Below are 57671 nucleotides of genomic sequence, written 5' to 3' on the forward strand. Positions count from 1 at the left end.
GGGCAACGATGTGCGCCAGCAGGTCGCTGCCGACGGTGGGTTCGACCGGGCTTTCCAGGTCCACCGGTGGGAAGTTCAGCGATTGAGGCAGCACCTCACCCGACTGTTCGGCCAGCGCTCGGGCAAAGAAATCCTGCCAGATGTGGCTGACGCCGCTCAGTGCCTGGGTGTTTCGCAGGTTGTAGTCGCCGTAGGGCGAGATAAAACCTGTGATGGTGGGTTGAATGTCTGACATTTCTCTCGGTCGACGCTCAGCTCTGGCAAAATGCTCGTTAGTTTTGTTATCGGCCGTTTTTGCCGATCATTAATTTTTTGAGCGTGTTTTCCGATGATTGATCAGCCCGCGGCTTGCCGCATCCATGTCGAGGCCTTGAACGCGACCTTTCAGCCACAGGCCGAGCACTGGGCCGAGCGCCTGGGCCTGCCGTTGCAGGTGGATGAGGGCGAGTTTGCCTTGCAGGTGGGCGAGCAGGGCCTGCAGTTGCAACAGCTGGGTCCGGACGCGCCGGGGCCGGTGCGGGTGGATTTCGTCGAGGGCGGCGCAGCCCATCGTCGGTTGTACGGCGGTGGCAGCGGGCAGATGATCGCCAAGGCCGTTGGCATCGCCCAGGGCGTTCGTCCGCGGGTGCTGGATGCCACGGCGGGGCTGGGCAAGGATGCGTTCGTGCTGGCCAGCCTGGGGTGCGAGATGAGCCTGGTCGAGCGTCAGCCGTTGATCGGTGCCCTGCTCGAGGATGGCCTGGCCAGAGCAGCGGAGGACTTTGACGTGGCGCCGATCGTGGCGCGCATGCGGTTGCTCAAGGGCAATTCGATCGAGGTGATGCAAAACTGGGAAGGCGAGCCGCCGCAAGTGATCTACCTCGACCCGATGTTTCCGCACCGTGAGAAAACCGCGCTGGTGAAAAAGGAAATGCGCCTGTTCCGGCCGCTGGTGGGCGATGATCCGGATGCTCCGGCATTGCTCCAGGCGGCATTGGCGCTGGCCAGCCACCGGGTGGTGGTCAAGCGACCGCGCAAGGCACCGTGCATCGAAGGGCCCAAGCCGAGCCATGCGCTGGATGGCAAGTCCAGCCGGTATGACATTTATCCGAAGAGGGCGCTCAAGCCGTAAGACCGAGTTGCCCCATTCGCGAGCAAGCCCGCTCCCACATTTGATTGGTGCACGACGCAGATCAAGTGTGGGAGCGGGCTTGCTCGCGAAGGCGCCAGACCCTGCAGCCTGGATCGATTAGGCTGAACCCGGCCGATACGCCCGCATGAACAAACCCACCACCTCCCGCACATGGCTCTCGGCCGCGTCTTCGGTCAGCGGCTCGCCACAGCCATACAGCAAGCGAAAATTCGCCGCGCCCTTGAGCAGGCAGAAGAAGTGCTCCGCCGCATTGCGCGGTTTGTCGATGCTCAGCGCGCCACTCTGATCGACTTTACCCAGCAACCGCTCCATGCCGTTGAGCATGCGTTGCGGGCCGGCCTCGAAGAAGATCAGGGACAGTTTCGGGTCCTGGCTGCCCAGGGCCATGATCAAACGGTGCAGGTTCACCGATTCGTCGCTGTTGATCAGCTGATGAAAGCCCCGGGCGATGTTCAGCAGCACGGTTTCCACCGCCACCCCCTGCGGCAATTCAAAGAACAGCGTCGGCAACTGCTCTTCGCACTTGGCCACCACGGCGGCGGAGAACAGCGTCTCCTTGTCGTTGAAATGGCTGTAGACCGTCAGCTTCGACACGCCGGCCTGCGTCGCGACAGCATCCATGCTGGTGTTGGCATATCCCTTGGTCAGAAACAGCGTTTTCGCCGCGTCCAGGATGGCCTGGCGCTTGGCCAGATCCTTGGGGCGGCCTGGGCCGTTGGGTGCTGAAAGATTGTTCGGCATATGCGCTTTTATTACTGGACTGGTGAGTTTGCTATTAATAACATACTGGTCAGTATAATTATTCCAAGCACCATTGGCGAAAGGTCCTTCACCATGTTCCGCTATGCCTTGCCCCTCGCGTTGCCAGTCAGCCTGGCGTTTCTGTTGACGGCGTGCGGTCATGAAGAAGCGCCGCCCACCAGCGTGCGCCCGGCCATGGTGGTCCAGCCAGAGCCCTCGACGCAGGCAATGGAAAGCTATCCGGGCGAAGTTCGTGCGCGCTTCGAGCCCGAGCTGGCGTTCCGCATCGGCGGCAAAGTCAGCCGACGACTGGTCGAAGAGGGGCAGCGGGTCAAGGCCGATCAGCCCTTGGCCGAGCTCGATCCCCAGGACGTTCGTCTGCAATTGGAAGCCACCCGCGCCCAGGTCGCCGCCGCCGAAGCCAACCTGAACATGGTGCGTGCCGAGCGCGACCGCTATAAAACGCTGATGGAGCGTCAGCTGGTCAGCCGCTCCCAGTACGACAACGCGGAAAACCTCTACCGCTCCGGCGAAGCGCGCCTGAAGCAGATCAAAGCCGAATTCAACGTCTCTACCAACCAGGCCAGCTACGCCGTATTGCGTGCGCCTCAGGACGGCGTCGTGGCCAAGCGTGCAGTGGAAGTCGGGCAAGTGGTGGCAGCGGGTCAGACGGTATTTACCCTGGCCACCGACGGCGAGCGCGAAGTGCTGATCAGTTTGCCAGAGCAGAACTTCGGACGTTTCAAGGTCGGCCAGCCGGTCTCGGTGGAACTGTGGACGCAACCGGATCAGCGCTTCGCCGGGCGCATCCGTGAACTGTCGCCGTCCGCCGATCCGAAGTCCCGCACCTTCGCGGCGCGCATTGCCTTCACCGGTGGCAAGGTCCCGGCCGAACTCGGCCAGAGTGCCCGCGTGTTCGTGCAAACCGCAGAGGCCGTGCCGTTGTCGGTGCCCCTGTCGGCATTGACCGCCGAAAACGGCGTGACCTACGTCTGGGTCGTCAGTGCCAACAACACCCTGAAAAAGACCCCGGTGCGGGTCGGTGCCTTCGGTGAGAAAACCGTGCCGGTGCTCGAAGGGCTCAACGCCAGCGACTGGGTGGTGGCCGCCGGCGTCCATGTGCTTCTGGACGGGCAGCAGGTGCGCCCGGTGGATCGCTCCAACCGCGTGGTCAATCTGGCGGACAAGGAGTAATCCCCGATGGGCTTCAATCTTTCCGAATGGGCGTTGCGCAATCGCCAGATCGTACTGTTCCTGATGCTGTTGCTGGCCATCGTTGGCGCGCTTTCCTACACCAAGCTCGGCCAGAGCGAAGACCCGCCGTTTACCTTCAAGGCCATGGTCATCCGCACCAACTGGCCGGGGGCCACGGCCCAGGAAGTGTCGCGCCAGGTCACCGAGCGCATTGAAAAGAAACTGATGGAAACCGGCGAGTACGAACGCATCGTGTCGTTCTCCCGTCCCGGCGAATCCCAGGTCACGTTCATTGCCCGCGACTCCATGCATTCGGTGCAAATTCCGGAGCTCTGGTATCAGGTGCGCAAAAAGGTCAGCGACATTCGCCACACCTTGCCGCCGGGCATTCAGGGACCGTTCTTCAACGATGAATTCGGCACCACCTTCGGCAACATCTACGCCTTGACCGGGGACGGTTTCGACTACGCCGTGCTCAAGGATTACGCCGATCGCATCCAGATCCAGCTGCAACGGGTCAAGGATGTGGGCAAGGTTGAGCTGCTCGGTTTGCAGGACGAGAAGATCTGGATCGAGTTGTCCAACGTCAAACTTGCCACCCTCGGCTTGCCCCTGGCAGCAGTGCAACAGGCGCTTGAAGAGCAGAACGCCGTGTCCACCGCCGGCTTCTTCGAAACCAGCAGTGAGCGATTGCAGCTACGGGTGTCGGGGAATTTTCAGACAGTCGATGAGATAAAGAACTTCCCGATCCGAGTTGCCGATCGCACGTTCCGGATTTCCGACGTGGCCGAGGTGCGCCGCGGTTTCAACGATCCGCCTGCGCCGCGCATGCGCTTCATGGCCGAGGACGCCATCGGCCTGGCCGTGGCCATGAAGGACGGTGGCGACATCCTGGTGCTGGGCAAGGCCCTGGAAGTCGAATTCGCCCGCATCCAGAAAAACCTGCCGGCCGGCATGCAACTGCGTAAGGTGTCCGATCAACCGGCGGCGGTGAAAACCGGGGTCGGCGAGTTCGTCCAGGTGCTGGTCGAAGCGCTGGCGATCGTGTTGCTGGTGAGCTTTTTCTCCCTCGGCGTGCGCACCGGCATGGTCGTGGCGCTGGCGATTCCGCTGGTGCTGGCGATGACCTTTGCCGCCATGTATTACTTCGGCATCGGCCTGCACAAGATCTCCCTCGGCGCCCTGGTGCTGGCCTTGGGCTTGCTGGTGGACGACGCGATCATCGCCGTGGAAATGATGGCGATCAAAATGGAGCAGGGCTTCGACCGCATCAAGGCGGCGAGCTATGCCTGGACCAGCACCGCGTTCCCGATGCTCACCGGTACGCTGATCACCGCCGCCGGGTTCCTGCCGATCGCCACCGCGCAGTCGGGCACCGGCGAATACACCCGTTCGATCTTCCAGGTGGTGACCATCGCGCTGCTGGCGTCCTGGGTCGCGGCGGTGGTGTTCGTGCCGTACCTGGGGGAAAAACTCCTGCCGGATCTGGCGAAGATTCACGCAGCCAAACACGGTACCGATCAGCCCGATCCTTACGGTACGCCGTTTTATCAGCGAGTCCGGCGGGTGGTGGAGTGGTGTGTGCGTCGGCGCAAAACGGTGATTGCGGCGACGGTGATTCTGTTCATTGCTTCTGTAGTCCTCTTCCGATTCGTGCCGCAGCAATTTTTCCCGGCATCGGGCCGACTGGAATTGATGGTCGATCTGAAACTGGCCGAAGGCGCCTCCTTGAGCAACACCACCGAGGAGGTCAAACGCCTTGAAGCGCTGCTCAAGGACAAGGCCGGGATCGATAACTATGTGGCCTATGTGGGCACCGGTTCGCCACGTTTCTACCTGCCGCTGGACCAGCAACTGCCCGCTGCCAGCTTCGCCCAATTCGTGGTGCTGGCGAAAACCATCGAAGAGCGTGAAACCCTGCGCAGTTGGCTGATCGCCACGCTCAACGAACAATTTCCGGCCATGCGCTCGCGGGTCACGCGTCTGGAAAACGGGCCGCCCGTGGGTTATCCGGTGCAGTTCCGGGTGACCGGTGAGCACATCGAGGAAGTCCGTGCGCTGGCCCGCAAAGTCGCGGCCAAGGTGCGCGAAAACCCTCATGTGTCCAACGTGCATCTGGACTGGGAAGAGCCGAGCAAAGTCGTCTATCTGAACGTCGATCAGGACCGCGCCCGGGCGTTGGGGGTGAGCACGGCCAACCTGTCGAAGTTCTTGCAGAGCTCGCTGACCGGTTCCAGCGTCAGCCAGTACCGCGAAGACAACGAGTTGATCGAGATCCTGCTGCGCGGCACCGTGCATGAGCGCACCGAACTGTCGTTGCTGCCGAGCCTGGCGGTGCCCACCGACAATGGCCGCAGCGTCGCCCTGTCGCAGATCGCGACCCTGGAGTACGGCTTTGAAGAAGGCGTGATCTGGCACCGCAACCGCCTGCCCAACGTGACCGTTCGTGCGGACATCTACGGCAAGGAACAACCGGCGACGTTGGTGAAACAGATCCTGCCGACCCTCGACCCTATCCGTGCGGAGTTGCCGGACGGCTACCTGTTGGATGTGGGCGGCACGGTGGAGGATTCGGAGCGCGGGCAGAAGTCGGTCAACGCCGGTGTGCCGATGTTCATCGTGGTGGTGCTGACGTTGCTGATGCTGCAACTGCGCAGCTTCTCGCGCACGGCCATGGTGTTTCTGACGGCGCCGCTGGGGTTGATCGGGGTGACGCTGTTCCTGATGGTTTTCCGCCAGCCGTTCGGTTTTGTGGCGATGCTCGGGACCATCGCGCTCTCGGGGATGATCATGCGTAACTCGGTGATCCTGGTGGATCAGATCGAACAGGATATCGCAGCGGGGCTCAAGCCCTGGCAGGCGATCATCGAGGCTACGGTTCGCCGCTTCCGGCCGATCGTGCTGACCGCGCTGGCGGCGGTGTTGGCGATGATTCCGCTGTCGCGCAGCGTGTTTTTCGGGCCGATGGCGGTGGCGATCATGGGCGGGTTGATTGTGGCGACGGCGTTGACGCTGTTGTTCTTGCCGGCGTTGTATGCGGCGTGGTTCAGGGTCAGGAAGGAGCCAGTCTGATCGACCACGCCCTTCTGTAGGAGCGAACTTGTTCGCGATGGACCTCAACGATAACGCGCGCTCACTGAATGAGCGCAGTGTCCGAACGTTTTTCGTGAACAATCTCCTACGCTCATCTCGGAATCTTCCGATATTGAGCCTCACCGCATTCGAATGCTGTACTCGGGACTCGGTTTCATGAGTGTCCGAGACAATGGCAATGAAAAAACCACCAACGCTATACGGCCGGTTGGACCTGGTGTTTGATCTGCTCGGGCAGTCGCCCCACAGGGAGCGACTCGCCGATTATCTCGCTCTGCTCAAGCCCCTGGACGATCGGGGGCGCTACCTGCCTTTCACCGAATTACGCCGCCGCTGGTCGCCGGGACTGGATTCGAATCTGTGTTGGGCGCTGGTGAAGAAAGCGCGGACTGCGCAGTATTCAAGGCTTTTACCGCTGTGCGAACCCGTTCGATGGGGCAACTTTGTGCTCACGCCGCTGGCGCAGAAAGCCATTTCTGCTGTTGACCGGCAGGCGACTACGGCGGCGCTGGAATTCATGACCAGTCAGATCGGGGAGCACGCGCACTTCAGTTATTTGCTCAACGATCTGATTGAAGACGAAGCCATCAGTAGCAGTCAGCTCGAAGGCGCGGCGACCACCACACGGGTGGCCAAGGACATGCTCAGGCGTAAGCGCCTGCCGCGCACCCCGGACGAGCGAATGGTGATCGGCAATTACAAGATGATGAATTTCGCTTGGGAAAAGCGTCACGAAGCCTTGAGTGTCGAATTGATTTCAGCCATGCACCAGGCTGGTGTCGAAGGCATCGATGATGCGCAATATTCACCGGGGACATTCAGGGTCAACGATGACGTCGTTGTGCAGGATGGTGAGGGGCAAACCGTGCACACGCCGCCGCCTGCCATGGGTCTGGTGGGTCGATTGCAAAGGCTGTCGAATTGGATAAACCAGTCGCACAACGACCCGAATCACGCGGGATACCTTCACCCGTTGATCAAAGCCATCGCACTGCATTTCGCGCTGGGCTACGAGCACCCGTTTCGCGATGGTAACGGTCGTGTCGCACGGGCGCTGTTCTACTGGTTCATGTTCAAGAATGACTACTCGGCGTTTCGCTACATTGCGATCAGCGTCTTGTTGCGCAATGCGCCGGTGAAGTACGGGAGGTCTTACTTGAACACTGAAGCGGATGATCTCGATCTGACGTATTTCATCGATTTTCAATGCGCGGTCATTCTTCGGGCTGTCGGCGGATTTACCCAGGCCTATCGGAAAAGTCTGGCGTGCGCCGACCAGTTTGACCGCTGGTTAGTGGCGTCGGGGTTTTACCACCGGCTGACCGAAAAGCAGCGAGCCGTCTTTCAGGTGGCCAAGAGCGGGATGGCGAAAGAATTCACGGCAGGTAACGTGAGAGAGCATCTGGACTGCTCCTACAACACCGCCTCGGCGACGTTGAATGGCCTGGTCGAGTTGAATGTGTTCGAGAAGAGGAGGATCGGGCGTGAGTGGGTGTTCTTTCTGCGGGTTGCATCGACGGTTGATTCCCTGCCGGAGCAACGCTGTTCGCGATAGCGTCGAGTCAGTCGGCACCCATGTTGACTGACACTGCGTCATCGCGAGCAAGCTTTGCCCCCATAGCGTTTGCGCTGTCGGTCAGAGGGTGCCGAACACTTTCTTCGCCAGGCTGGTGGCGGCCGCTGCCGGGTTTTTGCGCAGGGTTTCTTCCTGTTTGCCGATCATTTCGAACAGGCCGTTCAACGCCTGTTCGGTCACGTAGCTTTCGATGTTGGCATTCTTGGTGTCGATCACGCCCATGGTCGCGGCCTGGCCGGCGAAGGCGTTGTATTGCTTGGCCAGACCGACCTGGTCGGTGGCTTGCTTGACGATCGGCAGGAACTTGGCGCGGATCTGTTCGCGGCTGGTCTTGTCCAGGTACTGGGTGGCCGAGTCGGTGCCGCCGCTGAGGATGCCCTTGGCGTCTTCGACGGTCATTTTCTTCACCGCGTCCACGAGGATCGGCTGGGCCTGGGTCACGGCGGTTTCCGCCGCTTTGTTCATGCTGGTTTCCAGTTGATCGACCTGATCGCCCATGCCGAACTGTTTCATTTTGCTGGCGACCTTGCCCAGCTTGCCCGGCAGTTCGATCTTCACGTCCGGGTTGTTGCTGAAACCGCCCGGGGTGCCCAGTTGTTTCACGGCCAGTTGCGCGCCTTGGGTCAGGGCGTCCTTGAGCCCGCCGGTGGCGTCTTTTTGCGACAGGTCGCTGAGGGACAGCGCCAGGGCGCTGGCACTGATCATCAAACCTGCGCACAGGCCGGCAAAGCGGAGGGTAGGGCGGAGCATGGCACTTCCTTTTTTCAAGAATTAACGGGCCGCGTCGACGCGGACCTTCAAAGGCTGGGGATCGGAGCCGTCCAGTCGCACGGTGTGGTTTTCGGTGGTGATGAACAGCAGGTTGCCATGGTCTTCGATGCGCGCGTTGATCGAGTAGCGGTGATTGGGCTCGATCTGGGCGGGGTCGTAGGTGAGGTGGAAGGGCAATGGCACCTGGCCTTTGACCGGTCCGCGCTGTTCGTCGATGACCTTGGCCGGGGCATCGGCCAGGGAGATGTCCTGCAGGCTGACGCTGAGGATTGCCGTCGGCGGCAGGGCGATGCGTTGCAGGTAGAACACTTCGCCATCGAGGGATGCCTTGGGTGCCGGTGTTGGGTGCTGGCAGGCGGTCAACAGCATGGCGGCTGCGATCAGGGGTAGTTTTTTCATTGGGATCTCCGTATCGAAATGTGGGAGCGGGCTTGCTCGCGAAATGGGTGTGTCAAACAACATAAATGTTGAATTTTAGACCGCTTTCGCGAGCAAGCCCGCTCCCACATTGGGTTTTGCGTCAGGCCTCGGGGGATGCGGCGGGCTGATCCGCCGCATCTTCGCTGCAGTGCAACGCCACCTGGCGGATCGACAAGCGAATCTCCGCCGGCAATACCCGTTTGGCTGCGCCTTCGGCCAGTTCGCCCAGCAGTTCGTGATAACCCAACTTGCCGGCCTCGTCGCGCTTGAGCACCTCGAGATTGAGCATGGTCTGGATGAAATGGCGGAACAGGCTCTTGTCGAAGAACTCCGGTGCGTTCAGGCCATGCAGGATCGACAGGCGCTGGGCCATGACCGTGCACAGGTCTTCCAGTTCTTCGGCGCTGATGCTGTTCTGCCCGCTGTTGAGCAGCAGGGAAACGGTCATGTAGAAGCGCTGCAGGGTTTGGGCGATGCTTTTCGACAGCAGGGTCAACAGCACGAAATGCCGTGAGCTTGGCGCCGGACGCAGGTAGACGTCGTTCTCGAAGCGCAGCAGGCCCTGTTCGACGAACGCCTCCAGCCATTGATCGATCACCCCGTCCAGCTCATCCAGCGACCAGCGAATGAACAGCTCCGACTGCAGGTACGGATACAGCGCCCGGGTGTAGCGCAGGATCTGCTCGCGGCTCATGCGCGAGGCGCTCTGGAAGAAGCTCGCCAGCAGCGACGGCAGGGCGAAGATGTGCAGCACGTTGTTGCGGTAGTAGGTCATCAGGACGGCGTTCTGTTCGTCCAGATAGAGAATCTTGCCCAGGGCATCGCTCTGCTCGGACAGCAGGTCCATGTCCTTCACATGTTCGATCAGCGCGCGGCCGTCACCTTCCGGCAGCGTGGTGTGCGGCGAATAAGGGACTTTGCGCAGCAACGCCAGGTACAGGTCCAGCACGCGCGCCATGGCGCGATCGTCCAGGGCCAGGCGGCTGGTGGACAGCAGCGCCAGGGCCACCAGGTTGACCGGGTTGATCGCCGCCGCTTCGTTCAGGTGCTGGGCCACCTTGTCGCCCAGGCGATTGGTGGTTTCGTTGAGCCAGGCCGGTTTGAACTGCGGGCCGAGTTCCTGTTTGCGCCAGTCCGGCTGTTCGCCGTCGAGGAATTGCGCCAGCTTGATCGGCTCACCGAAGTTCACCGCCACCTGGCCGAAGCGCTGCTTGAGGGCGCCGATGACTTTGAAAATGTCGAAGATCGATTCTTTCTTCTTGGTGGCGCCGCGCAGTTCGCCCAGATACGTGCGACCTTCCAGTACCCGCTCATAGCCGATGTACACCGGCACGAACACGATCGGCATCCGCGAGGAACGCAGGAAGCTGCGCAGGGTGATCGCCAGCATCCCGGTTTTCGGTTGCAGCATGCGCCCGGTGCGCGAACGGCCGCCCTCGACGAAGTACTCCACCGGGAAGCCCTTGGTGAACAGGGTGTGCAGGTATTCGTTGAACACCGAGGTATAGAGCGGGTTGCCCTTGAAGGTACGGCGCATGAAAAACGCGCCACCGCGACGCAGCAGGCCGCCGATCACCGGCATGTTCAGGTTGATCCCGGCGGCAATGTGCGGCGGGGTCAGGCCGTTGCGGAACAGCAGGTAGGACAGCAGCAGGTAGTCGATGTGGCTGCGGTGGCAGGGCACGTAGATCACTTCGTGACCTTGGGCGACCTTTTGCACACCCTCGATGTTGTTGACCTTGATGCCGTCGTAGATCTTGTTCCAGAACCAGCTCAGCACCACTTCCAGGAAGCGGATGGCGGTGTAGGTGTAGTCCGAGGCGATCTCGTTGCCGTAGCGCAGGGCCTGGGCCTTGGCTTTTTCCGGGAAGATCTTTTCGCGCTCGGCTTCGTCGAGGATCGCCTGCTTGACCAGGGGCTGATTGACCAGGCCCTTGACCAGGTTGCGACGGTGGGAAATGTCCGGGCCGATCACCGCGGCTTTCAGGTTGCGAAAGTGCACCCGCAGGATGCGCTGGGCCATGCGCACGGTGCGCTCGTGGCCCTTGTTGTGCTCGATCAGCTCGCGCAGGTGGATCGGCGCGGAAAACTGCACCCGGGTCTTGCGCCCCAGCACGATGATGCTCAACAGGCGACGCAGGCGGCCGGTGACGGCCCAGCTGTCGGCGAACAGCAGCTTCCACGGGCTCGATTCACTGTCCGGCGACTGGCCCCAGAACACGCTGACCGGAATGATCTGCGCGTCTTCGGCGGCGTTCTGGCTCAGGGCGCTGACCAGGCGGGTCAGGGTCGGCGGTGCGCCGCGTTTGTCCTGGCGGCCGAGCCAGTCCGGGTCCGGCGTGAGGTAGTAGAACGCGGCGGGTTCCAGCAGGTTGCCCACCGAGACCGGCAGCACCGGGCGCGGCAGGCCGGCCTTGGTGCATTCGGTGTCGACTACGGCCAGGTCGGTCAGGGAAGGGTTTTGCAGGACGTAGAACACCGGACGACTGCGGTCGAGGTTGAGGGTGAACGACGACTGGTTGATCGTCTCCGAGCGAACCCAGAGGTACAGCAGTCGGCGCAAGGTGCCAAACACAAGACGGCGGAGCGGGGAACGGGTCATACGGCTTCTGCGTGAGTGAGTAAAACCGAGCAAATGCTCGGGCGGTCGATAGTGTGCCGGATTCGTCGAAAATCGGCAAAAAAGCGCACAAGTAAACTCCTGTTGAGAGTTTTAGTGCCTGGCATATACTCGGCGAGCCCGCACTGGCCATACAGTGGCACTTTACGTGCAAGCAAAATTCCGAGGCTTTCCCGCGAAAAGCCCGATCAATAATAAAAAAGGAGTATGAACAGATGGCAACACGTGAAACCGGCAGCGTGAAGTGGTTCAACGACGCCAAGGGCTACGGCTTTATCCAGCGCGAAGACGGGGTGGACGTGTTCGTGCACTACCGCGCGATTCGCGGTGAGGGGCACCGCTCGCTGACTGAAGGCCAGCAGGTCGAGTACGCGGTGGTGGAAGGGCAGAAGGGGTTGCAGGCTGAGGATGTTGTAGGTCTGTAATCACACAAAACCACTGTGGGAGCGGGCTTGCTCGCCAAAGCGGTGTATCAGTCATATCAACGTTGACTGATACACCGCTTTCGCGAGCAAGCCCGCTCCCACATTGGATCGACGTCGTTTATGCCGTTTTCCAGGTAATCTCTTCTTCACCATCGGAGCTGATGCGAATCCAGCGATCGGCCGTCTCCTCGCCTTCTTCCTCGACCCAACTGCCCGGTGCGCAACGCACTTCGACGTTCAGTGCGGCAAATGCGGCGCGGGCGCAGGCGATGTCGTCTTCCCACGGGGTCTGGTCGCTTTCCAGGTACAGGCTGTTCCATTTTCCTACAGCCTTGGGCAACCAGGTCACTGGCACGCTGCCGGCCTTGCACTTGTAGGTCTGGCCCTTCTGGACCCAGTCGGTGCACGGACCCAGCGCGGCGCCGAGCCAGGCGGCAACGGCCTTGTGGTCGACGTCGGCGTCTTTCAGGTAAATCTCGATATCGGGCTGGCGCATGGATGTCCTCACTGCGTGTCTGAAAAATCCATTCGCGGATTTAGCCGGTCTCAAGCAATGGCTCAAGACCAAAAAATTAAGGTTATTGAACAACGAAATAATCGTAGCGCATCGACACGGTGACCTCGAACGGCTCCGCCTGCTCGATGACCGCTGCCCGGCGCTCGGCACTGGCGCGCCAGCCATGGGGCGTCATCGCCAGCAGGTTCGCCCGGTCCTGGCCACTGACCAGCGTCAGCTTGAATTCCAACGTCTCGCTGTGCGCCAGCGCCATGCCTTCGGGCACCAAGGCCAGATGCTTGTCGTCGGTGTATTCGCGGACTTCGTCGTACAGCCGCTCGCGCAATTCCATCAGATGGCCGCTGGTGGGGCCGACCTTCATCAGGCCGCCGCCGGGGCTGAGCAGGCGCTTGGCCTCCAGCCAGTCCAGCGGGCTGAAGACGCTGGCCAGGAACTGGCAACTGCCCGACGCCAGCGGCACCCTGGCCATGCTGGCGATCAACCAGGTCAACTGCGGATTGCGCTTGCAGGCGCGTTTGACGGCTTCCCGAGAGATGTCCAGGGCGTAGCCATCGGCATTGGGCAGAGCGTCAGCGATCTGCGCGGTGTAGTAACCCTCGCCACAACCGATGTCGACCCAGCGCGCCGGCGCATACTCGGCCGCCAGTTCCGCCAGGCGTTTGGCCACCGGCGCGTAATGGCCGGCGTTCAGAAAGTCGCGACGGGCTTCGACCATCGCCTGGTTATCCCCAGGGTCACGGCTGTTCTTGTGCTGCACCGGCAGCAGGTTCAGGTAACCCTGGCGCGCGCGGTCGAAACGATGCCCGGCGGGGCAGGCCACGCCGTTGTCCACCGCATTGAGCGGCTCACTGCAAATCGGGCAAGCGAGCATCAGGCGAGCAACTTGATCAGGGTCTGGTAGTAGATTTCGGTCAGCACGTCGAGGTCCGCCGCCAGTACACGCTCGTTGACCTGGTGAATGGTGGCGTTGACCGGCCCCAGTTCGACCACCTGGGTGCCCATGGTCGCAATGAAGCGCCCGTCAGAGGTGCCACCACTGGTGGACGCCTTGGTTTCGCGACCGGTGATGTCCTTGATGCTCGACGATACCGCGTCCAGCAACGCACCCGGTTCGGTGAGGAACGGCAGGCCGGACAGCGCCCAGTCGATGTGCCAGTCCAGGCCGTGCTTGTCGAGGATGTCGGCCACGCGCTTTTGCAGGCCTTCGACGGTGGACTCGGTGGAGAAACGGAAATTGAACACCGCCACCAGATCACCCGGGATCACGTTGGTCGCGCCGGTGCCGGAGTTGAGGTTGGAAATCTGGAAGCTGGTGGGCGGGAAGAAATCGTTGCCATGGTCCCAGTGCTCGGCGGCCAGTTCGGCCAGCGCCGGGGCGGCGAGGTGGATCGGATTTTTCGCCAGGTGCGGGTAGGCCACGTGGCCCTGCTTGCCGCGCACGGTCAGTTTGGCGCCCAGGGAACCGCGACGACCGTTCTTGACCACGTCACCGACCAGGGTGGTGCTCGACGGTTCGCCGACGATGCACCAGTCCAGCCGCTCGTTGCGTGCCGCCAGGCGCTCGACCACGGCCTTGGTGCCGTGGTGTGCCGGACCTTCTTCATCGCTGGTGATCAGGAACGCGACCTTGCCCTTGTGATCCGGGTAGTCGGCGACGAAACGCTCGGCGGCCACGGTCATGGACGCCAGGCTGCCCTTCATGTCCGCCGCACCACGGCCGCAAAGCATGCCGTGCTCATCGATCACGGCGTTGAACGGGTCGATCTGCCAGGCGGCCACCGGGCCGGTGGGCACCACGTCGGTGTGGCCGGCGAAGCACAGCACCGGGCCGTCGTGCTTGCCGTGGGTGGCCCAGAAGTTATCCACATCTTCGATGCGCATCGGTTCCAGCGCAAAACCGGCATCGCCCAGGCGCTGCATCATCTGCTTCTGGCAATCGGCGTCGACCGGCGTTACGGACGGACGGCGGATCAGGTCGATGGCGAGTTGAAGGGTCGGCGAAAGGTCGGCGTGGGCCGTCATGGAAAACTCCGGAAACTTGAAATTGGGCGCGGACTGAATGTGGGAGCCAGCCTGCTGGCGATGGCGGTGTGACAGTCAACATAAACTGTGATTGTTACATTGCCATCGCCAGCAGGCTGGCTCCCACAGGGATGGATATCACGCCAAGCCCTGCAAAATGGCGGTTATCTTAAAGCAAAACGGCGACCATTGGCCGCCGTTTAGTGCATCGGTGAAGATTTAGACCGCTGGCGCCGTTTCGGTTTCGACCGCCGGTTTTGGCAGCGACGACAGGAACGCCATGATCAGCGCCGCCAGGTACGGCAGCGACTGCACCAGCAACATGGTCACCCAGAAGCGCATGTCGTTGCTCGGCATGCCGTTGACCAGGAAGATCCCCAGCGCCGCGCCCCACAGCAACAGCATGATGAACACCTCTTCCCGCGCTTCGGAAATCGCCACCCAGAAGCCGTGGTTATCGGCGTTCTTCGGTGTGCGGAAGAACGGAATGCTGCTGGTGAAGAAGCCGTACAGCACCGCTTTGGCGATGGTGTGCGACAACGCCAGGCCCGCCAGTGCGGCGCAGAACGCATCCTTGAGGTTCACGCCCACGGCGCGACGGTAGAGGAAGATGATCTTGCCGACCTTGAACACGAACAGCGCCAACGGCGGGATCGCGAAAATCAGCAGCGGCGGGTCGACCCGTTGCGGTACGATGATCATCGCCGCCGACCACAACAGCGCACCCACGGTGAAGAAAATGTTCATGCCGTCCGCGACCCACGGCAACCAACCCGCCAGGAAGTGGTAGCGCTGGCCGCGGGTCAGCTCGGTGTCCTTGCCGCGCAGCAGGCTGCGGGTGTGGCGCTTGATGATCTGAATTGCGCCATAGGCCCAACGGAAACGCTGCTTCTTGAAGTCGATGAAGGTGTCGGGCATCAGGCCCTTGCCGTAGCTGTCGTGGTAATACGCCGCCGACAGACCTTTCTCGAACACCCGCAGACCCAACTCGGCGTCTTCACAGATGCACCAGTCGGCCCAGCCCAGCTCTTCGAGCACCGAGCGACGGGTCATGGTCATGGTGCCGTGCTGGATGATCGCGTCGCGGTCGTTGCGGGTGACCATGCCGATGTGGAAGAAGCCTTTGTATTCGGCATAGCAGAGCTTCTTGAAGGTGCTTTCGTTCTGGTCGCGGTAATCCTGCGGCGACTGCACCACGGCGATTTTCGGATCGGCGAAGTGCGGCACCATGTGCTTGAGCCAGTTGGGGTGCACGCAGTAGTCGGAGTCGATCACCGCGATCACTTCGGCATCCTTGGCAGTGTGCGGAATCAGGTAGTTCAGCGCGCCGCCCTTGAAACCGGCCAAAGGCGCGACGTGGAAGAACTTGAAGCGCGGGCCCAGGGTTTCGCAATAGTCGCGCACCGGCTCCCACACCGCCGGGTCCTTGGTGTTGTTGTCGATGATCAGGACTTCGAAATCCGGATAGTCGAGGTTGGCCAGCGCATTGAGGGTCTGTTTGACCATCTCCGGCGGCTCGTTGTAGCAGGGCACATGGATCGAGACTTTCGGGCGGTAGTTGGAATCGCCCACCACCGGCAAGAACTCTCGGCGACGCTTGTGAATCCACACCGCTTCGGCCAGTTCATGGGCCTCGGTGAGCAACACGATGAACACCCCGAGCGCGCCGAGCGCCAGCAGAATACCCACCGTCAGGCTGAACCAGGTGCTGTATTGCAGGCTGTAGTCATAACCGATCCACACCAGCACCGAACCGCACAGGAACGCGATGAAGGTCAGGAAGGTACGGCCACGCTGGCGCAGGGCCGAGCCGTCGATCATCAGCAGGGTCAGCGACAGCAGCGCCAGCACCACGGAGCCGACGGCCAGCACGCGCCATTGCGGGATTGCGACCACCGGGCCTTCGAAGTTGAATTTCTGCTGACGGGCCGCGTTGAACACACCCCAGTAAGCGCCCACCGAACCTTCGTCACTGGCCTTCCATGGCTGGTCGAAGGCTTCGATCACGAAGTAGTTGAAGCCCTGGCGGTTGAGCTTGTTCACCAGCGTGCGCAGGTAGATCGCCTGATCGGCCGGCGACGCATCGGCGCCACCGCGCATGCGGCCGTTGCTCGGCCAGCCCACCTCGGACAGCAGCAGCGGTTTTTTCGGGAACAGTTTTTTCAGGTCGCGGGCGCGGTCGAGGACGAACTGCTGGGCCTTGTCCACCGGGATGAACTCCCAGTAGGGCAGGATGTGCGCGGCGATCAGGTCGACGTGCTTGGCCAGTTCCGGGTGTTCTTCCCAGACGTGCCACTGCTCGGACGTGGTCACCGGGACTTTCACGGCGGCGCGCACGCGGTCGAGGATCATGCTCAGTTCAGCGGCGCTGATTTCCTTGCGGAAGATCGCTTCGTTGCCGACCACCACCCGCACCACGCTGCGCGAGGTATTGGCGATTTCGATGGCGCGGGTGATTTCCCGCTCGTTGCGTTCCTGGTCCGGGCTGATCCAGATCCCCAGTGTCACCCGCAGACCGAACTCTTCGGCCAGTTTCGGGATGTTCTGCAGCGTGCCGTCGACCGAGTAGATACGGATGTTGTCCGTCAGCTTGCTCATGATTTCCAGGTCGCGACGCATCTGGTCATCGGTCGGGTATTGGTCTTTCTGCGGGAATTGACCTTGCTGGAACGGCGAGTAGGAGAAGCCGGAGATCTGTTCAGGCCAGTTGGGAGCGGAAACCGGGCGATTGATCAGCGCCCAGAAGCCGGTAAACAAGGCAGCGATGGCAAGCACCACCACCAGGTTGAGTCCAAATTTACGCGATGACATGGTTATTTCAGGTTCCAAAGGCTGTGGAACGAAGGAACGGTTGGCTACGGCCAAGGGGCGCGCATCCTACACCGGCAGTTCACTGGGCGTACAACTGACAGAGAAATGCTCGATATTGGGCAGTTAACTTTCACATAAGTTCTTACACTTGCAGCTTGAAGCTTAAAACTTGCGGCTGGGTCGTCCATAATGCGCGCCGGTTTTTGAGGTGGTGGTCATGAGTACAGAAGATCCGCGGTTTGCAGGCATCGCCCGTTTGTATGGCGTCGAGGGGCTTGAGCGCCTGCGCGCGGCCCATGTGGCGATCGTCGGCGTCGGTGGCGTCGGTTCCTGGGCGGCGGAAGCCATGGCCCGTTGCGGTGTGGGCGAGATTTCCCTGTTCGACCTCGATGACGTTTGCGTCAGCAACGCCAATCGCCAGTTGCACGCGCTGGACAGCACCGTCGGCAAACCCAAGGTCGAGGTGATGGCTGAGCGCCTGCGCGGGATCAACCCCGATTGCACGGTGCACGCGGTGCCGGACTTCGTCACCCGCGAGACCATGGCCGAGTACATCACGCCGAACCTCGACTGCGTGATCGACTGCATCGACAGCGTCAACGCCAAAGCGGCGCTGATCGCCTGGTGCAAGCGCCGCAAGATCCAGATCATCACCACCGGCGGCGCGGGCGGGCAGATCGACCCGACGCTGATCCAGGTCTGCGACCTCAACCGCACCTTCAATGACCCATTGGCCTCGAAAGTGCGCTCCACCTTGCGCCGCGACTACGGCTTCTCCCGCACCGTGACCCGCCATTACAGCGTGCCGTGCGTGTTTTCCACCGAACAACTGCGCTACCCGAAACCCGATGGCAGCATTTGCCTGCAGAAGAGTTTTGTCGGCGATGGCGTGAAGCTCGACTGCGCCGGGGGCTTTGGCGCAGTGATGATGGTGACGGCGACCTTCGGCATGGTCGCCGCGACCAAGGCTGTGGATAAGATCGTAGCCGGAGTGCGGCGCCCCGCGGATCGGGTCAAGCCTGCATAGCACTACCGCTGTTGTGGCGAGGGAGCTTGCTCCCGTCCGGCGGCGAAGCCGTCGCCAGGCCAGCTTGCGCGGTGTGCCAGGTAATAAAGTGGATCAATATACCGGGGCCGCTTCGCGCCCCAGCGGGAGCAAGCTCCCTCGCCACAGCATCAACCAGCCAACTCATTCATTCGTTGCAGTACGGCATTCAGGCCATTACTGCGCGAGGGGGAGAGCTGCCGGCCAAGCCCCAACTGATTGAACCAGTCCGGCAAATTCACCTGCTGCAAGTCTGCGGCTGACAAGCCATTGACCCGCGCCAGCAGCAATGCCACCAGTCCGCGGATCAGCCGTGCATCGCTGTTGGCGCGGAACTGCCAGTGCCCATCGTGCAATTCGCCCACCAGCCACACCTGGCTCTCACAGCCATGCACACGGTTGGCCTCGACCTTATCCACATCGCTCAACGCCGGCAGGCGATCGCCCCATTGCATCAGCAGGCGAGCCCGTTGTTCCCAACCGGCTGCCGCCTGGAAGGTATCGAACGCGGTCACGGCATCGGCGGGCAGGTTCATCGCAACATCTCCAAGGCTTGATCCAGCGCCTCAAAGAACCGCTCCACATCCTCGGAATCGTTGTACAGCGCCAGCGACACCCGAATCGCCCCGGCCAGTTCAAAGCTTTTGAGCAGCGGCATGGCACAGTGATGTCCGGCGCGGACCGCGATCCCCTGTTCAGTGAGCAGGTGCGCCAGATCAGAGTTATGCACACCCTCGACGGTGAAACTGGCCAGTGCCACCTGTGGCTTGCCCAGCAGGCGGATGCCGTTGCGCGCTTCCATCCCCTTGAGCAGGTAGTCATGCAGCGCCGCTTCATGGGCGTTTACGGCGTCCTGATCGAGCGTGCTGAGATAGTCCAGGGTCGCGCCCAGGCCGATGACGCTGGACACCGGCGGAGTGCCCGCCTCGAAACCCAGCGGCGCCGGACGAAAGCGTGCGTCGTGGTAATTGGCGTCCAGCACCATCTCGCCGCCGAACTGCCAGGGGCGCAGCTGTTGCAGGGCTTGGTTACGCCCGAACAGCACGCCCAGGCCATCGGGGCCGTAGAGCTTGTGGCTGGAAAACACATAGAAGTCGCAACCCAGCGCCTGCACGTCATGCCGGCCATGGACCACGCCCTGTGCGCCGTCGATCACAGTCAGAGCCTGGTGCGCCTGGGCCATCGCCAGTAGTGCGGGCAGGGGTTGCCAGGCGCCGATGACGTTGGACAACTGGCTGACCGCCAACAAACGTGTGCGTGGGCCGATCAAGCGATTGGCCGCCTCGAGGTCGATCACGCCATCGGCATCCAGCGGCAGGATCAGCAGTTTCAAGTCGCGGCGCTGTGCCAGTTGCTGCCAGGGCAGCAGGTTGGCGTGGTGCTCCAGGGCGCTGATGACGATTTCATCGCCCGGCTGGAAAAGATGCTCCAGGCCATAGGCCAGGAGGTTCAGCGCGGAGGTCGCGCCGTGGGTAAAGATGATCTGCCCGCTGTCACCGGCATTGAGCCATTGCGCAGCCTTGCGTCGGCTGTCTTCGAACGCCTGGGTGGCGTGGGCGCCGGGCAGGTGCTGCGCCCGATGCACATTGGCCGCGCCGTTGGCGTAGTAGTGCGCCAGGGCGTCCAGCAGGGCTTGAGGTTTTTGCGTGGTGGCGGCGTTGTCCAGATAGGTCTGGTCTTGCCGTTGCAGCGCGGCGATGGCCGGGAAATCGGCACGCCAGGGAGAGAGAATCATCATGCTATCGAGCCCTGTTGAACATGGGCGAGGTGTACGCCTGACCTTGTGGGAGCGGGCTTGCTCGCGAAGCTTTTGGCGGCCTCAAGGGCCCCTTCGCGAGCAATCCCGCTCCCACAGGTGATCGGTTTCGTTGCTCTGGGCGCTTAGTTGTGAGCGTGCAGCGCTTCGTTCAGTTCGATCGCCGATTTGTGGGTTTTGCATTCCACGGCACCGGTTTGCGAATTGCGGCGGAACAGCAGGTCGGTCTGACCGGCCAGTTCACGGGCCTTCACCACTTTGACCAGCTTGTTGTTCTCGTCCAGCAGCGCCACTTTGGTGCCGGCGGTGACATACAGGCCCGACTCTACGGTGGTACGGTCGCCCAACGGGATACCGATACCGGCGTTGGCGCCGATCAGGCAGCCTTCGCCAACCTTGATCACGATGTTGCCGCCGCCCGACAGGGTGCCCATGGTCGAGCAACCGCCGCCCAGGTCCGAACCCTTGCCGACGAAGACGCCCGCGGAAACGCGGCCCTCGATCATGCCCGGGCCTTCGGTGCCGGCGTTGAAGTTGATGAAACCTTCGTGCATCACGGTGGTGCCTTCGCCCACGTAGGCACCCAGGCGCAGACGCGACGCATCAGCGATACGCACGCCGGCCGGGACCACGTAGTCGGTCATTTTCGGGAACTTGTCCACCGAGAACACTTCCAGCAGCTCGCCACGCAGGCGCGCTTCCAGTTGATGCTCGGCCAGTTCCGACAGGTCGATGGCGCCCTGGCTGGTCCAGGCCACGTTCGGCAGCAACGGGAAGATGCCGGCCAGGTTCAGGCCGTGGGGCTTGACCAGACGGTGGGACAGCAGGTGCAGCTTGAGGTAGGCCTCAGGGGTCGACGACAGCTGGGCATCTTCGGCCAGCAGGGTGGCGACCAACGGCTTGTGGCTTTCGGCCAGGCGGGTCAGCAGGGCGGCCTGGGCCGCGTCGACGCCCTTGACGGCTTCAGCCAGTTGCGACGCCTGGGTGGTGCTGAATGCGATGGCCTGGTTGCCTTCGCTGTAGCCCAGGATCGGCGCAATGGCAGCGACCAGCTCGGCCGACGGGTTGAGCAAAGGTTGCGCGTAGAACACTTCCAGCCATGCGCCTTGACGGTTCTGAGTGCCGACACCGAAGGCCAGGCTGAACAAAGTAGTGGACATGTTGATACCTCTAACAAATTGAAACGGGCTGCTTACTTCAGAGCTGCCGCGTAGATATCTGGCTTGAAGCCAATCAGGGTTCGGTCACCGAGATCGAGCACCGGGCGCTTGATCATCGAAGGTTGTGCGAGCATCAGCTCAATGGCTTTCGACTGGTCGAGATCGGCTTTGCGTTCGTCGTCGAGCTTGCGAAAGGTCGTGCCTGCACGGTTCAACACCACTTCCCAGCCGTGCTCGTTGCACCATTGGGTCAGGTGTTCGCGGTCGATGCCGACCGCCTTGTAATCATGAAAGTCATAGCTGACAGCGTGTTCATCGAGCCAGGTGCGCGCCTTTTTCATGGTGTCGCAGGCTTTGATGCCGAAAAGGTGCAACGTTTTGCTTGAAACGGTCAAGGAATCGCCCCCTTTACAGGTGCTGGAGAAAAAAGGTTTGGGATTATGCCATGACCGGACGGTTTCGCGGCGGTCCAGGTCGATTTGCCTCGGTGATCCCAGTGGGAGCGGGCTTGCTCGCGAATGCGCAGTGTCAGTCACATCGATTTGTCCGTCACAGCGTATTCGCGAGCAAGCCCGCTCCCAAAGGACTGCTTGCGACATAGGTGCAAGGGGCACCTGCAGTCTAAGCGTCTAATATGGCACTTCAATGCTGTCGATCGTCCGGGAACCACGCTTTATGCAAACCGCCTATACCGTCCTGATCATGCTCATGCTTGTCGGGCTATCGCGCCTGATCGGGCGGGTGATCCCGTTGCCGTTGCCTCTGGTGCAGATTGGCGCAGGCGCTTTGCTTGCCTGGCCGACATTGGGGTTGCATGTGGCGCTGGACCCGGAATTGTTTCTGTTTCTGTTCCTGCCGCCTTTATTGTTTTCCGATGGCTGGCGCATGCCCAAGCGTGAGTTCTGGCGACTGCGCGGGCCTATCCTGACCCTGGCGGTGGGCCTGGTGCTGTTCACCGTGGTCGGCGCCGGGTATTTCATTCATTGGTTGTTGCCGAGCATCCCACTGCCGGTGGCCTTTGCCCTGGCGGCAGTGTTGTCGCCCACCGACGCCGTGGCGGTGTCGGCGATCTCGCAGAACCGGTTGCCCACGCCGTTGATGCACATGTTGCAGGGTGAGGCACTGATGAATGACGCCTCGGGCCTGGTGACCTTCAAGTTCGCTCTGGTAGCGGCGATCACCGGGGCGTTCTCGCTGGCCGGCGCCAGCGTGACCTTCGTGCTGGTGGCGGTCGGCGGCCTGGCGATCGGCGTGGCCTTGAGTTGGCTGGTGGGGCGCTTGCGGTCGTGGATGATCGCCCGGGGCTGGGGCGACCCGGCCACCCACGTTGTGTTCATGCTGTTGCTGCCTTTTGCCGCTTACGTGCTGGCCGAGCGCGTTGGCGCGTCCGGGATTCTGTCGGCGGTGGCGGCGGGGATGATGCAGAGCTGGCTCGATCTGCTGCCGCGCCAGACCAACACCCGACTGCTCAACCGCAGCGTCTGGTCGTTGCTGGAGTTCGCCTTCAACGGCCTGATCTTCCTGCTACTGGGTTTGCAGTTGCCGGACATCATCAAAGCGGTGGCCAGCCACGAGGATTCGCTGTGGCCAACCCTGCTTTATCGCGGCCTCGATGTGCTGGCCATTTTCCTGGTGCTGCTGGTGTTGCGGTTTGTCTGGGTAAAAAGCATCTGGCATCTGTCGATTTTCGTGCGGCGCTGGCGCGGCAAGGATGAGATTACCCGGGTGCCGAGCGCGCGTTCCTGTGCGCTGTTGACTGTCGGTGGGGTGCGAGGGGCGGTGACCCTGGCGGGCGTGCTGTCGGTGCCGATGCTGATGGGCACCGAGGCATTCCCCGAACGCGACCTGCTGATTTTCATCGCCGCGGGGGTGATCCTGCTGTCGTTGGTTGCCGCCTGCATTGCCTTGCCTCTGTTGCTTCGCGGCATCGAGCAAGGGCCGGACGAAAAGCGTCGCCAGGAGGTACGTGACGCCTGGCGCAAGACTGCCGAGGCGGCCATTCATGCGCTGGAAATCGAAGAGGTCAATCCGCAGGACGCTGCCGAGTCGGCGCTGTCGGCGGAATTGAAGGCGCGGATCATGTCCGAGTATCGGCACCAGTTGGAGGTGTTCAACGACTCCGCCGAAGCTCAGGCGCTGGCGTTTCAGATGGATTTGCTGGAGCGGCGATTGCGCTTGAAGGCGCTGCGGGCGCAGCGCCTGGAGCTGTACAGCCTCAGTCGCCATCATCAGATTGGCGATGATGTGTTGCGGGAGGTGTTGGCGGAGCTGGATTTGAGCGAGGCCAAGCTCGGTCAGGTATAGGAGCGAGCTTGCTTGCGATGGTCGACAACGATGACGCGGGCCGCCTGACGCCCCGCGGTGTTCTGTCGTTCATCGCGAGCAAGCTCGCTCCTACCGAGGTCGCATTTTACTGGCGGCGCTGGATGAAATCGCGAATCCGCTCGGCCGCTTCGACACACTCGGCCAGCGGCGCAACCAGTGCCATGCGCACACGTCCGGCCCCCGGATTGACGCCGTCCACGTCCCGCGACAGGTAGGAGCCCGGCACCACGGTCACGTGCTCCTGCTCGAACAGGTCACGGCAGAAATCCGCGTCGTCACCGGCCACATTCGGCCACAGGTAGAAGCTGCCGTCCGGACGCTGCACGTCCAGTACCGGGCTGAGGATTTCCAGCACCGCGTCAAACTTCTCGCGATACAACGCCCGGTTGGCGCGTACGTGCACTTCGTCGTTCCATGCGGCGACGCTGGCCAGTTGTGTCTGAACCGGCATCGCGCAGCCGTGGTAGGTGCGATAGAGCAAAAAGCCCTTGAGGATTTCCGCGTCGCCGGCGACAAAACCGGAGCGCAGGCCCGGCAGGTTGGAGCGCTTGGACAGGCTGTGGAACACCACGCAACGCTTGAAATCCTTGCGGCCCAGTTCGGCGCACGCGCTGAGCAGGCCCGGTGGCGGGGTTTGTTCGTCGAAATACAGCTCGCTGTAGCACTCGTCCGCGGCAATCACGAAGTCGTATTCGTCGGCCAGGGCGATCAGCTTTTTCAGGGTTTCGACCGGAATCAGCGCACCGGTGGGGTTGCCCGGCGAGCACAGGAACAGGATCTGGCAGCGTTTCCAGATGTCCGGGGAAACGGCATCGAAATCAGGGTTGAAGCCGTTTTCATCGAGGCACGGCAAGTAGTGCGGCTTGGCCCCGGCGAGGAACGCTGCGCCTTCGTAGATCTGATAGAACGGGTTCGGGCTGACCACCAATGCGTCATCGCCACGGTTGACCACGGTCTGGGTGAAGGCGAACAGCGCTTCACGGGTGCCGTTGACCGGCAGCACGTTGCGCGCCGGGTCGATCCAGCCGCTCGGCACGTTGAAACGACGCTCGCACCAGGCTGCGATGGCTTCGCGCAGTTCCGGGATACCGAGGGTGGTGGGGTACACCGCCATTTTTTCCAGATTGCTGGCCAGGGCTTCGCCGACGAAGCTGGGCGAACGGTGTTTCGGCTCGCCAATGGACAACGCGATAGGCCGCTTGTCCGGGTTGGGCGTGACACTGCCGAGCAGGGCGCGGAGTTTCTCGAACGGGTAGGGCTGCAGCTGGGATAAAGCGTTGTTCATCGGTAGATCTCGTTCTGTGTCCTCTGTAGGAGCGAGTTTGCTCGCGATGGTGGATCAAGCGAGGGGGGCCATCTGATGCCCCGCGTTATCGTTGACGACCATCGCGAGCGAGCTCGCCCCTACAGTGGGGGAGGGCTATGGTGGGTTCAGATGCTGATGCGCGACAGTTTGATATCCGGTTCCTGGTTGACGCTCAGTTGCTCGACGATCGCATCCTGCAGGCGACTGCACAGCAGCGGGTCGGAGAGCGGCTGATTGTGAGCGTCGGTGATGAAGAACACGTCTTCGACGCGCTCGCCCAGGGTGGCGATCTTGGCGTTCTGCAGCGACAGGTCGAACTCCAGGAAGATCGTGCCGATCCGCGCCAGCAGGCCAGGGCGGTCGGGGGCCGTCAGTTCCAACACCGTCACCGGACGTTGCGCGTCGTTGTGAATCGTTACCTGGGGGGCGAAGGCGAAATGCTTGAGCTGGCGCGGCACCCGACGCTGGATGATGGTCGGGTAATCGTCGGGATTGCGCAGGGCTTCGGTCAGGCCGTCACGGATCTGTTTGACCCGCGCCGGGTTGTCGCCGATCGAGTCGCCGTCGGTGTCGAGCACGATGTAGGTGTCGAGGGTGAACTGGCTGCTGGAGGTGATGACCCGGGCGTCGTGAATGTTCAGGTTCAACTGGTCCATCGCCGCCACGGTCACGGCGAAGAAATCGTGCTGGTCCGGCGCATAGATGAAGATCTGCGTGCCGCCCTCGAACTCGCGCTGGGTGGTTTCCTTGATCAGCACCAACGGCCCGCCGTCGGCCGGTTGCTGGAGGATCGCGTCGGTGTGCCAGGCGACATCGCCGGCGGTGTGACGCAGGAAGTAGTCATCACCCAACTGTGCCCACAGCTGTTCGACATCGTCCGGGTCGGTGCCGCCGCGTACCAGGATGTCCAGGGCGGCGCTCTGGGTCTGGCGGATCTGCTCTTCGCGGTCCACCGGGTTTTCCAGGCCACGCCGTAGCGCACGCTTGGTCTCGGTGTACAGCTGACGCAGCAGGCTGGCGCGCCAGGAGTTCCACAGCGTCGGGTTGGTGGCGTTGATATCGGCCACGGTCAACACGTACAGGTAATCAAGGTGGGTTTCGTCGCCGACGATCTGCGCGAAATCATGGATCACCTGCGGGTCAGACAAGTCCTTGCGCTGGGCGGTGGTCGACATCACCAGGTGGTTCTGCACCAGCCACACGATCAGGCGGCTGTCCCACACCGGCAACTGGTGGCGCTGGCAAAACGCCGCGGCATCCACGGCGCCGATCTCCGAGTGATCGCCATGCCGGCCTTTGCCGATGTCATGGTACAGACCGGCCAGGTAGATCAGTTCAGGCTTGGGCAGCTTGCCCATGAGCTTGCTGGCCAGCGGGAATTTTTCCGACACTTGCGTGTACTGGAGCTTACGCAGGTGCTTGATCAGGTTCAGGGTGTGGGCGTCGACCGTATAAATGTGGAACAGGTCGTGTTGCATCTGCCCGACGATGAAGCCGAACTCAGGCAGATAACGGCCGAGGATGCCGTAGCGGTTCATCCGCCGCAGGTTGCGGTGGATGCCGATCTTGCACTTGAACAGCTCGATGAACAGGCTGGTGTTGCGGATGTCGTTGCGGAAATCGTCGTCGATCAGGTGACGGTTTTCCCGCAACAGACGAATGGTGTCGGCACGCACACCCTTGATTTCCGGCTGCTGCGCCATCAGCACGAAGATTTCCAGCATGGCGAACGGGGTGCGGCGGAACACGTTGTCGTTACGCGCCTCGATGTAGCCGTCGTGCAGCTGGAACCGCGAGTTGATCGGCTGCGGCGGCGCTTCGTCTTCCGGGGCGAGGATCACTTCCTCGAAGTGCTGGATGATCAGGTCGCTGAGCTGGGCGATGCTCATGACCACCCGGTAATACTGCTGCATGAAGTTTTCGACGGCTTGCTTGGCGTCGTCGCCTTCGAATCCCAGCAGTTTGGCGATGGTGCGCTGGTGGTCGAACAGCAGGCGGTCTTCGGAGCGCCCGGCCAGCATGTGCAAGGCGTAACGCACCTTCCATAGGAACTCCTGGGACGAAGCCAGCAGGGCGTTTTCGCTCTCCACCAGAAAACCTTCGCCGGCCAGGGCTCGCAGGTTCAGGGTGCCGTACTCGCGACGGGCCACCCACAGAATCGTCTGGATATCCCGCAGGCCGCCCGGCGAGCCTTTGACGTTGGGTTCCAGGTTGTATTCGGTGTCGTTGTACTTGTGGTGGCGTGCCTTCTGCTCGGCACGCTTGGCCAGGAAGAAGTCCTTGCTCGGCCACATGTGCGCTGTGCTGGTGACATCCAGCATGCGTTGGCGCAGGTGCTCCGGGCCGGCGATGGTGCGGCTTTCCATCAGGTTGGTGATCACCGTCAGGTCGGCGCGGGCCTCGATGGCGCACTCGTCGACCGAGCGAACGCTCTGGCCGACCTCCAGGCCGATGTCCCACAGCAGCGTCAGAAAACGCTCGATGGAATCGCGGAAAACTTCGTGGTCGGCGCTGTCCAGCAGAATCAGCAGATCGATGTCGGAGTAGGGGTGCAACTCGCCCCGGCCGTAGCCGCCAACGGCCACCAGGGCGATGTCAGCGTCTTCGCTCCAGTTGAACTGGTCCCAGGCCTTTTGCAGGATGTTGTCGACGAACCAGGCACGGTCCTCGATCAGCCGGCGTATGTCCCGGCCATTGCGAAAGCGCGTGTCGAGCACTTCGCGGGCCTGGCGGATGGCCTTCTTGAAGGCCGCGATCGGGCTTGCCTTCAGGGCCAGTTCAGCCTGGAACTGGCCGCGGTCGAAGAGTTCGGGATCCACCTGCGGCATCGATTGGCTTTCCTATCTATAAAGCTGGGAACTGTGCGGTGTGATCAGGCCGAAACGCGGGCGATGGTGTCGTCGCTGCGCAGGGTGAAGATCTCGTAGCCGGTTTCGGTCACCAGCAGGGTGTGTTCCCACTGCGCCGACAGCTTGCGGTCCTTGGTGATCGCGGTCCAGCCATCGCCCAGCACCTTGGTGTCGGCGCGGCCCTGGTTGATCATCGGTTCGATGGTGAAGGTCATGCCGGCCTTCAGTTCCATGCCGGTACCGGCGCGGCCGTAGTGCAGGATCTGCGGTTCTTCGTGGAACACCTTGCCGATGCCATGGCCACAGAACTCGCGAACCACCGAGAAACCGTTCTTTTCAGCGTGCTTCTGGATGATTTCGCCGATGTCGCCCAGGCGGCAGCCGGGTTTGACGATTTCGATCGCCTTGTACATGCATTCCTGGGTCACTTGCGACAGGCGCTCGGCCCAGACCGGCACGGTGCCGACGTGGAACATGCGGCTGGTGTCGCCATGGTAGCCGTCCTTGATGACCGTGACGTCGATGTTCAGGGTGTCGCCATCCTTGAGCGGCTTGTCGTTCGGGATGCCGTGGCAGACGACATGGTTGATCGACGTGCAGATCGACTTCGGATAGCCCTTGTAGTTAAGCGGGGCAGGGATGGCTTTCTGCTCGTTGACGATGTAGTCGTGGCAGATCTGGTTCAACTGATCGGTGGTCACGCCCGGCTTGACATGTTCTGCAATCATTTCCAGCACATCGGCGGCCAGTTTGCCGGCGATGCGCATTTTTGCGATGTCCTCGGGGGTTTTGAGGGTGACGGTCATACAGGCTCTCTCTGCGCTCGGCGGCGCTTCTCAAACGGAAAGGGCGTTGCGCGATTGAATTTCGCAGCCCTGAAAAACGCGATTCTAACAGACGATCAGTGCAATTCGGCGCCTCTGTCCATCGCTTCTCTCTATAGAATGGTGCATTCCGGGCGGATTCCAAGGGCTCAATCGTCATGGCCGTCGGGATTTCACAATCCGGGTTCCGTTTTTCCCGGCCCTGTGATATAAAATGCGCCGCTTTCCGGGGATGCCCCGTAAGGCTTAAATCCACACACGTGTCGACACGATGACCTGGGTGCCTTCAGCTGATGCTGCTGGTTGGTCATTGGGATACGTGGAGGCCAAACCCGACTTATTAAGGAACTATCATGTCCCAAGTCAACATGCGCGATATGCTGAAGGCCGGTGTGCACTTCGGTCACCAGACCCGTTACTGGAACCCGAAAATGGGCAAGTACATTTTCGGCGCGCGCAACAAGATCCACATCATCAACCTTGAAAAAACCCTGCCAATGTTCAACGAAGCGCTGACTTTCGTAGAGCGTCTGGCCCAGGGCAAAAACAAGATTCTGTTCGTCGGCACCAAGCGTTCCGCTGGCAAGATCGTTGCTGAAGAAGCAGCACGTTGCGGTTCGCCGTACGTCGATCACCGCTGGTTGGGCGGCATGCTGACCAACTTCAAGACCATCCGTGCTTCCATCAAGCGTCTGCGTGACCTTGAAGTACAAGCCGAAGACGGTACTTTCGCCAAGCTGACCAAGAAAGAAGCGCTGATGCGCTCCCGTGACCTGGAAAAGCTGGATCGTTCCCTGGGTGGTATCAAGGACATGGGCGGTCTGCCAGACGCTCTGTTCGTTATCGACGTTGATCACGAGCGCATCGCGATTACCGAAGCCAACAAGCTGGGCATCCCGGTTATCGGCGTAGTCGATACCAACAGCAGCCCGGAAGGCGTTGACTACATCATCCCAGGCAACGATGACGCAATCCGCGCCATCCAGCTGTACATGGGTTCGATGGCTGACGCTGTTATCCGTGGTCGCAACAACGTTGCTGGCGGCACCGAAGTTTTCGTTGAAGAAGCTCCGGCAGCTGCAGCTGAGTAATTGACGCCCCTGGCGTTGACTCAGTAAGCAAAAAGGGGGCTTGGCCCCCTTTTTGCCACCTTGAAAACCATTTGTCGGCGCCCACTGCCTTATTTGTAATGTGCGGCAGCTAACAAGGGTGGTTCGGGAAGAATTGAACGCCCGTTCGATCGGGTGGAATGGTTGATAACCTATCCAAGAGGAATTTTGAAATGGCAGAGATTACTGCAGCGTTGGTCAAAGAACTGCGCGAGCGTACTGGCGAAGGCATGATGGACTGCAAAAAGGCCTTGACCAAGGCTGGCGGCGACATCGAAAAAGCCATTGATGACATGCGTGCTTCGGGCGCCATCAAGGCTGCCAAAAAGGCTGGCAACGTTGCCGCTGAAGGCGCTATCGCCATCAAGGCCGACGACAAGTCCGCCGTGCTGCTGGAAGTCAACTCGCAGACCGACTTCCTGGCCCTGCAAGACGACTTCAAGAACTTCGTGGCTGCCAGCGTAGAAAAAGCCTTCGCTGAAAAACTGACCGACGCAGCTCCGCTGATCGCCGCTCAGGAATCGGCTCGTGAAGCCCTGGTGGCCAAAGTTGGCGAAAACGTCAACATCCGTCGCCTGGTTCGCGTTGAAGGCGACGTGGTCGGCACTTACCTGCACGGTAACAAGATCGGTGTCGCTGTTGTTCTCAAGGGCGGCGATGTTCAGCTGGCCAAAGAGATCGCCATGCACGTGGCGGCAAGCAACCCTGAGTTCCTGCTGCCATCGCAGGTTTCGCCGGAAGCCATCGAGCGCGAGAAGGGTGTTTTCCTGACCCTGAACGAAGACAAGATGAAAGGCAAGCCAGCTGAAATCGTCGAGAAGATGATTGCCGGCCGTATCACCAAGTTCCTGGCTGAAGCCAGCCTGGTTGAGCAAGCTTTCGTAATGAACCCGGAAGTCACCGTGGGTGCTCTGGCCAAGAAAGCCGGCGCTGAAATCGTTTCCTTCACCTACTTCAAAGTCGGCGAAGGCATCGAGAAGCCAGTAGACAACTTCGCTGAAGAAGTTGCCGCACAACTGGCTGCTGCCAAGCAATAAGACGGTTTTTTAACTGTCGCCCTGAAGAGGCTGCCCGCTCACGCGCGCAGCCTCTTTTCAGATGGGTTACCAATTTTAATTGGTTTCCGTTTGGAACTGGCTTACAAAGCCATGTTCCGATGGCGCTGAAGCAGCGCCACGCTAGAGTGAACGCCAGCTGAAAACAGCTCGCAAAGAATTTTTAAAATACGCCGCAGGAGAGATTCGCAATGGCTCAGCAGGGCAGTGGTTATCAGGCTCGCTATAAACGCATTCTACTCAAACTTAGCGGCGAGGCCCTGATGGGCTCGGAAGAGTTCGGGATCGATCCGAAAGTTCTGGATCGCATGGCGCTGGAAGTCGGCCAGTTGGTCGGTATCGGTGTTCAGGTCGGTCTGGTCATCGGCGGTGGCAACCTGTTCCGCGGTGAGGCCCTGAGCAAGGCGGGCATGGACCGTGTCACCGGCGACCATATGGGCATGCTGGCCACTGTGATGAACGCCCTGGCCATGCGCGATGCGCTGGAACGTGCCAATATCTCCGCAATCGTGATGTCGGCCATTTCCATGGTTGGCGTGACCGATCACTATGATCGCCGCAAGGCCATGCGCCACCTGAACTCCAAGGATGTGGTGATTTTCGCGGCCGGTACCGGCAATCCGTTCTTTACCACGGATTCGGCAGCCTGCCTGCGTGCAATCGAAATCGATGCCGATGTCGTGCTCAAGGCAACCAAGGTCGATGGTGTCTACACTGCTGACCCGTTCAAAGACCCGCATGCCGAGAAGTTCGATCATCTGACCTACGATGAAGTACTGGATCGCAAGCTGGGTGTGATGGATCTGACGGCCATTTGCCTGTGCCGCGACCACAAGATGCCGCTGCGCGTATTTAACATGAACAAACCCGGCGCCCTGCTGAACATCGTGCACGGCGGCGCTGAAGGGACCCTGATCGAGGAAGGCCAACAATGATCAACGAAATCAAGAAAGACGCTAAAGAGCGCATGCAGAAATCCGTGGAATCGCTGGCGCACAACTTCGGCCGTATTCGTACCGGCCAGGCGCACCCAAGCATCCTGGAAGGCGTGATGGTCCCGTATTACGGTGCCGACACCCCGATCAAGCAAGTGGCCAACATCACGGTCAAAGACGCCCGCACCCTGCAGGTCGTGGCGTTCGAGCGCAATATGCTCGGCGCCGTGGACAAGGCGATCGGCAGCGCCGGTCTGAACCTGAACCCGACCAACCTGGGCGAATTGCTGTTGATCAGCATGCCGGCCCTGACCGAAGAGACCCGTCGCGGTTTCACCAAGCAAGCCCGTGATGTCGCAGAAGACGCCCGTGTTGCCGTGCGCAACATCCGTCGTGACGCCAACAGCTCGCTGAAGGATCTGGTCAAGGAAAAAGAGATCAGCGAAGACGAAGAGCGTCGCGCCACTGGCGAGATCGACGATCTGACCAAGAAGTTCGTGGCTGAAATCGACGCGAAGCTGGCAGAGAAAGAAAAAGACCTGATGGCCGTATAAGGGTCACGTGTTAATGGACAAGACCAAGCAGATTGCGCCGTCCGCGGTGCCGCGCCATGTCGCGATCATCATGGATGGCAATAATCGCTGGGCGAAAAAACGCTTTATGCCGGGTGTCGCCGGGCATAAAGCGGGTGTCGATGCAGTTCGTGCGGTGATCGAGGTGTGTGCAGAGTCCGGGGTCGAGGTATTGACCCTGTTCGCCTTCTCCAGCGAGAACTGGCAGCGTCCGGCCGATGAGGTCAGCGCCTTGATGGATCTGTTCTTCAAGGCGTTGCGTCGCGAGGCCAAGCGCCTGAATGACAACAACATCAGTTTGCGCATCATCGGCGATCGTTCACGGTTTCATCCGGAGTTGCAGGCCGCGATGCGTGAAGCCGAGGCGATGACCGTCGGTGCCAATCGTTTCGTCCTGCAGATCGCTGCCAATTACGGCGGTCAGTGGGACATTGCGCAAGCCGCGCAGCGCCTGGCTCGCGAGGTTCAGGCAGGCCATCTGCGTCCGGAAGACATCACGCCGGACCTGTTGCAAACCTGTCTGGCGACCGGTGATCTGCCACTGCCGGACCTGTGCATTCGTACCGGCGGCGAACATCGCATCAGTAACTTCCTGCTCTGGCAACTGGCTTACGCCGAGTTGTACTTCTCCGACCTGTTCTGGCCGGACTTCAAACACGACGCCATGCGCAATGCGCTGGCCGATTTCGCATCCCGCCAGCGTCGCTTCGGTAAAACGAGCGAGCAGGTCGAGGCTGGAGCCCGGGTTTAATGCTTAAACAACGAATCATCACTGCGCTGATCCTGTTGCCGATTGCCCTGTGCGGGTTTTTCCTGCTCGAGGGTTCCGGCTTCGCATTGTTCATCGGGCTGGTCGTGACCCTCGGTGCCTGGGAGTGGGCGCGTCTGGCCGGCTTTACCGCGCAATCGTTCCGTGTGGCGTTCGCCGCCGTGGTCGCGTTGTTGCTGTTCGTCATGTACATCTTCCCCGGGCTCGCGCCTTGGGTGCTGGGCGCTTCGGTACTCTGGTGGGCGGTGGCGACCTATCTGGTGCTGACCTATCCACGCTCCAGCGAACACTGGGCCAGTGCGGCCTGCAAGCTGGTCATCGGTCTGCTGATCCTGCTGCCGGCCTGGCAGGGCCTGGTTCAGATCAAACAGCAGCCCCTGGGCAACTGGCTGATCATGGCGGTGATGGTGCTGGTCTGGGGGGCCGATATCGGCGCGTACTTTTCAGGTCGGGCCTTCGGCAAGCGCAAGCTGGCGCCGCAAGTCAGCCCAGGCAAGAGCTGGGAAGGCGTCTACGGCGGTCTGGTCCTGAGTCTGGTGATTACTGTGATCGTCGGCTTCGTTCGTGACTGGACTGTTGCCGAACTGTTCAAGGGGCTGATCGGCGCGGCCGTGATTGTCTTCATCTCGGTAGTCGGCGATCTTACCGAGAGCATGTTCAAGCGTCAGTCCGGGATCAAGGACAGCAGTAACCTGCTGCCCGGTCATGGCGGCGTTCTGGACCGCATCGACAGCCTGACGGCTGCGATTCCCGTCTTTGCCGTACTGTTGTGGATGGCCGCACCGTGAGCCGTCCACAGCAGATAACCGTTCTGGGGGCGACTGGCTCTATTGGCCTGAGCACTCTTGATGTCATCGCCCGCCATCCCGATCGCTATCAGGTCTTCGCGTTGAGCGGTTTTACACGCCTGAGGGAGTTGCTGGCCCTTTGTGTACGTCACACACCGCGCTTCGCTGTGGTGCCCGAGGCGGGCGCTGCCCGCATGCTGCAGGACGACCTGAGTGCAGCGGGTCTTTCCACGCGTGTGCTGGTGGGTGAAGAGGGCCTGTGTCAGGTCTCTGCCGACGCCGAGGTCGACGCAGTGATGGCGGCTATCGTCGGCGCTGCCGGCTTGCGTCCGACGCTGGCGGCCGTGGAGGCGGGCAAGAAAATCCTGCTGGCCAACAAGGAAGCGCTGGTCATGTCCGGCGCCCTGTTCATGCAGGCTGTACGCAAGAGCGGGTCGGTGCTGCTGCCGATCGACAGCGAGCACAATGCGATTTTCCAGTGCATGCCACGGGATTTTGCCCGCGGACTCGATGCGGTGGGGGTGCGTCGGATATTGCTCACCGCCTCTGGTGGTCCGTTCCGGCAGACGCCCTTGGCCGAGCTGGCCCATGTTTCACCTGATCAGGCCTGCGCTCACCCGAACTGGTCCATGGGGCGCAAGATTTCGGTCGATTCGGCCAGCATGATGAACAAAGGGCTGGAGTTGATCGAGGCCTGCTGGCTGTTCGATGCCCAGCCGTCTCAGGTCGAGGTGGTGATTCATCCCCAGAGTGTGATCCACTCACTGGTCGACTACGTCGATGGCTCGGTGTTGGCTCAATTGGGTAACCCGGACATGCGCACCCCCATCGCCAATGCACTGGCATGGCCTGAGCGAATTGACTCGGGGGTGCCGCCGCTGGACTTGTTCGCCATCGCACGCCTTGATTTCGAAGCGCCGGACGAAGAGCGTTTCCCTTGCCTGCGCTTGGCTCGCCAGGCAGCCGAAGCGGGCAATAGCGCACCGGCCATGCTCAATGCGGCGAATGAAGTCGCTGTTGCAGCGTTTCTCGACGGACGGGTTCGTTACCCGGAAATCGCGAGTATCATCGAAGACACCTTGAATCTTGAGCCTGTAGTGGCTGTGGATGATCTGGAGGCCGTGTTCACGGCGGATACGAAGGCCCGTGTGCTGGCCGGGCAATGGTTGAGTCGCCACGGGCGATAATGCTGCAAGGCGTTGGCCCATGTGGCACCAGACAGGAATGCGGAGAAAGTAGATGAGCGCGCTCTATATGATTGTCGGCACCCTGGTGGCGTTGGGTGTGCTGGTCACCTTCCACGAGTTCGGCCATTTCTGGGTCGCGCGTCGCTGTGGGGTCAAGGTGCTGCGTTTCTCCGTAGGCTTTGGCATGCCGTTGCTTCGCTGGCACGACAAGCAGGGCACCGAGTTTGTGGTGGCGGCCATTCCGCTGGGTGGTTACGTGAAAATGCTCGATGAGCGTGAAGGCGAAGTGCCGGTCGATCAGCTCGAGCATTCTTTCAATCGCAAATCGGTTCGTCAGCGCATCGCCATCGTCGCAGCCGGGCCGATTGCCAACTTCCTGTTGGCGCTCGTGTTCTTCTGGGTGTTGGCCATGCTCGGCAGCGAGCAGGTGCGTCCGGTTATCGGTGCCGTGGAGTCGGGCAGTATTGCCGCCAAGGCGGGTTTGAATGCGGGCCAGGAAATCGTTTCGATCGACGGCGAGCCAGTCACTGGCTGGGCTGCGGTAAATCTGCAGTTGGTTCGCCGCCTTGGGGAGAGCGGTTCCCTTAAGTTGTTGGTTCGTGAACAGGGTTCCACGGTGGATTCGCCGCGCGAGCTGGCTCTGGATAACTGGCTCAAGGGGGCCGACGAGCCGGATCCGATTCGATCTCTGGGTATCCGCCCATGGCGTCCTGCGCTGCCACCGATTCTGGCCGAACTTGATCCGAATGGCCCTGCGCAGGCTGCCGGGCTGAAGATGGGCGATCGTCTGCTGGCCCTGGACGGCAAGTCGCTGGACGACTGGCAGCAGGTGGTCGATACCGTCCGTATGCGTCCTGATACCAAAATTGTGCTGCGGGTCGAGCGCGATGGTGCTCAAATCGACGTCCCTGTCACACTGGCTGCGCGTGGCGAGAAAAAGGCGCCGAGTGGTTATCTTGGGGCTGGGGTGAAGGCGGTCGATTGGCCACCAGAGATGATTCGAGAGGTCAGTTACGGTCCTGTGGCCGCGATTGGCGAGGGGGCTCGACGTACCTGGACCATGAGCGTGCTGACCCTCGATTCACTGAAGAAAATGTTGTTCGGCGAGCTCTCGGTAAAAAACTTGAGTGGACCGATAACCATTGCTAAAGTGGCGGGCGCTTCGGCCCAGTCGGGTGTCGCTGATTTCCTGAATTTCCTTGCTTATCTGAGTATTAGCCTGGGGGTTCTGAATTTGCTGCCCATTCCTGTGCTGGATGGGGGGCATTTGTTGTTTTATCTGATCGAGTGGGCGCGTGGTCGTCCCTTGTCGGATCGGGTGCAAGGTTGGGGGATACAGATCGGTATCAGTTTGGTGGTCGGAGTGATGTTGCTCGCTCTGGTCAATGATCTAGGCCGTCTGTAACGTCGCTGAATTGCGAATCTGCCGCATTTTGCGGCAGTTTGTTTATTGCCAGTTGGAATAAGAAAGGACTTCATGAAACGTCTGCTGCTAACTGCGGTTCTCACCGTATTGATGATCGCCGAAGTTCACGCCGAGTCCTTCACTATCTCTGATATTCGCGTCAATGGCCTCCAGCGGGTCTCCGCGGGTAGCGTCTTTGGTGCTTTGCCGTTGAACGTCGGTGAACAGGCGGATGATCGTCGCCTGGTGGAATCCACTCGTGCGTTGTTCAAAACCGGTTTCTTTCAAGATATCCAGCTGGGTCGCGATGGCAACGTTCTTGTCATTACGGTAGTCGAGCGTCCATCGGTTGCCAGTATCGAGATCGAAGGTAACAAGGCGATCTCCACCGAAGACCTGATGAAGGGCCTCAAGCAATCCGGTCTGGCCGAAGGCGAGATCTTCCAGCGCGCCACCCTCGAAGGCGTGCGCAACGAACTGCAGCGCCAGTACGTCGCGCAAGGTCGCTACTCGGCCACCGTCGACACCGAAGTGGTGCCGCAGCCGCGTAACCGCGTCGGGCTGAAGGTCAACATCAACGAAGGCACTGTTGCCGCTATCCAGCACATCAACGTGGTGGGCAACACCGTTTTCCCGGACGAAGACCTGATCGACCTGTTCGAGCTCAAGACCACCAACTGGCTGTCGTTCTTCAAGAATGATGACAAGTACGCCCGTGAAAAACTCTCCGGTGACCTGGAGCGTCTGCGTTCCTACTACCTGGACCGCGGCTATATCAACATGGATATCGCTTCGACCCAGGTGTCCATCACGCCGGACAAGAAACACGTCTACATCACCGTCAACATCAACGAAGGTGACAAGTACACCGTTCGCGATGTGAAACTGAGCGGTGACCTGAAAGTGCCTGAAGACCAGGTCAAGTCCCTGCTGCTGGTGCAGAAAGGTCAGGTGTTCTCGCGCAAGCTGATGACCACCACTTCCGAGCTGATCACCCGTCGTCTGGGTAACGAGGGTTACACCTTCGCCAACGTCAACGGCGTGCCGCAGCCTCACGACGATGATCACACCGTAGACATTACTTTCGCTGTCGATCCAGGCAAGCGCGCCTACGTCAACCGCATCAACTTCCGTGGCAACACCAAGTCGGAAGACGAAGTGCTGCGTCGTGAGATGCGCCAGATGGAAGGCGGCTGGGCTTCGACCTACCTGATCGACCAGTCCAAGACCCGTCTTGAGCGCCTGGGCTTCTTCAAGGAAGTCAACGTTGAAACTCCAGCCGTACCGGGTGTCGACGATCAGGTTGATGTGAACTACAGCGTAGAAGAACAAGCCTCCGGTTCGATCACCGCCAGCGTCGGTTTCGCCCAGAGCGCGGGTCTTATCCTTGGTGGTTCGATCACCCAGAACAACTTCCTGGGTACCGGTAACAAGGTCAGCATCGGCCTGACTCGAAGCGAATACCAGAGCCGTTATAACTTCGGTTATGTCGACCCCTACTGGACTGCCGATGGCGTGAGCCTGGGCTACAACGCCTTCTACCGCACCACCGACTACAAAGACCTCGACGTCGACGTAGCGAGCTATGCCGTAGACAGCCTGGGTGCAGGCGTGAGCGTCGGCTACCCGATCAGCGAGACTTCGCGTCTGACCTTCGGCCTGACCGCACAGCAGGACAAGATCAAGACCGGCGTATACACCGTTGATGAAATCTTCGACTTCGTTAACAAGGAAGGCGACAACTACCTGAACTTCAAGGCGTCTGCCGGTTGGTCCGAATCGACCCTGAACAAAGGCGTGTTGGCGACCCGTGGCCATTCCCAGAGCCTGGTGCTGGAAACCACGACTCCAGGCAGCGACCTGTCGTTCTTCAAGCTGGATTACCGTGGCCAGTTGTTCCAGCCACTGAGCGAAAACTACACCATGCGCCTGCACACCGAGTTGGGGTATGGCGACGGTTACGGTTCTACCGATGGCTTGCCATTCTACGAAAACTACTATGCTGGTGGTTTCAACTCGGTTCGTGGCTTCAAGGACAGTACGTTGGGTCCGCGCAGTACGCCAAGTACCGGCAAGAACCCTGGCACCGCGGTTGACCCGGACCAGGATCCACTGCCGTTCGGTGGTAACGTCCTGATCCAGGGTGGTGTGGAGGTTCTGTTCCCACTGCCGTTCGTCAAGGATCAGCGTTCCTTGCGTACTTCGGTATTCTGGGACGTGGGTAACGTGTTCGACTCGTCGTGCTCTGATACCACTAACGCCGATGGCACGAAGTCCAACACCAAGTGCAACGACATCAGCTTGACTAATATGGCCAGTTCCGTCGGTGTGGGTGTGACCTGGGTCACCGCACTGGGTCCTCTGAGTTTCGCCCTGGCCATGCCGGTCAAGAAACCGGATGACGCTGAAACTCAAGTGTTCCAATTCTCCCTCGGTCAGACGTTCTAAGCGTTTGACCCAAGATAACGACAATGGATTTTGTAGGAGTGCATCGTGCGTAAGTTGACTCAATTGGTTCTCCTGGCTTCCGTACTGGTAGCAGGCCCGGCGTTTGCCGACATGAAAATTGCCGTTCTGAACTATCAGATGGCCCTGCTGGAATCCGATGCGGCCAAGAAATACGCCGTGGATGCCGAGAAAAAGTTCGGTCCGCAATTGACCAAGCTCAAGACGCTGGAAAGCAGCGCCAAGGGCATTCAGGATCGCCTGATGGCCGGTGGCGACAAGATGCAGCAAGGCGAGCGTGAACGTCTGGAGCTCGAATTCAAGCAAAAGGCACGTGACTTCCAGTTCCAGTCCAAGGAACTGAACGAAGCCAAAGCCGTTGCCGACCGTGAAATGCTCAAGCAGCTCAAGCCGAAACTGGACAGCGCTGTGGAAGAAGTCATCAAGAAAGGTGCTTTTGACCTGGTCTTCGAGCGTGGTGCAGTTATTGATGTCAAACCTCAGTACGACATCACGCGCCAGGTTATCGAGCGCATGAATCAGCTGAAGTAATCCATGACAGCGACCATCAAGCTCGGCCAATTGGCCGAGTTCCTAGGCGCCACACTGCGTGGCGACCCGGAGAAAGCAATTACTGGGCTAGCCACCTTGCAGGAGGCTGGCCCAGCTCAGTTGAGCTTTCTCGCAAACCCTCAATACCGTAAATACCTGGCAGGCAGCCAGGCGGCAGCGCTGTTGCTCAAGGCCGCTGACGCCGAAGGTTTTGCCGGTAATGCATTGGTGGTGCCCGATCCATACGCAGCCTATGCGCGTATCTCTCATCTGTTTGATCCCAAGCCCAAAGCGGCTGCCGGTGTTCATCCGACGGCGGTTATTGCGGCTGATGCGGTCGTCGATCCAGCGGCCAGTATCGGCGCTTTCGTAGTCATCGAAAGCGGGGCCCAAGTGGGTGCGGGCACGACCATCGGTGCTTACTGTTTCATCGGGGCCCGCAGTGTGATCGGCGAAGGTGGCTGGCTCGCACCGCGCGTCACCCTGTATCACGATGTGCGCGTGGGCAAGCGTGTCGTGATTCAATCCGGTGCCGTGCTCGGTGGCGAAGGCTTCGGATTCGCCAACGAAAAAGGCATCTGGCAGAAAATTGCCCAGATCGGTGGCGTACTGGTCGGTGACGACGTGGAAATCGGTGTGAATACTGCCATCGACCGTGGCGCGCTAGCCGATACAGTCATTGGCAATGGTGTGAAGCTCGACAACCAGATTCAGATTGCCCACAACGTTCAGATCGGCGATCACACAGCCATGGCGGCGTGCGTGGGCATTTCCGGCAGCACCAAAATTGGCAAGCATTGCATGCTCGCCGGTGGCGTTGGGCTGGTGGGGCATATCGATATCTGCGACAACGTTTTCATCACCGGCATGACCATGGTGACCCACTCGATCACCGAGCCGGGCGCCTATTCTTCCGGTACGGCGATGCAGCCGGCAGCCGAGTGGCGCAAAAGCGCGGCACGCATCCGTCAGCTCGATGACATCGCGCGGCGTTTGCGACAGCTTGAAAAGCAGAAGGGGGAAGTGACCCCTGACGGTAATGCTTCATCAGATGGCTGATACCATTTCCATATCAAGTGTGCACAGCCGCTAGACTGCGTCCTTGATTTGCTAGAGGAGTGTGCGTCAGTCGCGCGCTCCCAATCTTTACATAGGCTTCCCCCCGAAATGATGGACATCAACGAGATTCGCGAATACCTGCCTCACCGTTACCCGTTCCTGCTGGTGGACCGGGTCGTGGATCTGGATGTGGAAGGCAAGCGCATTCGCGCCTACAAGAATGTCAGCATCAACGAACCGTTCTTCAATGGTCACTTTCCCGCGCATCCAATCATGCCGGGCGTGCTGATCATCGAGGCGATGGCTCAGGCTGCCGGGATCCTTGGTTTCAAAATGCTCGACGTGAAGCCGGCCGATGGCACTCTTTACTACTTCGTCGGCTCCGACAAGTTGCGTTTCCGCCAGCCGGTATTGCCAGGTGATCAGCTGATTCTTGAAGCCAAGTTCATCAGCTGCAAGCGTCAGATCTGGAAGTTCGAGTGCCAGGCTTCGGTCGACGGCAAGCCGGTCTGCTCCGCCGAAATCATCTGCGCGGAACGCAAACTATGAGTTTGATTGACCCTCGCGCAATCATCGATCCGACGGCCGTCCTGGCTGACGGCGTCGAGGTCGGCCCGTGGTCGATCGTTGGCGCAGGTGTGGAAATCGGCGAGGGAACGGTCATCGGGCCGCACGTCATTCTCAAAGGCCCGACCCGAATCGGCAAGTTCAACCGAATCTACCAGTTTTCCTCGGTAGGCGAGGACACGCCGGACCTGAAGTACAAAGGCGAAGAAACGCGTCTGGTGATCGGTGACCACAACGTTATCCGTGAAGGTGTGACCATTCACCGTGGGACCATTCAGGACCGTTCGGAAACGACCCTGGGCGATCACAACCTGATCATGGCCTACGCGCACATTGGCCACGACAGCGTCATTGGCAACCATTGCATCCTGGTCAACAACACTGCATTGGCGGGCCATGTGCACGTGGACGATTGGGCGATCCTGTCCGGTTTCACCCTGGTTCACCAGTATTGCCACATCGGCGCCCACAGCTTTTCCGGCATGGGCACCGCCATCGGCAAGGACGTACCTGCGTACGTCACGGTCTTCGGCAACCCGGCAGAGGCCCGTAGCATGAACTTCGAGGGCATGCGCCGTCGTGGTTTCAGCGAAGACGCCATTCACGCCCTGCGCCGCGCCTACAAAGTCGTCTACCGTCAGGGCCTGACCGTTGAGCAGGCGCTGACCGAATTGGCCGAACCGTCGACCCAGTTCCCGGAAGTCGCGGTGTTCCGTGACTCCATCCAGTCTTCGACCCGCGGCATCACCCGCTAACCATGGCTACTCTGCGTATTGCGCTGGTGGCGGGTGAGGCTTCCGGCGACATTCTCGGCGCCGGTCTGATGCGCGCGCTCAAGTCCCGTCATCCCGACGTGGAGTTCATCGGTGTCGGTGGTCCGCTGATGCAGGCCGAAGGCTTGCAGTCCTACTTCCCGATGGAACGCCTGTCGGTCATGGGCCTGGTGGAAGTGCTGGGCCGATTGCGCGAGCTGCTGGCACGCCGCAAGAAGCTGGTGGCAGACCTGATCGACGCCAGGCCGGATGTGTTCATCGGCATCGATGCTCCGGACTTCAACCTCAATATCGAACTCAAGCTGCGTCAGGCCGGGATCAAGACCGTGCATTACGTCAGCCCGTCGGTCTGGGCATGGCGGCAGAAGCGGGTGCTGAAGATTCGCGAAGGCTGCGACCTGATGCTCACGCTGTTCCCGTTCGAAGCGAAATTTTACGAAGAGAAAGGCGTGCCGGTGCGGTTTGTCGGGCATTCCCTGGCCGATGCCATCCCGCTCGAAGCCGATCGCGCCGCCGCACGGGCCGAACTCGGCTTGCCCGATGGGCCGCTGGTGGCTTTGATGCCGGGCAGCCGGGGCGGCGAAGTCGGGCGCCTCGGTGCCTTGTTTCTCGATACGGCACAGCGTCTGCGGGCCATGCGTCCTGGCGTACGCTTCATCATGCCTTGCGCCAGCCCGGAGCGTCGTGCGCAGCTTGAAGAGTTGCTGGTGGGCCGCGATCTGCCGCTGACGCTGCTCGATGGCAAATCCCATCTGGCCCTGGCCGCCTGTGACGCGGTGCTGATCGCCTCCGGAACCGCGACCCTGGAAGCCTTGCTGTACAAGCGCCCGATGGTGGTCGCCTACCGCCTGGCGCCGCTGACGTTCTGGATTCTCAAACGGATGGTCAAGAGTCCTTACGTCTCCTTGCCGAACCTGCTGGCCCAGCGTTTGCTGGTGCCTGAGTTGCTGCAGGATGACGCAACGGTCGAGGCGTTGGCCCAGACTTTGTCGCCTTTGATCGAAGGTGGTCTGGAACAAACCCGCGGGTTCGACGAAATCCACCGTACCTTGCGTCTGGATGCCTCCAATCAGGCGGCGGATGCGGTGCTGAATCTGATCGGCCAAGTACAATGAGTAAGACAAGCATGCAGATGGGGCTGGATTTCACCTTGGTCGCTGAAGTCGAGGATTTGGTTGCAGGTGTCGATGAAGTCGGTCGCGGCCCGCTCTGTGGCGCGGTCGTGACTGCTGCGGTCATCCTCGACCCGAATCGCCCCATCCTTGGTCTGAATGACTCCAAGAAGCTCACCGAAGCCCGCCGCGAAAAACTTTACGACGAAATCTGCGAAAAAGCCTTGAGCTGGTGCATTGCCCGGGCGGAAGTCGAAGAGATCGACGAACTGAACATCCTGCACGCCACCATGCTCGCCATGCAGCGCGCGGTAGCCGGGCTGCACATCCAGCCGAAGTTGGCGATGATCGACGGCAACCGTTGCCCGAAACTGCCGATGCGCGCCGAAGCGGTGGTGCAGGGCGACGGCAAGGTGCCGGCCATCGCGGCGGCGTCGATCCTGGCCAAGGTCAGCCGTGACCGTGAAATGTCTGCTTTCGAATTGATCTACCCGGGATACGGCATCGGCGGCCACAAAGGCTACCCGACACCCGTTCATCTGGAAGCCTTGGCTCGCTTGGGGCCGACGCCGATTCACCGCCGCTCGTTCGCCCCGGTGCGGATGGCGTATGAGGCGTTGGAAATCGTCATCGAGAGCTAGTCGCAAGGCTGATTTTTTTTGCCAAGGCCCGGTACAATCCGGGCCTTGTTGTTTTCATGACTTACAGGATCACTATGCCGGCTTCATTCGTTCACCTACGCCTGCACACTGAATATTCCCTGGTCGACGGTCTGGTGCGGATCAAACCGCTGGTCAAGACCCTGGTCGGCATGAACATGCCTGCCGTAGCGGTCACCGATCAGAACAACATGTGTTCCCTGGTCAAATTCTATAAAAACGCCATGGGTGCCGGGATCAAGCCGATCTGCGGCGCCGACCTGTGGCTGTCGAACAAGGATCCGGACAACCCGCTGAGCCGGATCAGCCTGCTGGTGATGAACGCCCAAGGCTATCGCAACCTCACCGAACTGATTTCCCGTGGCTTTATCGATGGTCAGCGCAATGGCGCGATCATCATCGAGCGCGAGTGGGTGGCCGAAGCCAACGAAGGCTTGATCATGCTGTCGGCGGCGAAAGAGGGTGAGATCGGCCAGGCCATGATCAGTGGCAATCCTGACGAAGCCGAAACCCTGGCGCGCGAGTGGATGGCGGTGTTTCCTGACCGCTTCTACCTGGAAATCCAGCGTACCAACCGCCCCAACGATGAAGAACAGTTGCACGGCGCCGTGGCACTGGCCGACAAGATCGGCGCGCCGCTGGTGGCGACCAACGATGTGCGTTTCCTCAAGCAGGAAGACTTTGCCGCCCACGAGACTCGCGTGTGTATCGGCGAAGGCCGGGCCCTCGACGATCCGCGCCGCTCGAAAAACTACAGCGACCAGCAATACCTCAAAAGCGCCGAAGAGATGGCGGAGCTGTTCAGCGATATTCCTGAAGCGCTGGAAAACACCGTCGAGATCGCCAAGCGCTGCAATATCGAAGTGAAGCTGGGCACGCACTTCCTGCCCAACTTCCCGATCCCCGATGGCATGACCATCGACGAGTATTTCCGCAAGGTGTCGTTCGAGGGCCTGGAAGAGCGCCTGTCCGTCCTGCTGCCCAAGGACACCACCGAAGATTATGAAGCCAAGCGCCAGGTCTATGTCGACCGGCTGAATTTCGAGCTGGATATCATTATCCAGATGGGCTTCCCCGGTTATTTCCTGATCGTGATGGACTTTATCCAGTGGGCCAAGAACAACGGCGTGCCGGTGGGGCCTGGTCGGGGGTCGGGTGCCGGGTCGCTGGTGGCCTATGTGCAGAAGATCACTGACCTCGACCCGTTGGAATACGACCTGCTGTTCGAACGTTTCCTTAACCCGGAACGGGTCTCCATGCCCGACTTCGACGTCGACTTCTGCATGGACGGTCGCGACCGAGTGATCGACTACGTGGCCGAGAAATACGGCCGCAACGCGGTGAGCCAGATCATCACCTTCGGTTCCATGGCCGCCAAGGCTGTGGTCCGTGACGTGGCTCGGGTGCAGGGCAAGTCCTACGGCCTGGCGGATCGCCTGTCGAAGATGATTCCGTTCGAAGTCGGCATGACCCTGGAAAAAGCTTACGAACAGGAAGAAATCCTGCGTGACTTCATCAAGGTCGATGAAGAGGCGGCGGAAATCTGGGAGATGGCCCGCAAGCTCGAAGGCATCGTGCGAAACGTCGGCAAGCACGCCGGTGGTGTGGTGATTGCGCCGACCAAGCTCACCGACTTTTCGCCGATCTATTGCGACGAAGCCGGCGATGGCCTGGTAACCCAGTTCGACAAGGACGACGTTGAAGCGGCCGGCCTGGTGAAGTTCGACTTCCTCGGCCTGCGGACCCTGACGATCATCGACTGGGCGCTGAAAACCATCAACCGCGACCGCGCCAAGGTCAACGAGCCGCCGCTGGACATCGCGTTCATCCCGCTGGATGACAAACCGACCTACACCTTGCTGCAAAAAGCCGAAACCACAGCGGTGTTCCAACTCGAATCCCGCGGCATGAAGGAGCTGATCAAAAAGCTCAAGCCTGACTGCCTGGAAGACTTGATCGCACTGGTGGCACTGTTCCGCCCAGGTCCCTTGCAATCGGGCATGGTGGACGACTTCATCAACCGTAAGCACGGTCGCGCCGAATTGGCGTACCCGCACTCGGACTACCAGTACGAAGGCCTCAAGCCGGTACTGGCACCGACCTACGGCATCATCCTGTATCAGGAACAGGTGATGCAGATTGCCCAGGTCATGGCCGGTTACACCCTTGGCGGTGCGGACATGCTGCGTCGCGCCATGGGTAAGAAAAAACCCGAGGAAATGGCCAAGCAGCGTGGCGGTTTCATTGAAGGTTGTGCGACCAACAACATCGATGCCGACCTGGCCGGTAACATTTTCGACCTGGTGGAAAAATTCGCCGGCTATGGCTTCAACAAATCTCACTCTGCCGCCTATGGCCTGGTGTCCTACCAGACCGCGTGGCTGAAGGCGCACTACCCGGCGCCGTTCATGGCGGCGGTACTCTCGGCGGATATGCACAACACCGACAAGGTCGTGACCTTGATCGAAGAAGTGCGGACCATGAAGTTGCGCCTGGACGCACCGGATGTGAATACCTCCGAGTTCAAGTTCACGGTGAACGACGAAGGCCGGATCATTTATGGCCTGGGCGCGATCAAAGGCGTGGGCGAGGGGCCGGTGGAAGCGATCACCGAAGCGCGTCTGGACGGCCCGTTCAAGGATCTGTTCGACTTCTGCGCCCGCGTCGACCTCAAGCGCATCAACAAACGCACCCTTGACGGCTTGATCCGCAGCGGTGCACTGGATCGCCTGGGGCCGTACTTCCACGACGAGACGAAAGCCTATCAGGCCAATATCGACCGTAATCGGGCAGTGTTGCTGACTGCAATGGAAGAGGCGATCAAGGCGGCCGAACAGACCGCCCGGACCCATGACAGCGGTCATGCGGATCTGTTTGGCGGGCTGTTCGTCGAAGAGGACGCCGACGTCTACGCCAACCACCGCAAGGCCAAGGAACTGACCCTCAAGGAGCGGCTCAAGGGCGAGAAAGACACCCTGGGCCTGTATCTGACCGGGCACCCGATTGACGAATACGAAGGTGAAATCCGTCGTTTCGCCCGCCAGCGCATCATCGATCTGAAACCGGCGCGGGATACACAGACTGTTGCGGGCATGATCATCGCCCTGCGGGTCATGAAGAACAAAAAAGGCGACAAGATGGGGTTCATTACCCTGGATGATCGCTCGGGGCGGATCGAGGCGTCGCTGTTTGCCGATGCGTTCCACTCGGCGCAGTCGCTGTTGCAGACCGATGCGATGGTGGTGGTCGAAGGTGAGGTCAGCAACGATGACTTCTCCGGTGGCCTGCGGTTGCGGGTCAAACGGGTGATGAGCATGGAAGATGCGCGCACCAACCTGGCCGAAAGTCTGCGCCTGAAGGTCCAGACCCAGGATCTCAAGGGCGATCAGCTACGCTGGTTGGGCGACTTGTTCAAGCGCCATCGCGGCGCCTGCCCGATCACCATGGAGTACACCAGCCCTGACGCCAAGGCTTTACTGCAGTTCGGCGAAGGCTGGCGAATCGATCCGGCGGATGCGTTGATTCAAGCCCTGCGTGACCAGTTCGGGCGAGACAACGTCTTCCTCCAATACCGTTAAGGTCAGGGTGCCAGTACGAGCCCTGAACTTGACCAGAATTTTTAATCTCGACCTGAACGCGCCTGTCCCTTAAGGTAGGGCGCGAATAGACAACCGGCCGGCCCAAGCTCTCTTGGACGTCGACCCAAGACGGACGCCTATGAACCCGAATTTTCTTGATTTCGAACAGCCGATCGCCGACCTGCAAGCCAAGATCGAAGAGTTGCGCTTGGTCGGTAATGACAATTCGCTGAATATCGGCGATGAGATCTCCCGCCTGCAGGACAAAAGCAGCACGCTGACCGAAGACATCTTCGGCAAGCTGACCAGCTGGCAGATCGCGCGCCTGGCGCGTCACCCGAAACGTCCATACACCCTGGACTACATCGAACACATCTTCACCGAGTTCGATGAGTTGCACGGCGACCGTCACTTCTCCGACGACGCTGCCATTGTTGGCGGTATCGCTCGTCTGGAAGACCAGCCAGTGATGGTCATCGGTCATCAGAAGGGCCGTGAAGTGCGCGAAAAGGTACGCCGCAACTTCGGCATGCCGCGTCCGGAGGGCTACCGCAAGGCCTGCCGCCTGATGGAAATGGCCGAGCGCTTCAAAATGCCGATCCTGACCTTCATCGACACCCCGGGCGCCTACCCTGGCATCGACGCTGAAGAGCGTAACCAGAGTGAAGCCATCGCCTGGAACCTGCGGGTCATGGCTCGCCTGAAAACCCCGATCATCGCCACCGTGATCGGTGAAGGTGGTTCCGGCGGTGCGCTGGCGATCGGTGTGTGCGATCAACTGAACATGCTGCAGTACTCGACCTACGCCGTGATCTCGCCGGAAGGTTGTGCTTCGATTCTGTGGAAAACCGCGGAAAAGGCTCCGGACGCGGCAGAGGCCATGGGCATCACTGCCGAGCGCCTCAAAGGCCTGGGCATTGTCGATAAAGTGATCAACGAGCCACTGGGCGGCGCTCACCGTGACCCTGCGGCGGCGGCAGCCAACATCCGTGCCGAGCTGAGTTCGCAACTGGCGATGCTCAAGAAGTTCGACAACAAGGCGCTGCTGGACCGTCGTTACCAGCGTCTGATGAGCTACGGTCTGTAATCCGACCCGGCTTTAATGTGGGAGTGGGCTTGCTCGCGAAAGCGGTATAACAGTCAACAAACGCGTTGAATGTTGACCCGCCTTCGCGAGCAAGCCCGCTCCCACATTTGATTTGTGCACAGTGATCATATGAGTCAGCCAACGATCGATCTTCCTGCCAGACTCCTGCATAACCTGAAGCCATGGCGCAACGCCGCGGCTTGGCGCATCGCCTTCTCCGGCGGTCTCGACTCCACCGTCCTGCTGCACCTTCTTGTCGATCTCGCAAAAACCCAATCCCTGCCAGCGCTCAGCGCCATCCATATCCACCATGGTCTCCAGGCTGCGGCTGATGCGTGGCCGGAGCACTGTCAGGCGTTCTGTGACGGCCTCGGTGTGCCGCTCCAGGTCGTTCGCGTTCAAGTCCGGCCTGGCCCCAGCCTCGAGCGTGCGGCCCGGGACGCTCGATATGGCGCATTCATCGAGGCAACCCGGCTCAACGAAGTGCTGCTGACCGCCCAGCATCGTGACGATCAAGCGGAAACCCTGTTGTTCAGATTGCTGCGTGGGGCGGGCGTCAGAGGTCTGGCGGGTATGCCACGGCAGCGTCCACTGGGGCAGGGGCATCTGTTACGGCCCTTGCTTGACGTCGCCCGCGCCGACCTCGAGGCCTACGCCCTGCAGTACCATTTGCGCTGGATTGAGGATCCTTCCAATCAGGATCCGCAGTTTTCGCGCAATTACCTGCGACATCTGGTCTTTCCGGTATTGGCCTCGCGCTGGCCGCAGGCGATGTCGACCATGGCCCGCAGTGCTGAGCATTTGAGTGAGGCGCAAGGGCTGTTGGATGAGCTGGCGCAGATCGATCTTGGTCAGGCACGCACCGTCAGTGAGTTTGATTGGCTGGGTGTGCCGTCGCTGGAGTTGGCGGCCCTGGCAACACTCTCCGCCGCCCGTCAGCGCAATGCTCTCAGTCATTGGCTCGCGCCGCTGACCCCGTTGCCTGACAGCGACCATTGGTCGGGTTGGGAGGATCTGCGCGATGCCACCGTCGATGCCCGCCCCATCTGGCGACTGGCCGAGGGTGAATTGCACCGCGCCGGTGGGCGGATCTGGTGGCTTTCAGGCCAATGGTTACGCCAGTGCGCTGCGGTCGGTCCCTGGGCTGAACCTTCCAGACCCCTGCAATTGCCCGGCAATGGCGTCGTCATGCTCAGCGGACAAATCCCCGCTGGACCGGTGCAGATCCGCTATCGTGAGGGGGGAGAGGTCATGGCGGTGCCGGGTCGAGGGCACCGAGATCTGAAGCGTTTGCTCAATGAAAGCGGGGTGCCGCTGTTCGTCCGCGGCCGATTACCGCTGTTGTTTCAGCAGGGGCAATTGCTGGCGGTGGCCAATCTCCCGGGGCTCGATGGCAGTGCTGCGGGGGGCTGTAAATTGCACTGGCAGCCATCGGGCGAAGATCAAGGTTTGAGCTGAAAGGGGCTTTCCGGTAGACTACGCTCCCTTCTTGATACAACTTCTGTGGATTCGCCTGAATTGCAGGAGTTGCCGATTACCAAGCAGTCTTTGCTGGGCGATTCCAAAAAATGTGTAGCGAGCAACGTACCGGTGTTTCATCTTCCGGTCTGTCCCAACGCGGCGGTTTTTTTGAAAGGTGCACTGTGATTAATGCAGGTGATCGGGGGCTTCGGCCTTCCTTCGCTTTCCCCGGCGGCTCGGACCGCTTTAACGCAGACTTCTAGGGTTTTTCATGACGCGCTACATATTCGTCACGGGCGGTGTTGTTTCTTCATTGGGGAAAGGCATTGCATCGGCATCATTGGCGGCCATCCTGGAGGCGCGGGGACTTAAGGTCACCATGCTGAAGCTGGACCCGTACATCAACGTCGACCCGGGCACCATGAGCCCGTTCCAGCACGGTGAAGTGTTCGTCACCCACGACGGCGCCGAGACCGACCTGGACCTGGGCCACTACGAGCGGTTCATCCGCACGACCATGACCCAGAACAACAACTTCACCACCGGCCGTGTCTACGAGCACGTGCTGCGCAAAGAGCGCCGTGGCGACTACCTGGGTGCAACCATCCAGGTGATCCCGCACATCACCGACGAAATCAAGCGCCGCATCATCAAGGGCGCGGGCGATGCCGACGTGGCGATGGTCGAGATCGGTGGCACCGTGGGTGACATCGAATCGCAACCGTTCCTCGAAGCCATCCGCCAGTTGCGTTTCGAAGTCGGCGCCAAGCGCGCGATGCTGATGCACCTGACCCTGGTGCCATACATCGCCACTGCCGGCGAAACCAAAACCAAGCCAACCCAGCATTCGGTCAAGGAGCTGCGTTCCATCGGCCTGCAACCAGACGTGCTGGTGTGCCGCTCCGATCACCCGATCGATGTGTCCTCGCGTCGCAAGATCGCGCAATTCACCAACGTTGAAGAACGTGCGGTGATTGCGCTGGAAGATGCCGACACCATCTACAAGATCCCGGGCATCCTGCACTCCCAGGGCCTGGATGATTTCGTCGTCGAGCGTTTCGGCCTGCAATGTGGCGGCGCCGATCTGTCCGAGTGGGACGCCGTGGTCGACGCCAAGCTCAACCCTGAGCACGAAGTCACCATCGCCATGGTCGGCAAGTACATGGAACTGCTGGACGCCTACAAGTCGTTGATCGAAGCGATGAGCCACGCGGGCATCAGCAACCGTACCAAGGTCAACCTGCGCTACATCGATTCCGAAGACATCGAGAACCAGGGCACTGCGCTGCTCGAAGGCGTCGACGCCATCCTCGTGCCGGGCGGATTCGGTCTGCGTGGCGTGGAAGGCAAGATCACCGCTGTTCAGTACGCTCGCGAAAACAAGGTTCCGTACCTGGGCATCTGCCTGGGCATGCAAGTGGCGGTCATTGAGTTCGCCCGTAACGTCATGGGCTGGAAAGACGCCAACTCCACCGAGTTCGATCGTGCCAGCGGTCATCCGGTCGTGGGCCTGATCACCGAGTGGGAAGACGCCACCGGCGCCGTCGAAACCCGTACCGAATCCTCCGACCTGGGCGGCACCATGCGTCTCGGCGCGCAGGATTGCCTGCTGGAGCCGGGTTCCCTGGTTCACGGCTGCTACGGCAAGGACGTGATCGTCGAGCGTCACCGTCACCGCTACGAAGTGAACAACAACCTGCTGCCGCAAATCATGGAAGCCGGCCTGAAAATTTCCGGTCGTTCCGGTGATGGCGCATTGGTCGAAGTGGTTGAAGCGCCGGATCATCCATGGTTCGTCGCTTGCCAGTTCCACCCGGAGTTCACCTCGACGCCACGCGACGGTCACCCGTTGTTCAGCGGTTTCGTGAAAGCTGCTTTGGCTCAACACCAGAAGAAGGCGTAAAACCTGATGGCGCAGAAGATCATCCGCGTAGGCGATATCGAGATTGCCAACGACAAGCCAATGGTGCTGTTCGGTGGCATGAACGTGCTGGAAAGCCGCGACATGGCGATGCAGGTCTGCGAAGAGTACGTAAAGGTGACCGAGAAACTCGGTATCCCTTACGTGTTCAAGGCCAGCTTCGACAAGGCCAACCGCTCCTCCGTGACCTCTTACCGTGGCCCCGGCCTGGAAGAGGGCATGCGGATTTTCCAGGACATCAAGCAAGCCTTCGGCGTGCCGATCATCACTGACGTCCACGAGCCTGACCAGGCTGCGGTCGTCGCTGAAGTCTGCGACATCATCCAGCTTCCGGCCTTCCTGTCGCGCCAGACCGACCTGGTGGTCGCGATGGCCAAGACCGGTGCGGTGATCAACATCAAGAAAGCCCAGTTCCTCGCGCCTCAGGAAATGAAACACATCCTGAACAAGTGCGTGGAAGCGGGTAACGATCAGTTGATCCTCTGCGAGCGTGGTTCGAGCTTCGGCTACAACAACCTGGTGGTCGACATGCTCGGCTTCGGCATCATGAAGCAGTTCGAATACCCGGTGTTCTTCGACGTGACCCACGCCCTGCAAATGCCGGGCGGTCGCTCCGATTCCGCCGGCGGTCGACGTGCCCAGGTCACCGACCTGGCCAAGGCCGGCATGAGCCAGTCCCTGGCTGGCCTGTTCCTCGAGGCGCATCCGGACCCGGACAACGCCAAGTGCGACGGCCCTTGCGCCTTGCGTCTGGACAAACTGGAGCCATTCCTGGCCCAGCTCAAAGCCTTGGACGAACTGGTGAAGAGTTTTCCGACGGTAGAAACCGCGTAGTCCTCATTTCTCCGTGTAGGAGCCGAGCTTGCTCGCGATGGCGTCCGTCTGAACGCCATCAGCGTGGCTGTCCTATGCGTTAGTGTGGCGTGCAAATTACAAATCGAGCGGTACAAAGCTTTTTCGTCAACTTTGGAGTGTTTACAGCAATGGCTAAAATCGTCGACATCAAAGGTCGTGAAGTTCTCGACTCCCGTGGCAATCCCACCGTGGAAGCGGATGTGCTTCTCGATAACGGCATCATCGGCAGCGCCTGCGCGCCGTCCGGTGCTTCCACTGGCTCGCGTGAAGCACTCGAGCTGCGTGATGGCGACAAGAGCCGTTACCTGGGCAAGGGCGTACTCAAAGCCGTCGCCAACATCAACGGTCCGATCCGCGATCTGTTGAAAGGCATGGACCCTAGCGACCAGAAAGCGCTGGACCTGGCGATGATCAAGCTGGACGGCACCGAAAACAAAGCGACCCTGGGCGCCAACGCGATCCTCGCCGTTTCCCTGGCAGCGGCCAAGGCAGCAGCACAGGACCAGGACCTGCCGCTGTACGCTCACATCGCCAACCTCAACGGCACCCCGGGCGTCTACTCGATGCCGGTACCGATGATGAACATCATCAACGGTGGCGAGCACGCCGACAACAACGTCGACATCCAGGAATTCATGGTCCAGCCGGTTGGCGCCAAGTCTTTCTCGGAAGGCCTGCGCATGGGCACCGAAATTTTCCATCACCTCAAAGCCGTACTGAAGGCCCGTGGCCTGAGCACCGCCGTCGGTGACGAAGGTGGTTTCGCGCCGAACCTGGCTTCCAACGAAGACGCACTGAAAGTGATCTCCGAAGCCGTGGCCAACGCTGGTTACAAGCTGGGCACCGACGTGACCCTGGCGCTGGACTGCGCGGCCAGCGAATTCTACGAAGACGGCAAGTACAACCTGTCCGGTGAAGGCCAAGTGTTCACTGCTGAAGGTTTTGCTGACTACCTCAAAGGCCTGACCGAGCGTTATCCGATCATCTCCATTGAAGATGGCCTGGACGAGTCCGACTGGGCTGGCTGGAAAATCCTCACCGACAAGATCGGCGAGAAAACCCAGTTGGTAGGTGACGACCTGTTCGTGACCAACACCAAGATCCTGAAAGAAGGCATCGACAAAAAGATCGCCAACTCGATCCTGATCAAGTTCAACCAGATCGGCACCCTGACCGAAACCCTGGAAGCCATCCAGATGGCCAAGGCTGCCGGTTACACCGCGGTGATCTCGCACCGTTCGGGCGAAACCGAAGATTCGACCATTGCCGATCTGGCTGTGGGCACCTCGGCTGGCCAGATCAAGACTGGTTCGCTGTGCCGCTCCGACCGCGTTTCCAAGTACAACCAACTGCTGCGTATCGAAGAGCAGTTGAACGGCAAAGCCAAGTACAACGGCCGCAGCGAGTTCCGCGGTTGATCGATGCCTGATAAAAAGTCGACGGATTGTGTCGGAAAATTCGCTACGGCGGCGTTTTTGCCACTAATCTGATGCCTTATATGCACAAGCCTGGTTCTTCCAGGCTTCGTGCTGTCAGCAGCTTCATGTTTTGGTATGGCTGTCTTTTTCCACTGGATACCTGATATTCGATGCGCAGTCCCAATTGGTTGTTCCTCGTCTTGCTCCTGCTGCTGGCTGGCCTGCAGTACCGCCTGTGGGTGGGTAATGGCAGCCTGGCGCAAGTGGCCGAGCTGACTCAGCAGATTGCCGATCAGCAAGCTGAGAACCAGGCATTGCTGGAGCGCAACCGGGTGATGGACGCTGAAGTCAGCGAGTTGAAAAAAGGCATGGAGACCGTTGAAGAGCGGGCTCGCCATGAATTGGGCATGGTCAAGGACGGTGAAACCCTTTACCAGTTGGCACAATGAACCTGTCTCTGCCGGCCTTCTGGGCCGTGATTCCTGCCGCGGGCGTCGGTGCCCGTATGGCTGCGGACCGTCCCAAGCAATACTTGCAACTGGGCGGGCGCACTATTCTCGAACACAGCCTCGGCTGTTTCCTTGATCATCCTTGCCTCAAGGGCGTGGTGGTCAGTCTTGCTGTCGATGATCCTTATTGGCCCAACCTGGCGTGCGCCGGCGATTCGCGTATTCACCGGGTTGATGGCGGCAGTGAACGTTCCGGCTCGGTACTCAATGCCTTGCTGCATTTGCATGCGCTGGGTGCTGGCGACGAGGACTGGGTGCTGGTGCACGATGCGGCACGGCCCAATCTGAGCCAGGATGATCTGGACAAGTTGTTGGCTGAACTGGCTGAAGATCCGGTGGGTGGCCTGCTGGCTGTTCCGGCGCGCGATACCCTGAAGCGGGTCGACAAGCACGGACGTGTGGTGGAAACCGTGGATCGCAGTGTGATCTGGCAGGCCTACACGCCGCAGATGTTTCGCCTTGGCCCGTTGCATCGGGCGTTGGCGGACAGCCTGGTGGCGGATGCGGTGATCACCGACGAGGCATCGGCCATGGAGTGGGCGGGGCAGGCACCGCGTCTGATCGAAGGCCGCGCGGACAATCTGAAGGTCACTCGTCCTGAAGATCTTGAGTGGTTGCGTCAGCGTTGGGCCAACCGGCGCTGACTACTGCGGCGTCTGTCAGATTGCTTTCGCGAGCAAGCCCGCTCCCACATGGGTTCTTTGTCGTACACATAACCTGCATCACTGAAGATTCCCTGTGGGAGCGGGCTTGCTCGCGAAAGCGGCAGTCCACACAGCCAACATTTTGCTGACACACCGCTAATTCCGGTACTCCGGTCTCTCGGCCAACCCTTGCTTCAAATAATCCACCAGTTTGCGCACCTTGGGCGACAAATGCCGTTGCTGCGGATACAAAGCCCAAACCGCCGTATTAGGCGGTTGATGCGCTTCCAGCAGCGAAATGAGTGCACCACTTTTCAAATGCTCCAGCACGTAGTAATCCGGCAACTGACACAACCCCACCCCCTGGAGCGCCGCATCCAACACCGCCTGCCCACTGTTGCAGCGCCAGTTTCCCTGCACTCGTTGGGAAAATTCCCGCCCGTTCTGCTCCAGTTGCCACAGGTCCGAACTGCCGACCAGGCAGTTGTGACGGCCCAGCTCCGACAAACTGTGTGGGCGGCCATACCGTTCCACGTAGGACGGCGACGCGCAAAGAAACATGCGGCGCGGTGCCAGGCGCGTGGCGACCAATCGCGAATCCTGCAGGCGCCCCAGACGGATCGCCAGGTCCAGGCCTTCATGCACCAGGTCGAGTTGGCGGTTGCTCAGTTCAATGTCGATTCGCAGTTGCGGGTACAGCGCCATGAAGCGCGTGACCAGGGGCACGATGAAGCGTTCGCCATAGGCCACGGCACAGGTCATGCGCAGCATCCCCTTGGGCTCGCTGGTCAGGTCACCCACCGCCCGCAATGCCTCTTCGCGGCCATCCTGCAAGCGCTGGCAATGTTGCAGAAACGTTTGCCCGGCCTCGGTCAGCGTGACGCGGCGGGTACTGCGATAGAGCAGGCGAGTTTGCAGGCGTTCTTCGAGGCGGACGATTTGTCGACTGATATGGGAAGAAGATACCCCCAGGCGTTCGGCGGCCGCGGTGAACTGGTTGCATTCAGCGACCGCGACAAACTCGTCTATACCTTCCCAACGACTTTCAGGCATCGAGGATTATCCCTGTGCAGCAATAATGTTTTGCTTTTGTCCGGATTATTCCCTGTCAGACGCTGGATTACACTCCCTGTCTCGTTTTTATTCACTGGAGAATCACCATGATCAAGTCGCGCGCCGCCGTTGCCTTCGAGGCCAAAAAACCTCTGGAGATCGTTGAAGTCGATGTCGCCATGCCCAAGGCCGGGGAAGTGTTACTGCGCGTGGTGGCTTCCGGTGTTTGCCATACCGACGCCTATACCCTGTCCGGCGCTGACCCGGAAGGCATCTTCCCGTCGATTCTCGGCCACGAAGGCGGGGCGATCGTTGAAGCGATCGGCGAGGGCGTAACCTCTGTTGCGGTGGGCGATCACGTGATTCCGCTGTACACCCCGGAATGCCGTCAGTGCAAATTCTGCCTGTCGGGCAAAACCAACCTCTGCCAGGCGATCCGTGCGACCCAGGGTAAAGGTTTGATGCCGGACGGTACTTCGCGTTTTTCCTACAAGGGCGAAACGATTTTCCACTACATGGGCACTTCCACCTTCTCCGAGTACACCGTGCTGCCGGAAATTTCCGTGGCCAAGATTGCCAAGGAAGCGCCGCTGGAAAAAGTCTGCCTGCTGGGTTGCGGTGTCACCACCGGTATCGGCGCCGTGCTGAACACCGCCAAGGTGAAGCCGGGTGACACCGTGGCCATCTTCGGTCTCGGCGGTATCGGTCTGTCGGCGGTGATTGGCGCGGTCAAAGCCAAGGCGGCGCGTATCATCGCCATCGATATCAACCCGGCCAAATTCGAAATCGCCAAACAGTTGGGTGCAACCGATTGTGTAAACCCTAAAGACTTCGATCGCCCGATCCAGGAAGTCATCGTCGACATGACCGATGGCGGCGTCGACTTTTCTTTCGAGTGCATCGGCAACGTGCAGTTGATGCGTGCGGCTCTTGAGTGCTGCCACAAGGGGTGGGGCGAGTCGGTCATCATCGGCGTGGCCGGGGCCGGTCAGGAAATCGCTACCCGTCCGTTCCAGCTGGTGACGGGCCGTGTCTGGCGCGGTTCGGCATTCGGTGGCGTGCGTGGCCGTACCGAATTGCCAAGCTACGTCGAAATGGCCGAAACCGGCGAAATCCCGCTGGATACCTTCATCACCCACACCATGGGCCTGGAAGATATCAACAAGGCATTCGACCTGATGCATGAAGGCAAAAGCATCCGCACCGTCATTCATTTTTAAGAGCAGCGGCAAGCTTCAAGCTGCAAGCTGCAAGAGGGCGTGCCACTGACGTCTCTTGCCGCTTGAAGCCTGGGGTTTGGAGCTGGGAGCATTCCCATGACTTTGGAAAATATCTCCTGCCAGAAAAGCTTTGGCGGTTGGCACAAGCGCTACCGCCATCGCTCGGAAACGCTGGGCTGTGACATGGTGTTCGCCGTGTACCTGCCGCCGCAGGCGGAGCAGGGCGGCAAGTTGCCAGTGCTGTACTGGCTGTCCGGCCTGACCTGCACCGATGAAAATTTCATGCAGAAGGCCGGCGCCATGCGCATGGCCGCCGAGCTGGGGCTGATCATCGTCGCGCCGGACACCAGC

At 60.4% G+C, this 57671-nt stretch carries 48 protein-coding genes and 2 pseudogenes (1 of these 50 running past the window's edge); 33 read left to right on the forward strand and 17 right to left on the reverse strand.

Going from position 1 to position 57671, the window contains the following annotated elements:
- Window positions 1-235 (reverse strand): annotated as a pseudogene (locus B0W55_RS01460) (energy transducer TonB); the annotation flags it as partial.
- 93 nt (window positions 236-328) lie between these two features.
- On the opposite strand from B0W55_RS01460, the gene B0W55_RS01465 reads away from it, so the two are divergent.
- Window positions 329-1111 (forward strand): class I SAM-dependent methyltransferase, encoded by a 783-nt coding sequence (locus B0W55_RS01465; protein WP_077044279.1) that lies wholly within the window; start codon window positions 329-331, stop codon window positions 1109-1111.
- A gap of 117 nt (window positions 1112-1228) precedes the next feature.
- Here the strand turns inward: B0W55_RS01465 and B0W55_RS01470 are convergent, their stop codons facing one another.
- Window positions 1229-1873, reverse strand: coding sequence for a TetR/AcrR family transcriptional regulator (locus tag B0W55_RS01470; protein ID WP_077044280.1), 645 nt, complete (start codon window positions 1871-1873; stop codon window positions 1229-1231).
- Window positions 1874-1966: 93 nt separating this feature from the next.
- On the opposite strand from B0W55_RS01470, the gene B0W55_RS01475 reads away from it, so the two are divergent.
- The 3 genes from B0W55_RS01475 (at window position 1967) to B0W55_RS01485 (ending at window position 7715) form a co-directional block, all read left to right on the forward strand.
- On the forward strand, window positions 1967-3067 hold the full coding sequence (locus B0W55_RS01475; RefSeq protein WP_077044281.1) for an efflux RND transporter periplasmic adaptor subunit: 1101 nt from the start codon (window positions 1967-1969) through the stop codon (window positions 3065-3067).
- 6 nt (window positions 3068-3073) lie between these two features.
- Window positions 3074-6139 (forward strand): efflux RND transporter permease subunit, encoded by a 3066-nt coding sequence (locus B0W55_RS01480; protein ID WP_077044282.1) that lies wholly within the window; start codon window positions 3074-3076, stop codon window positions 6137-6139.
- A gap of 199 nt (window positions 6140-6338) precedes the next feature.
- Window positions 6339-7715, forward strand: coding sequence for a Fic family protein (locus tag B0W55_RS01485; RefSeq protein ID WP_077044402.1), 1377 nt, complete (start codon window positions 6339-6341; stop codon window positions 7713-7715).
- A gap of 81 nt (window positions 7716-7796) precedes the next feature.
- On the opposite strand, the gene B0W55_RS01490 is transcribed toward B0W55_RS01485, so the two are convergent.
- The 3 genes from B0W55_RS01490 to plsB all read right to left on the reverse strand — a co-directional run bounded on the left by B0W55_RS01490 (window position 7797) and on the right by plsB (window position 11529).
- Window positions 7797-8486, reverse strand: a complete 690-nt coding sequence (locus B0W55_RS01490; RefSeq protein ID WP_077044283.1) for a DUF4197 domain-containing protein — start codon at window positions 8484-8486, stop codon at window positions 7797-7799.
- Window positions 8487-8507: 21 nt separating this feature from the next.
- Window positions 8508-8906 (reverse strand): YbaY family lipoprotein, encoded by a 399-nt coding sequence (locus tag B0W55_RS01495; RefSeq protein ID WP_077044284.1) that lies wholly within the window; start codon window positions 8904-8906, stop codon window positions 8508-8510.
- 121 nt (window positions 8907-9027) lie between these two features.
- Entirely contained in the window at window positions 9028-11529 is a 2502-nt protein-coding gene (gene plsB / locus B0W55_RS01500) for a glycerol-3-phosphate 1-O-acyltransferase PlsB (RefSeq protein ID WP_077044285.1), read from the reverse strand.
- A 233-nt stretch (window positions 11530-11762) separates the two neighbouring features.
- Here plsB and B0W55_RS01505 point away from each other — a divergent pair, with 233 nt between their 5' ends.
- Window positions 11763-11972 carry a cold shock domain-containing protein gene (locus B0W55_RS01505; protein ID WP_077044286.1) on the forward strand — a complete coding sequence of 70 codons (210 nt, stop codon included), beginning with the start codon at window positions 11763-11765 and terminating at the stop codon, window positions 11970-11972.
- A 118-nt stretch (window positions 11973-12090) separates the two neighbouring features.
- On the opposite strand, the gene B0W55_RS01510 is transcribed toward B0W55_RS01505, so the two are convergent.
- The 4 genes from B0W55_RS01510 to B0W55_RS01525 form a co-directional block, all read right to left on the reverse strand.
- A complete protein-coding gene (locus B0W55_RS01510; protein WP_077044287.1) occupies window positions 12091-12468 on the reverse strand; it encodes a hypothetical protein in 378 nt (125 codons plus the stop codon).
- A gap of 82 nt (window positions 12469-12550) precedes the next feature.
- Window positions 12551-13360 (reverse strand): putative RNA methyltransferase, encoded by an 810-nt coding sequence (locus B0W55_RS01515; RefSeq protein WP_077044288.1) that lies wholly within the window; start codon window positions 13358-13360, stop codon window positions 12551-12553.
- Window positions 13360-14511 carry a succinyl-diaminopimelate desuccinylase gene (dapE, locus tag B0W55_RS01520; RefSeq protein WP_077044289.1) on the reverse strand — a complete coding sequence of 384 codons (1152 nt, stop codon included), beginning with the start codon at window positions 14509-14511 and terminating at the stop codon, window positions 13360-13362. The genes B0W55_RS01515 and dapE overlap by 1 nt, the downstream gene beginning before the upstream one ends.
- Window positions 14512-14730: 219 nt before the next feature.
- Window positions 14731-17322 (reverse strand): glycosyltransferase, encoded by a 2592-nt coding sequence (locus tag B0W55_RS01525; protein ID WP_077044290.1) that lies wholly within the window; start codon window positions 17320-17322, stop codon window positions 14731-14733.
- Window positions 17323-17539: 217 nt separating this feature from the next.
- Between B0W55_RS01525 and tcdA the strand changes: the two genes are divergently transcribed.
- Window positions 17540-18349, forward strand: a complete 810-nt coding sequence (gene tcdA / locus B0W55_RS01530; RefSeq protein WP_371807249.1) for a tRNA cyclic N6-threonylcarbamoyladenosine(37) synthase TcdA — start codon at window positions 17540-17542, stop codon at window positions 18347-18349.
- Between the two features lie 149 nt (window positions 18350-18498).
- Here tcdA and B0W55_RS01535 read toward each other — a convergent pair whose 3' ends face one another.
- From B0W55_RS01535 to B0W55_RS01550, 4 genes are all read right to left on the reverse strand, one after another.
- Window positions 18499-18903, reverse strand: coding sequence for a SufE family protein (locus B0W55_RS01535; RefSeq protein WP_077044291.1), 405 nt, complete (start codon window positions 18901-18903; stop codon window positions 18499-18501).
- On the reverse strand, window positions 18900-20105 hold the full coding sequence (locus tag B0W55_RS01540; RefSeq protein WP_077044292.1) for an aminotransferase class V-fold PLP-dependent enzyme: 1206 nt from the start codon (window positions 20103-20105) through the stop codon (window positions 18900-18902). The genes B0W55_RS01535 and B0W55_RS01540 overlap by 4 nt, the downstream gene beginning before the upstream one ends.
- 143 nt (window positions 20106-20248) lie before the next feature.
- The gene (dapD, locus tag B0W55_RS01545) at window positions 20249-21283 is read right to left on the reverse strand and encodes a 2,3,4,5-tetrahydropyridine-2,6-dicarboxylate N-succinyltransferase (RefSeq protein WP_077044293.1); all 1035 of its coding nucleotides are present in this window, start codon (window positions 21281-21283) and stop codon (window positions 20249-20251) included.
- A gap of 32 nt (window positions 21284-21315) precedes the next feature.
- Window positions 21316-21678 (reverse strand): ArsC family reductase, encoded by a 363-nt coding sequence (locus B0W55_RS01550; RefSeq protein WP_008057297.1) that lies wholly within the window; start codon window positions 21676-21678, stop codon window positions 21316-21318.
- A gap of 280 nt (window positions 21679-21958) precedes the next feature.
- On the opposite strand from B0W55_RS01550, the gene B0W55_RS01555 reads away from it, so the two are divergent.
- Window positions 21959-23587 carry a Na+/H+ antiporter gene (locus B0W55_RS01555; RefSeq protein WP_077044404.1) on the forward strand — a complete coding sequence of 543 codons (1629 nt, stop codon included), beginning with the start codon at window positions 21959-21961 and terminating at the stop codon, window positions 23585-23587.
- Window positions 23588-23604: 17 nt separating this feature from the next.
- Window positions 23605-23682 (forward strand): annotated as a pseudogene (locus B0W55_RS31455) (outer membrane lipoprotein carrier protein LolA); the annotation flags it as partial.
- An 11-nt stretch (window positions 23683-23693) separates the two neighbouring features.
- Here the strand turns inward: B0W55_RS31455 and dapC are convergent.
- The 3 genes from dapC to map all read right to left on the reverse strand — a co-directional run bounded on the left by dapC (window position 23694) and on the right by map (window position 28569).
- A complete protein-coding gene (dapC, locus tag B0W55_RS01560) occupies window positions 23694-24893 on the reverse strand; it encodes a succinyldiaminopimelate transaminase (RefSeq protein WP_077044294.1) in 1200 nt (399 codons plus the stop codon).
- Between the two features lie 146 nt (window positions 24894-25039).
- Window positions 25040-27742: a [protein-PII] uridylyltransferase gene (locus B0W55_RS01565; RefSeq protein ID WP_077044295.1), complete on the reverse strand. Its 2703-nt coding sequence runs from the start codon at window positions 27740-27742 to the stop codon at window positions 25040-25042.
- A 44-nt stretch (window positions 27743-27786) separates the two neighbouring features.
- Window positions 27787-28569 (reverse strand): type I methionyl aminopeptidase, encoded by a 783-nt coding sequence (map, locus tag B0W55_RS01570; protein WP_077044296.1) that lies wholly within the window; start codon window positions 28567-28569, stop codon window positions 27787-27789.
- 371 nt (window positions 28570-28940) lie between these two features.
- Between map and rpsB the strand changes: the two genes are divergently transcribed.
- The 23 genes from rpsB (at window position 28941) to ispD (ending at window position 55047) form a co-directional block, all read left to right on the forward strand.
- Window positions 28941-29678, forward strand: coding sequence for a 30S ribosomal protein S2 (gene rpsB / locus B0W55_RS01575; RefSeq protein WP_008057307.1), 738 nt, complete (start codon window positions 28941-28943; stop codon window positions 29676-29678).
- Window positions 29679-29869: 191 nt separating this feature from the next.
- A complete protein-coding gene (gene tsf, locus B0W55_RS01580) occupies window positions 29870-30733 on the forward strand; it encodes a translation elongation factor Ts (protein WP_077044297.1) in 864 nt (287 codons plus the stop codon).
- A 209-nt stretch (window positions 30734-30942) separates the two neighbouring features.
- Window positions 30943-31686: a UMP kinase gene (pyrH, locus tag B0W55_RS01585; RefSeq protein WP_003222124.1), complete on the forward strand. Its 744-nt coding sequence runs from the start codon at window positions 30943-30945 to the stop codon at window positions 31684-31686.
- The gene (gene frr, locus B0W55_RS01590; protein ID WP_007940501.1) at window positions 31683-32240 is read left to right on the forward strand and encodes a ribosome recycling factor; all 558 of its coding nucleotides are present in this window, start codon (window positions 31683-31685) and stop codon (window positions 32238-32240) included. The genes pyrH and frr overlap by 4 nt, the downstream gene beginning before the upstream one ends.
- Before the next feature lie 13 nt (window positions 32241-32253).
- A complete protein-coding gene (uppS, locus tag B0W55_RS01595; protein WP_077044298.1) occupies window positions 32254-33009 on the forward strand; it encodes a polyprenyl diphosphate synthase in 756 nt (251 codons plus the stop codon).
- Window positions 33009-33815, forward strand: coding sequence for a phosphatidate cytidylyltransferase (locus B0W55_RS01600; RefSeq protein ID WP_077044299.1), 807 nt, complete (start codon window positions 33009-33011; stop codon window positions 33813-33815). The genes uppS and B0W55_RS01600 overlap by 1 nt, the downstream gene beginning before the upstream one ends.
- Window positions 33812-35002: a 1-deoxy-D-xylulose-5-phosphate reductoisomerase gene (gene ispC / locus B0W55_RS01605; protein WP_077044405.1), complete on the forward strand. Its 1191-nt coding sequence runs from the start codon at window positions 33812-33814 to the stop codon at window positions 35000-35002. Before B0W55_RS01600 ends, ispC begins: the two co-directional genes overlap by 4 nt.
- A gap of 52 nt (window positions 35003-35054) precedes the next feature.
- Entirely contained in the window at window positions 35055-36407 is a 1353-nt protein-coding gene (gene rseP, locus B0W55_RS01610) for a sigma E protease regulator RseP (protein WP_077044300.1), read from the forward strand.
- A 72-nt stretch (window positions 36408-36479) separates the two neighbouring features.
- Window positions 36480-38855, forward strand: coding sequence for an outer membrane protein assembly factor BamA (gene bamA / locus B0W55_RS01615; protein WP_077044301.1), 2376 nt, complete (start codon window positions 36480-36482; stop codon window positions 38853-38855).
- Window positions 38856-38900: 45 nt separating this feature from the next.
- Window positions 38901-39404, forward strand: coding sequence for an OmpH family outer membrane protein (locus B0W55_RS01620; protein ID WP_007990260.1), 504 nt, complete (start codon window positions 38901-38903; stop codon window positions 39402-39404).
- 3 nt (window positions 39405-39407) lie between these two features.
- Window positions 39408-40463, forward strand: a complete 1056-nt coding sequence (gene lpxD, locus B0W55_RS01625) for a UDP-3-O-(3-hydroxymyristoyl)glucosamine N-acyltransferase (protein ID WP_077044302.1) — start codon at window positions 39408-39410, stop codon at window positions 40461-40463.
- Window positions 40464-40571: 108 nt separating this feature from the next.
- Window positions 40572-41012 (forward strand): 3-hydroxyacyl-ACP dehydratase FabZ, encoded by a 441-nt coding sequence (fabZ, locus tag B0W55_RS01630; RefSeq protein ID WP_007940511.1) that lies wholly within the window; start codon window positions 40572-40574, stop codon window positions 41010-41012.
- Window positions 41009-41785: an acyl-ACP--UDP-N-acetylglucosamine O-acyltransferase gene (gene lpxA, locus B0W55_RS01635; RefSeq protein WP_077044303.1), complete on the forward strand. Its 777-nt coding sequence runs from the start codon at window positions 41009-41011 to the stop codon at window positions 41783-41785. The genes fabZ and lpxA overlap by 4 nt, the downstream gene beginning before the upstream one ends.
- A 2-nt stretch (window positions 41786-41787) precedes the next feature.
- A complete protein-coding gene (lpxB, locus tag B0W55_RS01640; protein WP_077044304.1) occupies window positions 41788-42918 on the forward strand; it encodes a lipid-A-disaccharide synthase in 1131 nt (376 codons plus the stop codon).
- A gap of 11 nt (window positions 42919-42929) precedes the next feature.
- A complete protein-coding gene (gene rnhB / locus B0W55_RS01645; protein ID WP_077044305.1) occupies window positions 42930-43556 on the forward strand; it encodes a ribonuclease HII in 627 nt (208 codons plus the stop codon).
- 74 nt (window positions 43557-43630) lie between these two features.
- Entirely contained in the window at window positions 43631-47152 is a 3522-nt protein-coding gene (gene dnaE / locus B0W55_RS01650; protein ID WP_077044306.1) for a DNA polymerase III subunit alpha, read from the forward strand.
- A gap of 139 nt (window positions 47153-47291) precedes the next feature.
- Window positions 47292-48239: an acetyl-CoA carboxylase carboxyltransferase subunit alpha gene (locus tag B0W55_RS01655; RefSeq protein WP_077044307.1), complete on the forward strand. Its 948-nt coding sequence runs from the start codon at window positions 47292-47294 to the stop codon at window positions 48237-48239.
- Between the two features lie 129 nt (window positions 48240-48368).
- On the forward strand, window positions 48369-49697 hold the full coding sequence (tilS, locus tag B0W55_RS01660; RefSeq protein ID WP_077044308.1) for a tRNA lysidine(34) synthetase TilS: 1329 nt from the start codon (window positions 48369-48371) through the stop codon (window positions 49695-49697).
- A 274-nt stretch (window positions 49698-49971) separates the two neighbouring features.
- Window positions 49972-51603, forward strand: coding sequence for a CTP synthase (locus B0W55_RS01665; protein ID WP_077044309.1), 1632 nt, complete (start codon window positions 49972-49974; stop codon window positions 51601-51603).
- A gap of 6 nt (window positions 51604-51609) precedes the next feature.
- Entirely contained in the window at window positions 51610-52455 is an 846-nt protein-coding gene (kdsA, locus tag B0W55_RS01670) for a 3-deoxy-8-phosphooctulonate synthase (protein WP_015093773.1), read from the forward strand.
- Between the two features lie 149 nt (window positions 52456-52604).
- Window positions 52605-53894, forward strand: coding sequence for a phosphopyruvate hydratase (gene eno, locus B0W55_RS01675; protein ID WP_075946755.1), 1290 nt, complete (start codon window positions 52605-52607; stop codon window positions 53892-53894).
- A gap of 170 nt (window positions 53895-54064) precedes the next feature.
- Entirely contained in the window at window positions 54065-54343 is a 279-nt protein-coding gene (gene ftsB / locus B0W55_RS01680) for a cell division protein FtsB (RefSeq protein ID WP_007996937.1), read from the forward strand.
- A complete protein-coding gene (gene ispD / locus B0W55_RS01685; RefSeq protein ID WP_077044310.1) occupies window positions 54340-55047 on the forward strand; it encodes a 2-C-methyl-D-erythritol 4-phosphate cytidylyltransferase in 708 nt (235 codons plus the stop codon). The genes ftsB and ispD overlap by 4 nt, the downstream gene beginning before the upstream one ends.
- Window positions 55048-55203: 156 nt before the next feature.
- Here ispD and B0W55_RS01690 read toward each other — a convergent pair whose 3' ends face one another.
- Complete coding sequence (locus B0W55_RS01690; protein ID WP_077044311.1) at window positions 55204-56100, reverse strand: LysR substrate-binding domain-containing protein; 897 nt, start codon at window positions 56098-56100, stop codon at window positions 55204-55206.
- Window positions 56101-56207: 107 nt separating this feature from the next.
- On the opposite strand from B0W55_RS01690, the gene B0W55_RS01695 reads away from it, so the two are divergent.
- Window positions 56208-57320 carry an S-(hydroxymethyl)glutathione dehydrogenase/class III alcohol dehydrogenase gene (locus tag B0W55_RS01695; protein ID WP_077044312.1) on the forward strand — a complete coding sequence of 371 codons (1113 nt, stop codon included), beginning with the start codon at window positions 56208-56210 and terminating at the stop codon, window positions 57318-57320.
- A gap of 96 nt (window positions 57321-57416) precedes the next feature.
- A protein-coding gene (gene fghA / locus B0W55_RS01700; RefSeq protein WP_077044313.1) for an S-formylglutathione hydrolase crosses the window boundary here: on the forward strand, window positions 57417-57671 show its start. Its footprint extends 591 nt past the window's final position; the window shows 255 of its 846 coding nt (coding positions 1-255); it begins with the start codon at window positions 57417-57419; its stop codon lies off the right edge, out of view.

Origin of the sequence: Pseudomonas sp. KK4 (assembly GCF_001984065.1) — a bacterium.
Taxonomy (GTDB): Bacteria; Pseudomonadota; Gammaproteobacteria; order Pseudomonadales; family Pseudomonadaceae; genus Aquipseudomonas.

Coding starts and splice junctions, on each gene's coding strand:
- B0W55_RS01465 (WP_077044279.1), top strand. CDS start 329: ATGATTGATCAGCCCGCGGCTTGCCGCATCCATGTCGAGGCCTTGAAC.
- B0W55_RS01470 (WP_077044280.1), bottom strand. CDS start 1,873: ATGCCGAACAATCTTTCAGCACCCAACGGCCCAGGCCGCCCCAAGGAT.
- B0W55_RS01475 (WP_077044281.1), top strand. CDS start 1,967: ATGTTCCGCTATGCCTTGCCCCTCGCGTTGCCAGTCAGCCTGGCGTTT.
- B0W55_RS01480 (WP_077044282.1), top strand. CDS start 3,074: ATGGGCTTCAATCTTTCCGAATGGGCGTTGCGCAATCGCCAGATCGTA.
- B0W55_RS01485 (WP_077044402.1), top strand. CDS start 6,339: ATGAAAAAACCACCAACGCTATACGGCCGGTTGGACCTGGTGTTTGAT.
- B0W55_RS01490 (WP_077044283.1), bottom strand. CDS start 8,486: ATGCTCCGCCCTACCCTCCGCTTTGCCGGCCTGTGCGCAGGTTTGATG.
- B0W55_RS01495 (WP_077044284.1), bottom strand. CDS start 8,906: ATGAAAAAACTACCCCTGATCGCAGCCGCCATGCTGTTGACCGCCTGC.
- plsB (WP_077044285.1), bottom strand. CDS start 11,529: ATGACCCGTTCCCCGCTCCGCCGTCTTGTGTTTGGCACCTTGCGCCGA.
- B0W55_RS01505 (WP_077044286.1), top strand. CDS start 11,763: ATGGCAACACGTGAAACCGGCAGCGTGAAGTGGTTCAACGACGCCAAG.
- B0W55_RS01510 (WP_077044287.1), bottom strand. CDS start 12,468: ATGCGCCAGCCCGATATCGAGATTTACCTGAAAGACGCCGACGTCGAC.
- B0W55_RS01515 (WP_077044288.1), bottom strand. CDS start 13,360: ATGCTCGCTTGCCCGATTTGCAGTGAGCCGCTCAATGCGGTGGACAAC.
- dapE (WP_077044289.1), bottom strand. CDS start 14,511: ATGACGGCCCACGCCGACCTTTCGCCGACCCTTCAACTCGCCATCGAC.
- B0W55_RS01525 (WP_077044290.1), bottom strand. CDS start 17,322: ATGTCATCGCGTAAATTTGGACTCAACCTGGTGGTGGTGCTTGCCATC.
- tcdA (WP_371807249.1), top strand. CDS start 17,540: ATGAGTACAGAAGATCCGCGGTTTGCAGGCATCGCCCGTTTGTATGGC.
- B0W55_RS01535 (WP_077044291.1), bottom strand. CDS start 18,903: ATGAACCTGCCCGCCGATGCCGTGACCGCGTTCGATACCTTCCAGGCG.
- B0W55_RS01540 (WP_077044292.1), bottom strand. CDS start 20,105: ATGATGATTCTCTCTCCCTGGCGTGCCGATTTCCCGGCCATCGCCGCG.
- dapD (WP_077044293.1), bottom strand. CDS start 21,283: ATGTCCACTACTTTGTTCAGCCTGGCCTTCGGTGTCGGCACTCAGAAC.
- B0W55_RS01555 (WP_077044404.1), top strand. CDS start 21,959: ATGCAAACCGCCTATACCGTCCTGATCATGCTCATGCTTGTCGGGCTA.
- dapC (WP_077044294.1), bottom strand. CDS start 24,893: ATGAACAACGCTTTATCCCAGCTGCAGCCCTACCCGTTCGAGAAACTC.
- B0W55_RS01565 (WP_077044295.1), bottom strand. CDS start 27,742: ATGCCGCAGGTGGATCCCGAACTCTTCGACCGCGGCCAGTTCCAGGCT.
- map (WP_077044296.1), bottom strand. CDS start 28,569: ATGACCGTCACCCTCAAAACCCCCGAGGACATCGCAAAAATGCGCATC.
- rpsB (WP_008057307.1), top strand. CDS start 28,941: ATGTCCCAAGTCAACATGCGCGATATGCTGAAGGCCGGTGTGCACTTC.
- tsf (WP_077044297.1), top strand. CDS start 29,870: ATGGCAGAGATTACTGCAGCGTTGGTCAAAGAACTGCGCGAGCGTACT.
- pyrH (WP_003222124.1), top strand. CDS start 30,943: ATGGCTCAGCAGGGCAGTGGTTATCAGGCTCGCTATAAACGCATTCTA.
- frr (WP_007940501.1), top strand. CDS start 31,683: ATGATCAACGAAATCAAGAAAGACGCTAAAGAGCGCATGCAGAAATCC.
- uppS (WP_077044298.1), top strand. CDS start 32,254: ATGGACAAGACCAAGCAGATTGCGCCGTCCGCGGTGCCGCGCCATGTC.
- B0W55_RS01600 (WP_077044299.1), top strand. CDS start 33,009: ATGCTTAAACAACGAATCATCACTGCGCTGATCCTGTTGCCGATTGCC.
- rseP (WP_077044300.1), top strand. CDS start 35,055: ATGAGCGCGCTCTATATGATTGTCGGCACCCTGGTGGCGTTGGGTGTG.
- bamA (WP_077044301.1), top strand. CDS start 36,480: ATGAAACGTCTGCTGCTAACTGCGGTTCTCACCGTATTGATGATCGCC.
- lpxD (WP_077044302.1), top strand. CDS start 39,408: ATGACAGCGACCATCAAGCTCGGCCAATTGGCCGAGTTCCTAGGCGCC.
- fabZ (WP_007940511.1), top strand. CDS start 40,572: ATGATGGACATCAACGAGATTCGCGAATACCTGCCTCACCGTTACCCG.
- lpxA (WP_077044303.1), top strand. CDS start 41,009: ATGAGTTTGATTGACCCTCGCGCAATCATCGATCCGACGGCCGTCCTG.
- lpxB (WP_077044304.1), top strand. CDS start 41,788: ATGGCTACTCTGCGTATTGCGCTGGTGGCGGGTGAGGCTTCCGGCGAC.
- rnhB (WP_077044305.1), top strand. CDS start 42,930: ATGCAGATGGGGCTGGATTTCACCTTGGTCGCTGAAGTCGAGGATTTG.
- dnaE (WP_077044306.1), top strand. CDS start 43,631: ATGCCGGCTTCATTCGTTCACCTACGCCTGCACACTGAATATTCCCTG.
- B0W55_RS01655 (WP_077044307.1), top strand. CDS start 47,292: ATGAACCCGAATTTTCTTGATTTCGAACAGCCGATCGCCGACCTGCAA.
- tilS (WP_077044308.1), top strand. CDS start 48,369: ATGAGTCAGCCAACGATCGATCTTCCTGCCAGACTCCTGCATAACCTG.
- B0W55_RS01665 (WP_077044309.1), top strand. CDS start 49,972: ATGACGCGCTACATATTCGTCACGGGCGGTGTTGTTTCTTCATTGGGG.
- kdsA (WP_015093773.1), top strand. CDS start 51,610: ATGGCGCAGAAGATCATCCGCGTAGGCGATATCGAGATTGCCAACGAC.
- eno (WP_075946755.1), top strand. CDS start 52,605: ATGGCTAAAATCGTCGACATCAAAGGTCGTGAAGTTCTCGACTCCCGT.
- ftsB (WP_007996937.1), top strand. CDS start 54,065: ATGCGCAGTCCCAATTGGTTGTTCCTCGTCTTGCTCCTGCTGCTGGCT.
- ispD (WP_077044310.1), top strand. CDS start 54,340: ATGAACCTGTCTCTGCCGGCCTTCTGGGCCGTGATTCCTGCCGCGGGC.
- B0W55_RS01690 (WP_077044311.1), bottom strand. CDS start 56,100: ATGCCTGAAAGTCGTTGGGAAGGTATAGACGAGTTTGTCGCGGTCGCT.
- B0W55_RS01695 (WP_077044312.1), top strand. CDS start 56,208: ATGATCAAGTCGCGCGCCGCCGTTGCCTTCGAGGCCAAAAAACCTCTG.